This window comes from Geodermatophilus sp. SYSU D00766 (genome assembly GCF_054049915.1).
The window spans coordinates 225,466-283,136 of sequence record NZ_JBJGYI010000002.1; the positions used below are offsets into that span (position 1 = coordinate 225,466).

The window sequence follows — 57,671 nt, forward strand, 5'->3', positions numbered from 1 at the left end:
ACCAGCACCATCGCGCCGTAGGCGGCGGCGACGCTGAGCAGGTTGAGCACGATCGCGGTCACCGCCACGGTGACCGAGCGGAACGAGACCAGCAGCAGTCCGAAGGCGAGCACCAGCACGAAGCCGAACACCCACGGCGTGCGCTCGGCCACGAGTTCGTCGAAGGCCACCGAGGAGGCGGTGCTGCCCGAGACGACGGCGCGCACGCCGTCGAGCCCGCCCACCGTCGCGGGGACGACGTCGTCGGCGAGGGTCGCCAGCGCGTCGCGTGAGGCCTGCTCCTCGCCGTCGCCCACCAGCGGCACGGAGATGACGGCGACCGTGCCGGCCTCGTCGGTCTCCACCCCGATCGGCTCGTTGGCCTGCCCGGTGGCCAGTGCCCGCTCGCGCAGCTCGGCGATCGCGGCCTGCACCTCGGGGGCGGTGACGTCGGGCGCCTCGACCACCACCTGCGCGGGCGCCGGGCCGCCGGGGAAGGCCTCGGTGATGCGGTCGTACGTCGCGATGACGGCGAGGTCCTGGGGCAGGTCCTCGACGCCCTCGCTGCGCAGGTCCATCGCCAGCGCCGGGACGGCGAGGGCGACCAGCGCGGCGCCGGCGGTGAGCGCGGCGACCAGCGGGCGGCGCAGCACGGCGCCGAGGACGGCCGGCCAGAACCGGCCCGGGCCGGCGTCACGGCGGCGCAGGAACGGGATCCGCCCCCGCTCCACCCGGTCGCCGAGCCAGGCCATCGTCGCCGGCAGCACGGTCAGCGAGCCGAGCACCGAGACGGCGACGACGAGGATGGTGGCCGAGGCGACGCCGGTGAAGACGGAGAACCCGGTCAGGAACATGCCTGCCATCGCGACCACCACGGTGATGCCCGAGATCAGCACCGAGCGGCCCGAGGTGGCGGCGGCGACGTCGAGGGCGTCGACCGGGCCGGCGCCCCGCGCCCGCTCCTCGCGCTCGCGTTTGAGGTAGAAGAGCGAGTAGTCCACGCCGACGGCCAGCCCGATGAGCAGCATGACGATCTGCGCGGTCTGGTCGACGTGCCACACCTGGCTGGTCAGGCTCAGCAGGCCCAGCGCCGCCAGGAACGCGGTGAGCGCGAACACGAGCGGCACGAGCGCGGCGACCACGGCGCCGAAGGTCACCAGCAGCACCACGAGGGTGATCGGGATCGACAGCAGCTCGGCCCGCCGGAAGTCGGCGTCGAGGGTCTCGTCGAGCGCGAGGTCGGCGCTGGTGTCGCCGAACTGCTCGACGCGGACGCCGTCGTGCCGGTCGGCGACGGCGGCGAGGGCCGCGGCGATCGCCGGGATCCGCTCGCCGGCGTCCTCGCGGTCCCCGGTGACGTCGAAGGTGACCAGCGCCGAGCGCCCGTCGGCCGACCGCAGCGGCGCGCCGTCGAGCGGGCTGAGGACGTCGGTGGCCTCCGGGGTGCGCCGCAGCGTCTCGACGACGTCGGTGAGCGCGGCGGTGGCGGCGGCCTCGTCGACGCCGGGCTCCCGCTGCACGAGGACCATCTCCGCGGCCGGCTCCTCCCAGCCGGAGGCGTCGAGGATCTGCCGGGCCTCGGCGGGCGCCCCGACGCTCTGCTCGGCCGGGGTCAGCTCCCCCTGCGGCACCAGCTGGCCGACCAGCAGGGCCAGGGCCACGAAGGCCAGCCAGCCGAGCACCGCCGTCCTGCGGTGCCGGGCGCTCCACCGCCCCACCCTGCCCGCCAGGTTGCCGGACACGTCCACGTCGGTCTCCCGTCTGCTCGCTCGGACGGGGCCGACTCTGCTGGCCCGGGACCGGCCGGCCGATCCCGCCAGCCGGTCGGTCCGGTGTCGGGCTGGCCCGACACCGGACGGCGGCGGGCGGGCAGACGCACACCGGGTCCGCCCTCTCGCGGGAGAGGGCGGACCCGGTGTGCGGTGGAGCGGGCTCAGCCGGCGGCGGGGGCCTCCGGGCGGCCGGCGATGTAGCGGGCGATCGCCGCCACGGCGCGCCGGTTGTCGTACTCGGGCTTCCAGCCCAGCGCCAGCGAGGTGTCGATCGACAGCACGTGGGCCTGCCCCAGCATGAGCAGCTGCTCGGCCGCGATGACCCGGTACCGGGTGGCCACCGCGCCGGCCTTGATCAGCGGGTAGGGGACGTGCACCCGGCGCACCCGCGGCAGCTCGAGGGTCTCCTCGATGACGTCGACCCACTGGTCGATGGTCAGCGGGCCGGGGCTCGCGGCGTTGTACAGCCCGGTCGCCTGCTCCTTCACGATGAGCGCGAGCAGGCCGGCGGCGTCCTCGACGTGGACCATGTTGGTCGCGTGGCCGCCGGTGCCGGGGACGATCGCCAGGCGCCGCTGGGTCATCGACTGGACGAAGCCGCGGAACAGGCCCTCGCGGCCGACGCCGCCGATGATGCACGGCACCATCGTCGCGGTCGGGTTGTCCATGGCCTCGACCAGGCGGTACGCCTCCAGCTTGGACCGGCTGTAGACGCCCGTGCCCCGCATCGGCGAGGTGGTCTCGTACACGGGCAGCCCGGTCTGGTCGTACATCATGCTGGTGCCGACGTTGAGGAAGTGCCCGACCCGGCCGGAGTAGCGGCCGACGAGGTTCTCGGTGGCGACGACGTTGTTGCGGCGGAAGTACTCCCGCTGCGCGAAGCGGGGGAGGTCGGCCGACACGTACTGCACGGCGGCGGCGTGCACGACGGCGTCGACGTCGGGCAGCCCGGCGGTGAACGCGGGGTCGGCCAGGTCACCGACGTGGTCGACGGCGCCGACCCGGTCGGTGGTGACCACGGTGTGGCCGTCGTCGCGCAGCCGGCCGAGCAGCGGACGGGCGAGGAAGCCGGCGGCGCCGGTGACCAGGACCCTCACTGCACGACCGCGGCGCTGGTGGGACGGGCGACGAGGATGACGCCGAGGATGATGACGAGGATCCCCACGATCTTGAGCACGCCCAGTTCCTCCCGGAAGAGCAGGTAGCCGAGGACGGCGTTGACGACGTAGCCGATGGAGAGCATCGGGTAGGCGACGCTGACCGGCACGCGGGAGAGGACCACGATCCACACCGCGACGCTGACCACGTAGGAGAGCAGCCCGCCGAGGATGTAGGGCTGGAAGACGATCCGGAAGACCGTCTGCACCGGACCGTCGGGGGACACCAGGGTCCCCAGGGCGTTGGTGCCGGCCTTGATGAGGAGTTGCGCTCCCGCGTTGAGCAGGACGCCGATCAGCACGAGACCGAAGCTCGCTGGAGTCATGTCACACCTTCCGTTGAACGCGCCCACGATAGGCAGGTGGGACGGACGGGTCCGGACCCCCGCGTCGGCACGCCGGGCCGCGGTCCCCACCGGTCACACGTGGCCACACGCACCCCTCCGCCCCCGGGGGCGGGTGTGGCGGGGCGCTGCTCGCCCCGGGGCCTGCGGCGCACCCGGGTCCGGACACACCGCGGCCCCGCTCTCACGGGGAGAGCGGGGCCGCGGTGCTGTCTCAACCAGACGTGCACCCGAAGGGATTCGAACCCCTAACCTTCTGATCCGTAGTCAGATGCTCTATCCGTTGAGCTACGGGTGCTCCGCGCCGGGCGACCGGCGCCCCACCAGTGTAGCCGGTGACCTGGGGCCGCCGTCGGCGGCCTCTCCCTAGCGGTCGTGCCGTACGAAGCTGCACGGACGCAACCTGGACTGCCGGCTGCAGCGTCCCCGCGGCTCCGCCGGGAAGGTCCTCGGCCGCCGGTGAGCACCACCGCTCCACGCGTCTCAGGGGCGACATGTGGCTGACGTCCCCGCACGATCATGACCAGGCGCCGGCCTGTGGCCAGCACGCCGATCCCAGGGGAGATCCTGCTCCGACACGACCCCTCGGCCATCCCGTGTTCGTCGCAGTCGACGCCAGGTTCGCCGCGCCGTCGGGCAGCACGGGATCTCCGCACGTGCCAGTAGGCGCTCCACCTCGGTGGGAGCGGCCAGCAGAGTGAGCCGGTGTCTTGCAGGATGCGCCTCAGGCAACCCGGTCCTCCGCTGCTGCGGATGGACTGGACCGCGCCACGTCCGGAGGGCAACGGAGCGCCGCCTCGCGCTGCCATCATGTCCCGATGGCGGATCGAGCCGATCCGGTTGCGCACGCCAGCCCTGCACTCGTCCGGGAGGTGTGGCGCGGCTTCCCGCGGGTCACGCTGACCGGCCACACCGCCCCCGTCGGGCAGATCGCCTGGGGTCGAGTCAGGGGCCGGCCGGTACTGGCCTCCGCCAGCGCGGACTCGACGGTCCGGCTCTGGGATCCGGAGACCGGCCGCCTGCGGGCCACCCTTGCCGGTCACGAGCGCTACGTGAGCCACGTGGCGTGGGGCCGGGTCGGCGATCGGCCGCTACTCGCCTCCTGCGGCGGGGACCCGACCGTGCGGCTGTGGGATCCCGAGACGGGTCGCCTGCGGGCCGCCCTCGCCGACCATGACGGTCACGTGTGGCATGTGGTGTGGGGTCGAGTCGACAGTCGCCCCGTGTTGGCCTCCGCCAGCGCCGACGCGGTCGTGCGGCTGTGGGATCCCGAGACGGGCGAGTTGCTGGCCAGCCTGCTCGGCCACGAGGGACCCGTGGTCCACCTCGCATGGAGTCGGCGGGGCAGTCCTCCGGTGCTCGCCTCCGCCGGCGCGGACAGGACCGTGCGGCTGTGGAATCCCGAGACCGGTGACCTGCTGGTGACCCTGTCTGGCCACACCGCCGATGTGAGACACGTGACCTGGGGCTGGGACGGGGAGGACCTGGTGTTCGCCTCCGCCAGTGCGGACGGAACTGTGCGGCTGTGGAATCAGGACGGCGGTGCCCCGCTGGCCACCTTGACTGGCCACGCCGGCGCCGTACGTCGGGTCGCCTGGGGATCGGTCGGCAGCCAACCGGTGCTGGCCTCCGTCGGCGACGACTCGACCGTGCGTCTGTGGGCACCGTTCAGCGGCCGGCTCTTGACCACCCTCACGGACCCTGTCGGCATGCGGGATGCGGCGTGGGGCAGGGTCGGCGACCGGCCGATGATCGCCTCCGCCGGCATGGACGGGACTGTGCGGCTGTGGGATCCCGACGGGGGGCGCCCACTCGGCACCTTGACCGAGTCCAGCGGCACGGTGGCGTGCGTGGCCTGGGGCCGGATCGGCGACGTGCCGGTGCTCGCCTCTGCCGGCGAGGACCCCACCGTCCGGCTGTGGGAGATCGACGTCCACCGCTATACCGGCATCGTTCCTACTTATCGCTCCGACGATGCCCGCGACCGCGGCAAGGCCGGAGCGATGCAGGGCGCCGGACCGGATCCTCTCGACCGCGATCGGGAGGCGGCCGCGCTCGCGGAGCTGCTCTGCACCCGTTCGGCCCGGCCGCCGCTCGCCATCGGGCTGTTCGGCGACTGGGGTGAGGGCAAGTCCTTCTTCATGCACCGCGTCAACGCCCACGTCCGCCGGCTCAGCGGTCTCGCCACCGGGGACGAGACCGGAGATGGTCTGCTGCACGGGGCCGTTAGGCAGGTGCTGTTCAACGCCTGGCACTATGCCGAGACTGACCTGTGGGCCAGCCTGGTCACCGAGTTGTTCGAGCAGCTCAACCGCCAGGACACCGATCCGGGTGATGCACAGCGCCGCCAATCCCGACTGGCCAGTCAGCTCGTGGCGCGCCGCCAGATCCGTGAGCGGCTTGCCGCCGCTCGACAGCGGCGACAGGAGTTGGACGCGAAACTCGAGCAGGCGAGGAGCGGCAGTTCGACACCGCCGCAGGTGGCGGTGCTCGGCGCCGAGGCCGCGAAGGCGTACGAGGAGACAACAGCGACCGCTGGCGCCGCCGGCCGCGCACTGCGGACCGCCTGGTTCGCGGTGTGGGACGTCGGCAGGGCCGCGCGTCAGAGGTGGCAGCTGGTGTTGCTGGCGGCCGTGATCGTAGCCAGCATGGCCGCGCTGGCCGTGTATGGCTGGGTGCCGACCATCGTCGGCTGGCTTGCCGCCGCCGTCGGCGCTGTGACCGCTTTCATCGGCCCAGCTCGAGAGGCTTGGACGAACACCGCGCTCTTCCGCAGACGAGTCATGACGGCGGCGGCCCGGCTCCGGCAGTGGGACGAGCAGCGGCTCGCTCCACTACTGACTGCTCGTGATGTCGCCGCCGCGGAAGTTGCCACCCTCGAGGCAGAGTTGCGTGATCTCACCGCCGCCGGGCAACTGGCCGGGCTCGCCGCCCGCCGCGCCGGCGATGCCGACTACCGGGCGCAGCTGGGGCTCATGACGCGCATCCGGGAGGACTTCGAGGAGATGGCCCGGCTGCTACTGGCCGCGGAAACCGATCTAGTCCGGCAGACCGTCGGCTTCACGGATCCGGACCCGCTGCCGGAGATCGACCGCATCATCCTCTACATCGACGACTTGGATCGGTGCCCCCCAGAGCGGGTAGTCGCCGTCCTGGAGGCCGTGCAGCTACTGCTGGCCGTGGAACTGTTCGCCGTTGTGGTGGCAGTCGACCCGCGCTGGTTGCTGCGGTCGTTGACTGTTCACTACCGGGACCTGCTTGACCCGCTGCCTGGAGCCCCCGAGGCTCCGCCGGACGCAGCGCCGAGCATCAGCTCCGGACAGGCAATCGGTGCAGGTCACCTCGGCGACGACCAGGACGACATCTGGGAGTCAACCCCGACGCAGTACCTGGAGAAGATCTTCCAGGTACCGCTGACCTTGCCACCAGTCACCGCCGAGGGGTACCGGGCGATGGTCGCCAGTCTGACCGTCACCCCAGATGCACCTTCCCAGCAGTCGGGCTCGGGGTCCCCCGGCGGCGAGTCCTCGACGCCGACGCCCGAGGACAAGCGCGGCCAGCGGACCGGGCAGCTGATCCAACCGGTGACTCCCGGTGACGAGGACGACCCATCCCTCAGCATGCCCGAGCTACCGGCACCGCGAATCGTCGATCGGGCCGATCCGCTAGCACTGTCCGATGACGAACGCCGCCTCCTCGGGCTGCTCGGGCCGGGACTGGTCTCGACGCCGCGAGGCGTCAAGCGGCTGGTCAACAGTTACGGCTTGCTCAACGCCATCCGGCGTGAGCAACGGGAGCGCGACCTCGGCGTGTACACCGACATGGACTCCGGGGAGCAGTGGCATCCCTACCGCGCCGCGATGGTGTTGCTGGCCGCACTGATCGGCTTCCCCGGTGAGTCCCCCGCCCTGTTCGAGCACCTACACCACACCGCCGCCAGCAGCCCCCAGATGTCCTGGCACAGCTTCGTGCAGACACTGCGCCCGAACCGCAGTGCGCGGCCGGGGCGATGGCAGAACGGCTGCGCGGGGTGCCTGACCGGACCACAGGCACGCCGATGGGCGGCGTTGGCTGATGCCCTGGAGCACGTGACCGCTGGAGCCGCGGCCACCGACGAGACGACCGACCCTCTAGACCTTCCGGAACCGCTGAAGGCATGGGCGGAATGGGTTGTTCCGGTTGGTCGACTGTCCTTTCAGACCGGCCAGGTTGTCACGGAACTGCACAGACGACCCAAGCTGCCGTCTGCCGAGCCGCGGCCGAGTCCACAGGCACACCACCTCGACAGGAGCAGTCCAGGCACCCTCGCTTGAACCACAGGTGGAGGACGGACGGCCCCAACGGAGCGGGCGGCGGTGCGTCCTCAGCAGGATTGTCCCGCGGCACCGAACAGACCGACGGCCGCGGCGAGACCGGACAGGGAAGGTCACCAGGCCCGGACACGGAAGGTCACCAGGCCGCGGATGAGAGCGACCGTCGCGAGTGAGCTGCGGGAACGCCGCCGTGGCGCCACTTGGACGCAGAAACGCCCGGTCGGGGACCGGGCGCTGCGACGCACGTGATCCGTAGTCAGATGCTCTATCCGCTGAGCTACGGGTGCGGACTGTGCAGTTGTCGTGCGCGGAGGCTCCGGGATTTGAACCCGGGATGGGGGTGAACCCAAACCGCATTAGCAGTGCGGCGCCATAGACCGGACTAGGCGAAGCCTCCCGGGGTCCGAGTTCCCCCGGTACCACCGACGAAGAGACTACCAGCGGCCGCGGCGGGGCTCCCAGCCCGGGGGGTCCCCCGGGCCGGGAGCGCAGGTCAGACCGCCACCCGCCCGGCCAGGCGTACCGGCACGGGACGGCCGGGCACCAGGGTGACCAGCACGGCCGCGGCGGCGCCGGCCACGGCGAGCAGGAGGCTGCCGGTGACGCCGGAAGGGCCGTCGATGAGCGCGCCACCGAGGGCCGCACCCAGCGCCGAGGCGCCGGTGGCCATGGTCGACAGCCAGGTGAACGCCTCGGTGGTGGCCGAGGCCGGCGCCAGCGCGCCGACCAGCGAGCTCTGCACCGTCAGCGTCGGGGCGATCGCCGTCCCGCCGAGGAACAGCAGCGCCCCGAGCACCCACGGGCTCGACGCCGCGGCGAGCGGCGCCAGGCCGATGGTGACGCCGAGCAGCAGCCACCGGTACTGGCGCGGCAGCGAGGCGCTGACCACGCGGGCGCCGAACCACAGGCCGCCGGCCACCGAGCCGAGCGACCACAGCGCCAGCAGCAGGCCCGACATGCCCGGGGAGCCGGCCTCGTCGGCGAAGGCGGGGATGGCCACCTCCAGGGCGCCGAAGCCGAGCATCAGGGCCGAGCCGCTCACCAGGACCCGCGGCATCCCGGGCGTGAGCACGGTGGCGAATGCGCTGGTGCGCTCCGCCGCCGGGACCGGCACCCAGCCGCGCATCGCCGTCGACGTGGCGATGGCCAGCGCGCCGGTGGTCGCCAGCGTCCCGGCGACGGCCAGCGCCCACGCGGGGGCGGCCAGCACGGCCAGGGTGGCGACGACGGTCGGCCCGGCCACGAACACCAGCTCGGTGGCGGTGGCGTCGAGGGCGAACGCGGTGGTGCGCACCCGCGGGTCGACCCGCGACCACAGCGCGCGGACGGTGCCGGAGACCAGCGGCGTCCCCGCGCCGGCGGCCGCGGACGCGGCGAGGACGGCGGGCGTGGACGCGCCGCCGAGGACGGTGAGCACCAGCAGCGCCAGCAGCAGCGGGTAGGCCGCGGCCTGCGCCAGCAGGACCGGACGGGGGGTGCGGCGGTCGGCCAGCCGGCCGAGGACGGGGGCCATGGCGGCCATCGCCAGGCCGTAGGTGGCCGAGGCGAGACCGGCGACGGCGTAGGAACCCGTCTGCTGCTGCACCATGAGCAGCAGCGCCAGCGGGACCATCGCCGACGGCAGCCGGCCGGCGAAGCCGGCGAGCAGCAGGACGGGGGCGGAGGGCAGACGCCAGACGGACAGGTACGCACGCACGACAGAACTCGTTTCGACTTGCAGGCTGAGAGCGGAACAGTAGGGAGTCAAACGCCGTTGACCCCCTACGAAGTCCCGAGGTTAGCAACCGGTCACCGACCGGGCGGTAGGGAGTCATATGAACTACGACACCTACGGGTCGAACGCGGTGGAGCTGGCGATCGACCTCGCCAACACCGACCGCGACGGCGACCCGGACTGGGCCGGCGCCTTCCTGCGCGCCCACGGGGAGTGGTTCACGCCCGAGACCGGCCTGGACCTCTCCCCCGCGGAGTCCCGCCGGGCCGCGGCCACGGCCGACCTGGTCCGCGCCGTCGCCGTCGCCGAGTCGCAGGAGGCGGTCCTCGCCGGGCTCAACGAGCTCCTCGCGCTGGCCCGCCCGCGTCCCTACGCCACCGACCACGACGGCGAGCTGCACCTGCACTACGCCCGTCCCGACGCCCCGGCGCTCGAGCAGCTGACCACGACGGTGGCGATGGGCCTCTCGCAGGTCGTGGTGCAGCACGGCTGGCAGCGGCTGGGCGTGTGCTCGGCCGAGGGCTGCGACGACGTCTACGTCGACACCTCGCGCAACGCCAGCCGGCGGTACTGCTCCAACACCTGCGCCAGCCGGTCGTCGGTCGCGGCGTACCGGGCCCGCCGCAGGGCCTAGGCCCGCGCGCCGCGGCGGGACCGTAACGTCCGGCGGGTGACCCCGCTGCGGCTGCGGTACTGGGACGCCCGGCTCCACGCGGCGATCGGCGCGCTGCCGGAGTCCCCGGCCGACCGGTGGCTGCGGCGGCTGAGCACGGCCGCCGACCACGGGCGGCTGTGGTTCGTCCTGGCGCTGCTGCTCGGCATGCGGCGCGGGCCGCTGCGGCGCGGCGCCGTCCGCGGGGTCGGTTCGCTGTCGATCGCCAGCACCGTGGTCAACGCCGTCCTCAAGCGGCTGTTCGGGCGGGTGCGGCCCGATCTCGCCAACATGGCCAGCCACCGCCGGCTGCGGCGGGCGCCGCACACCTTCTCCTTCCCCAGCGGCCACTCCGCCTCCGCGGGCGCCTTCGCCACCGGCGTGGCCCTGGAGAGCCCGCTGGCTGGGGCGGCCCTCGGGCCCCTGGCCCTGGCGGTCGGCTACTCGCGGGTGCACGTGGGCGTGCACTACCCCGGCGACGTCGTCTCGGGGCTGGCCATCGGGGCCGGGGTGGCGCTGGCCGGGCGCCGGTGGTGGCCGGTGCGGCCGACCGAGCCGGCGCGGGTGCGGCCCGCGCGGTCGGCCCCCGCGCTCCCGGGCGGCGAGGGGCTGGTCGTGGTGGTCAACCCGCGGTCGGGACCCGAGGGCCACGACCCCGTGGCGGAGGTCCGCCGGCTGCTGCCGGCCGCCGAGGTGCACAGCGCGACACCGGGCGGCGACCTCGCCGCGGTGCTCCGGGAGGCGGCCCGCTCCGGGCGGGCGCGCGCCCTGGGCGTGGCCGGCGGCGACGGCAGCGTGGCGGCCGCCGCGGCGGTGGCGCTCGAGCACGGCCTGCCGCTGGCCGTCGTCCCGTCCGGGACGCTCAACCACTTCGCCCGCGACCTCGGCGTCGAGACGCCGCGCGAGGCGGCCCGGGCGGTGGAGGACGGGCGGGCGGTGTCCGTCGACGTCGCCGAGGTCAACGGCACCCCGTTCCTCAACACCGCGAGCATCGGCCTCTACCCCGACGTGGTGCGGCGGCGCGACGCGCTGTCCGGCCGGCTGGGCCGGTGGCTGGCCACGGCGGTCGCGGCCGCGCAGGTGCTGCGGGCCGGGACGCCGGTGTCGATGGTGCTCGCCGGCCGCCCGGTCGACGTCTGGATCCTCTTCGTCGGCAACTGCCGGTACACCCCGCGCGGACTGGCGCCGGCGTGGCGCCCGCGCCTGGAGGACGGCGTGCTCGACGTCCAGTACCTGCGCGCCGACGTCCCGTTCAGCCGCACCCGCGCGGTGCTCGGCGCGCTGCTGGGCGTCAGCGACCACAGCTCCGGCTACGCCTCCTCCGCCACCCGCGAGATCACCGTGCACCTGTGGTCGGGTGCGCAGCCGGTGGCCTACGACGGGGAGACCGGCGCGGCGTCGTCCACGTTCGTCTTCCGCAAGCGGGCGCCGCTGACGGTGTACTGCCACCGCACGTCCTGACCGGCGCCGACGGCGGGCGGCCACCGAGCGCGCGGTGGACGTGGTCACTAGGTTCCGGAGCAGGGTGTCCTCGCTCGCTGGCGGGCGGGGGGCACGCAGCCAGTCCCGTCGACGGAAGAGGTCCTCCATGTTGGTCCGCCGGATCGCCCGGCCCCTGCTCGCCGCGTCGTTCGTCTACGGCGGTATCGACACGCTGCGCAACCCGCAGACCCGCGTCCCGGGTGCGGCGCCGGTGGTCGAGACGATCACCAGGACCGCCGACGAGCAGCTGCCGGTGCAGGTGCCGCGCGACGTCGAGCAGTGGGTGCGGATCGACGCCGGCGTCAAGGTGGGCGCCGGCTCGCTGCTGGCCCTCGGCAAGCTCCCCCGGCTGAGCGCCCTCGCACTGGCCGGCAGCATCGTGCCGACGACGCTGGCCGGGCACCGCTTCTGGGAGCACGAGGACCCCGAGGAGCGCTTCGGCCAGATCTCCAACTTCCTCAAGAACCTCGGGCTGCTCGGCGGGCTGCTGATCGCCGCCGTCGACACCGAGGGCCGCCCGTCGGTGGGCTACCGCGCCCGCCGCGCGGCCAAGCGGGCCGCCGACAGCACCGAGCGCGGGTACGAGAAGGCCGCCCGGCGCGCCGCCAAGGCGCAGCGGAAGGCCGAGAAGAAGGCGAGGAAGGCGACCAGCTGAGCACTCCCCTCCCGCCCGCGGCCGCGCTCCGGAGGATCGCCTTCCTCCTGGAGCGCGCCCGCGAGCCCACGCACCGGGTCGCGGCGTTCCGCACCGCGGCCGCCGTCGTCGACGCGCTGCCCGAGGGCGAGCTCGACCGGCGGATCCGCACGCGGACGCTGACCGACCTGCGGGGCATCGGCCCGAAGACCGGCGCCGCGATCGTGCAGGCGCACGCCGGTGAGGTCCCCGAGTACCTGGCCCGGCTCGAGGAGGCCTCCGCCGAGCTGGTACCCCTGGCCGACGACGTCGCCGAGTTCTGCCGGGCGCTGCGCGGGGACCTGCACACCCACTCGGACTGGTCCGACGGCGGCAGCCCGATCCGCGAGATGGCCGAGGCCGCGATCGCGCTCGGCCACGAGTACGTGGCGCTGACCGACCACTCGCCCCGGCTGACCGTGGCCAACGGGCTGACCGCCGAGCGGCTCGAGCGCCAGCTCGACGTCGTCGCCGCGCTCAACGAGGAGCTCGCCCCGTTCCGGATCCTCACCGGCATCGAGTGCGACATCCACCTCGACGGCAGCCTCGACCAGACCGACGAGCTGCTCGGCCGCCTCGACGTCGTGGTCGCGAGCGTGCACTCCGACCTGCGCGCGGACTCCGCCGCGATGACCGAGCGGATGCTCGCCGCCGTCGCCAACCCGCACACCGACGTGCTCGGCCACTGCACCGGGCGGCTGCTCATCCCGCGCGAGCAGCGCGAGGGACGGCGGCAGCGGCCGCGGCCGGAGAGCGCCTTCGACGCCGAGGCCGTGTTCACCGCCTGCGTCGAGCACGGCACCGCCGTCGAGATCAACTCCCGGCCCGAGCGCCTGGACCCGCCGCTGCGGCTGCTCGCGCTCGCCGTCGAGCTGGGGTGTGAGTTCGCCATCGACACCGACGCGCACGCCCCCGGCCAGCTCGACTGGCAGGGCAACGGCTGCGAGCGCGCCGTCGAGACCGGCGTCGACGTCGACCGGGTGGTCAACACCTGGACCGCCGACGAGCTGCTCGAGTGGACGGGCTAGCGCGGGACCACCACGGCGGGGTCGAGGTCGGCCGGTGACGTCGCCCCGGCCAGCGCCAGCACGTGCCGCAGGTCGGCGGCCAGCTCCTCGAGCACCGCGGTGACGGCGGCGGCTCCCCCGGCGGCCAGCGCCCACAGCACCGGCCGGCCGACCAGCACCGCGGTCGCGCCCAACGCGAGGGCGACCAGCGCGTCGGTGCCGCTGCGGACACCGCCGTCGACCAGCACCGGCACCCGGCCCCCGACCGCGGCGACGACGTCGGCCAGGGCGTGCGCGCTGGGCAGCGCCCGGTCGAGCTGGCGCCCGCCGTGGGTGGAGACCACGACCCCCGCGGCGCCGGCCTCCACGCAGCGCAGCGCCTCGTCACCGCGGAGCACGCCCTTGACCACGACCGGCAGGCCGCCGACCTCGGCCAGCCGGCCGACGACGTCCGGCGTCAGGGAGGGGTCCTGCTCGGCCGCCTCGCGCCCGACCGTGCCGGGGACCAGGTGGCGGGCCAGGTTGACCAGGTACTCGTCGTCGGGGATGCCGATCCGCACGCCGCCGACGCGCTGCTTGCGGCCGACGTGCGGGGTGTCGACGGTGAGCACCACGGCGCCGGCGCCGGCCGCCGCGGCCCGCTGGACCAGCGCCTCGGTGAGGCCGCGGTCGCGCATGACGTAGGCCTGGAACCACCAGGGGCCGGGTGCCGCCGCGGCGACGTCCTCCAGCGGGCGGGAGGCGCGGGTGGAGACGACGGTCAGGCAGCCGGCGTCGCCGGCGCCCCGGACGGTGGCGCACTCGCCGTCGGGGTCGGCGAGGGCGTGGAACGCCATCGGCGCGACGGCGAACGGCGAGGCCAGGTCGGCGCCGAGGACGCGGGTCCGGAGGTCGACGCAGGAGACGTCGCGCAGCACGCGGGGGCGCAGCCGGAAGTCGCGCCAGGCGGCCTCGGCCTCCCCGACGGTGACCTCGTCGCCGGCGCCGGCCTCGTAGTACTCCCAGGCGTCGGGCCGCAGTGCGGTGCGCGCCCGCTCCCGGAGGTCGGCGAGCAGCGCGAGCACCGGGCGAGCCTAGGGCCGGCCCCGGTCCTGCGGGGCCGGCAGCCGCACGACCGGCGCCTCGAGCGACAGCTCGTCGTCCCGGCGGCGCAGCCACGCGGCGGGCAGCACCAGGCGCGGGGCGACACCGACGAGGACCGCGACGAGCACGGCGACGCCGGCCAGCGCCTCACCGCTCTCCTCCACGAACGTGGCCATCGCCGCCCACTGCTGGCCGACCAGCCCCGACACCGCCGACAGCCCGACCGCGGCGACCGCGTAGACGCCGAGGCCGGTCAGCACCCGGCGCCGGTCACGACGGTCGGCGCGGCTGAGCACGGCCAGCACGGCCAGCACGGCGACGGCGAGGAGCGCGCTGAGGGCGACCGCCCCCGCGGTCGACGTGCGCGCGGTCAGCTCCGCCATGACGGTCACGTGCACGGTGCTGCCGGCCTTGACCGCCGCGATGCCTGCGGTCACCACCCCGACGGCCAGCCACCAGGTGCGCCGACCGGGGTTGCGCGCCGCACCCGCGACGGCGGCCAGCGCCGCGGCGGCGAACAGCGCGGCGACGTAGACGCGCGGCAGCGACCACGGGGCGTCCATGGACAGCGCGTTCGCGAGCTCGCCGCCGGTGCGGCGCAGGCGCAGCACGTAGCCGACCGCCTCGAGGGCGACGGCGAGGAAGGCGAGCGCGATCCCGACCGGGGGCAGCGGCACCCGGCGGCGCCCCGCTCGGGCGGCCCCCGCGGTCAGCGGCCGCTCGACCCCGGTGCCCGGCGACCGCTCGTCGGCCAGCCGGATCCCCCGTCCCAGGACGACGCCGAAGACGACGGCGACGACCACCCACGCGGCGAACCCGCCGACGATCCACGTCCACACGCGGGCATCATCGGCACGGAGCGGCCCGGACGTGACCGTCCGGTCACACCACCGGGTCAGGTGGGACGGCTGTGCCGGCTGGTATCGGACGCCGGCCCGACGGCGGGCCCCGTCAGCAGCCGGTCACTCACCGTCACCAGACGTGACGTGCGTCGCCCGCGCTCGCGGACGGCCCAGGGCCGTCCGTCCCGTCGCGCCGTGTGAGCTTGACCACCAGGTCCGTCATGGGTGAGCGCGCCGGACACCCTCCGCAGGGAGGCGGTGGCGGAGCGTCTACAGGTCGTGTCGCGGTCACTCTCCGGCACCGACCGCCTTGGCAGACTCCCCTCCGCCGCCCCTCAGCGCCGAGAGGCGAGGACCGGCGACAGCTACACCCATGGGGGAACCACCGTGCTCGACACCACACCCGCGCGCCCGCACACCCGGCACGACCGACTCCCCGAGCGCCGGTGGATGACCCCGGCCGGCGGGGTCCTCGTCGTCGCGGCGCTGCTGGGCACCACCCTGCTGCTGCCCTCCCTGTCCGACCGCGGTGCCGTCGCGGGCATCTCCACCGTCGTCGCCGTCCTGCTGCTGGGAGCCGTGGCGCTCGTCTGGCCGAGCACCAGCCGCCGGGGACCGCTGTACACGGCCGGCCAGCTGGTCCTCCACCTGACGCCGGTGCTCCTGCTGACCACGGTCTTCCCGCTGGTCGACACCGAGATCAGCAGCGCCCGCATCGGCGGCGTCGGCCTGACCAGCGTGGTGCTGGCGTCGTCGATGACCGTGCCGTGGCTGAGCCAGTCGGTGTGCATGCCGCTCTACCGGGGCATCGGCGACACGCTGCACCGCGAGGACAGCGACGCCCTGCTGGCCAGCTTCTGCCGGGCGTGGCCGCTGATCGCGCTGCGCTCGCTGTCGGTGGTCGCGCTGTTCGCCGTCCCCGTGCAGCTGGTGCTGGACTGGCCGCTGCAGGTCCTCGGCGCCTACCTCGTGCTCACCGTCCTGCACCTGCTGTTCGTGCAGCTGCTGGTGATCACCAACCGGCCCGACCACCGGGGGCTGTGGGCCGCGGCCTGGGCCGCCTACGCCGTCGCCCTGTTCCTCGCGCCCACGGTCTGGGCACTGCCGCCCCTGGCCGGCATCCTCGTGCTGCTCGTCCCGCTGCGCCGCCACGTGCGGCAGCTGGCCGACCCGCTGGTCCTCGACCGCCGCGACGTCGCCGCCGACCTGGTGCGCGGCCTGCTGCTGGGTGCGGTCCTGTGGGCGGACAAGTTCGTCTTCCTGCTCGCCGCGGGCCGCGACTTCGCCGTCGACGTCGTCTTCCTCGCCCTGCTGCCGGCGATCCTGGCCTACAACGCCTACTTCGTCCTCTTCGCGCCGCGCTTCGACCGGGAGGTCGCCACCATGCGGTCGGCGATGGAGGACGAGCCGCTGGAGCGGCTGCACCGCCACTCGTCCCGGCTGACCCTCACGATCCTGTCCGGGGTGGTGAAGACCGGCGTCGTCGGCGCCGCGCTCGCCCTGGTGGTCACCGGCGGCGTCGTGCTGTGGGACCGCGGGTCGGCCCCGCTCGCGGCCGCGGTCGCCGTGGCCTCCTGGGCCTTCATGATGACGACGGTCGTCTCCTACAAGCTCGACTACGTCGGCCAGCAGCGGGTCGCCCAGGTCATCGGCGCCGCGCACCTGACCGCCGTCGTCGCGGCGTTCTCGCTGCTGCCGTCCGGCACGACGGTCTACCTGGCCCTGGCCGGCGTCGAGCTGCTGCTGCTGGCCCTCGCGGTGCGCGACTGCACCCGGCACTGGGGCCGGCCCGAGTACAGCCTCTTCTGGCGGCACGCCACCTCCTGGTGAGCCGGGGCGCCCCGCGCGCCCGCTCCCTCCCCCCGCCCCTCCGCGCACCGAGCCCGAGCACGAGGAGACCCGTCCGGATGGACACCCAGCAGGCCCACGAAGACGTCGACGTCGCGATCGTCATGGAGTCGACCTACCCGTACCTCAAGGGCGGGGTCTCCGCGGTCGTGCACGACATCGTGGTGGAGAACCCGGACCTGACCTTCGGGATCATCCACATCACCTGGGACTCCAGCAGCCCCACCGAGGACCTCTACGGCGTCCCGTCCAACGTGCGCTGGGTGCACCCGCTCCACCTGAGCATGGACGAGCACAAGGAGGACTTCCGCGACCTCAAGCCGGGCGACCTGCGGATGCGCAGCCGGGCCAGGACCGCGCTCGCCCACCGGGTGTTCGACGCGCTGGAGGGCATCGTCGCCGGTGAGACCGAGCCGGTGTGGTCGCTCTACGACGAGGGGATGAACCCCCGCACGCGGCGGTACCCGCTCTGGGCCCTGCTCGGCACCCAGGAGTTCATGCAGGTGCTCCAGCAGCGCTGCACCGGCCTGGGGCTGTCACTGGTGGACACCTTCTGGCTCCTGCGGGAGTTCTTCTCCCTCGCCTGCGCCGTGCTCGGCAACGACCTGCCGCGCGCCCGGGTCTACCACGCCCACACCACCGGGTACGCCTCGCTCATGGGCGCGGCGGCGGCCCGGCAGAACGGCGGCCGCTTCCTGCTGACCGAGCACAACCTCTACGTCCGCGACACGGTCAACCTGATGCTCGACCGGGACATGGCGCTGCCGGTCACCGCCACCGACTGGCGCACCTTCGACGTCCCGGCCCGGGAGCGGGCGTGGATGACGTGGTGGATCGAGATGGGGCGGTTCTGCTACCCCAGCGCGGAGGTCATCACCTACCTCTACCCCAAGGCGATCACCGAGGCCGCCGACCTCGGCGCGCCGGTGGAGAAGAGCGTGGTCATCCCCAACGGGATGGTGCCGGCGGCGGTCGAGCCGGCCTACCAGCAGCGGCTGCGGGCGCTCGAGGAGATCGTCACCGGCCCGGCCGAGCGCACCTGGCGGCTGGCCTACATCGCCCGCCTGGTCCCCATCAAGGGCATGCTCGACCTGCTCGACACCGTGCACATGCTGCTGCAGCGCGGGATCACGGACTTCCACCTCGACGCCCTCGGGCCCACCGACCACTTCCCGGAGTACTACGCCCAGTGCCTGGAGAAGGTGGAGCGGCTGGGCCTGTCGGAGCACGTGACCTTCCGAGGCGTGGTGAACGTGCGCGAGGAGATCGGCAGCTACGACCTGCTCGTCCTGCCCAGTTACAACGAGGGCCAGCCGATCGTGGTGCTCGAGGCGATGACCGCCGGCATCCCGACCGTCGGCACCGAGGTCGGTGGCATGGCCCAGCTCATCGACGACCCGCTCACCACGGAGGCCGGGCACACCTGGGGGCCGGCCGGCATCCTCGTCGACCCGCTGCACAAGTCGCCCAACATGGCCGAGCAGCTGGCCGAGGGCCTCACCCGGGTCATGCGGGACCCCGCCCTGTACGCGGAGTACGCCCGCAACGCCCGGGGCCGGGTCGAGGACTTCTTCCAGCTGAGCGACGCGATGCGGGCCTACAACGACCTCTACCGCGAGCTCGGCGGCCTCCCCGCGCGCGAGGACGCCGCGGTCCGCGGTCCCGGTGCCGGCGTCGCGCCGGTCCTCGAGGCGGTCCTCGAGCCCGCCGTGGCCGAGGCGCCGGTGCACGCCGACGTCGTCCCGCGCGCCCGCCGGCCGCGCACCGGGTTCCCCCGGCTGCGCCCGGCGACCTAGGATCCGCGCACCCGTCAGCGCCGACGGGTGCGTGGTCAAGGACCGCGCAGGACGTGCCGATGGAGTCGCCGTGGCCTCCCTGTCCCTGCTCGCCGCCCTGCTGGTCCTCCCCTGGCTGCTGACTGCCCGCCGCCGCCCCGCCGCGCCGCCCTCGAGCCGGGTGCCGGCCTGGACGCCGCCCGCCCCCCGGCAGCCGGAGCGGCCGTGGACCGACCCCGACGACTGGTGGCGCGAGGCCTCGGCGCTGCCCTCCCGCGCCCCGCGACCGGTGCCGCACCGGGCCGCCGCCCCGCTCGAGGTCTGAGGACCACGCCGCGGTCCCCGTCCCCGTGTGACGGGTGTGACAGCTGCGCCCGATCGATGGACGCAGCGCTTCGTGGTTGCTTGACTACTCCTCGCACACGGACGTGCCCGGACCCGTTCCGCTCCCCAGGGAGGGTGGCCGGTCGTCCCCTGGTGAGCCGCGGTCCCCGCGGCGGGAGAGGCCCAGCGTGGGCAGGCACACGTCCCCGGACTCCTCGGCACCGACCCGCACCGCGCGGCCCCCGCGGGAGCGCGGCCGGCACCTCCGCTGGCCCGCGCTGGTCCTCGGCGCCCTCCTCCTGGCCGGGCTGGTGACCGTGGTTCCCTCCGGCACCCCGGCCGACGGCGCGACGACACCGGCGGCCGCCCGCGCGGCCGCCGCCCGCTGCACCGACTGGTCGAGCTGCGCCCGCACCGCGGCCCGCACCGCCGGCGTCGTCCTCACCGCCGGGCGCGTCCGCCCCGCCGCCCCCACCAGCACCGCACCGACCAGCACCGCACCGACCACCAGCCTGCCGAGGACCACCGCGCCGGTGAGCAGCACGCCGACGACGGCACCGGCACCGTCCACGACGAGCAGCACGACCGCCGGAGGCACGACGACCGGCACCGCGACCGCGACCCCGTCGGTCCCGCTGACCGCCGTCTCGTACGCGGCCAGCGACGAGATCGTCGCCAACCCCGAGCGCGGCTTCACCCACTACACCGAGTCCCGCTGGTCCCCCGACGGCGGCGCGCACACCCCGCTGGACGTCACCACGCTGCGGACGTGGCGGACCGCCGAGGCCGTCACCGTCGTCTACCGCGTCTACTACCTGGGCGGGCTGGTCGACCGGGACGCGATCGACCAACGGTTCCTCGACCAGGTCGCCGCCGACCTCGCCACCGCCCGCGCGGCCGGCGTCAAGCTCGTCGTCCGGTTCGCCTACTCCCCCGACGACGGCCGCGACGCCCCGCCGGCCCGGGCGGTGGGCCACGTCCGCCAGCTGGCGCCGGTGCTCAACGCCGCCTCCGACGTCGTCCTGGTGCTGCAGGCCGGCTTCGTGGGCCGCTGGGGCGAGTGGTACTACTCCGACTCCTACGCCTCCGACCCCGCCCGGCCGTGGGCGCTCACCGACGCCGACTGGGCCCGCCGCGGGCAGGTCCTCGACGCGCTCCTCGACGCCACGTCGCCCGACATCTGGGTGCAGGTGCGCTACCCCTCGATCGTCGCGCGGCTGGTGGACGGCGCCGACGCCCGCCGGGTGGGCGTCCACAACGACTGCTTCCTCGCCAGCGACACCGACATGGGCACCTTCGCCACGGCGGAGGAGCGCACCTGGCTGGCCGCCGCGTCGGCCACGGTCCCCGTGGGCGGCGAGACCTGCGGCACCAACGGGACCCGGTCGCAGTGGAGCACCGCCGCGGCCGAGCTGGCCCGCTACCACTGGAGCTTCCTCAACGCCGACTTCCACCGCGCCGTCCTCGACTCGTGGGGCCAGGCCGGACTGGACACGGCCGCGCGGTCGCTGGGTTACCGGCTGCGGCTGGTGTCGGGCGCCTTCCCCGCCACGGCGCGCCCGGGCCAGACGGTGCGGGTCGAGCTCACGCTCACCAACGACGGCTACGCCGCCCCGCTGTCCGGCCGGCCGGTGCGCCTGGTGTTCGGCACGGGCCCGGCGGCGGTGGGCGTCCCCCTCGCCGTAGACGTCCGGTCGTTGGCGCCGGGGACGACGCGGACCTTCCGCGTCGACGTGCCCGTGCCCGCCGCGGCGGGCGCCTGGCCGCTCGCGCTGGTCCTGCCCGACGACGCGCCGTCGCTGGCCGGGGACCCGGCCTACGCCGTCCGGCTGGCCAACCAGGGGCTGTGGGACCCGGCCACCGGCCGCAACGACCTGCGGCACACCGTCACCGTCGGCTGACCCCGGCCGGGGCGTCGCGGGCCCGTGACAGGCTGGGGGCCATGGTCACCCGCCGTGGCGCCTGGATCCGCTACCAGGACCCCCTGTCGGACGAGCAGCTCGACTTCGCCGTCGCGCACTACCAGGCCGCGATTCTGCAGCCCTGGGAGGCCGAGGCCGCCGGCCGGCTCAAGGAGCAGCGACCGGACATGACGGTGCTGGCCTACAAGTGCCTGTCCTCGGTCCGCGACTTCGAGCAGGGACCGGTCTTCACCTCCGGGGTCAGCCTCGAGGAGGCCGAGGAGGCCGGCGAGGAGTGGTTCGCCCACCGCGAGGACGGCAGCCGCATCCAGTGGGCCACCTACCCGGGGCACTGGCAGATGGCGGTGTGGGAGCCGGACTACCGCGAGCGGTGGTGCGACAACGTCGCCGACTTCCTCGAGGACACCCCGTGGGACGGCGTCATGGCCGACAACGACGTCTTCGACGACTACTACGGGCTGCGGCCGCCGCTGGAGGGCGGCCGGACGATGGCCGACCTGCGCCGCACGATGGATCAGTTCGTGCCCGAGGCGGGCAAGCGCCTCAACGGGATGGGCAAGGTCCTGGTGCCCAACATCGCCGAGTCACGGCGCGACCCGGGCCGCTGGGCCCGGCACGCGGCCTACGGCGGCGGCTTCGAGGAGGTCTTCCTCGCCTGGGGACCCGACCGGTACCTCGACCCCGCCAGCGCGCTGGCCCAGATGGAGGAGCTCAGCGGCCCGGGGATCAGCATCGTGCGGACGGCGACCGACGGCCGCGACGACCACCCGAACTTCCTCTACGGGCTGGCCGCGGTGGTCGTCTTCGGCGCCGGCGAGCAGGTCTGCTTCTCGGCCACCGACCACGACGGGTACAGCGGGACGCCGTTCCGCCCGGAGCTGGAGTGGGACCTCGGCACCCCCGTCGAGGGCCCGCAGCAGAAGGGCAACGCCTGGTCACGGGAGTTCACCGACGGCTGGGCCGGTGTGAACCTCAACGAGAGCAAGCGGCGCAAGGTCACCCTGTCCGTGCCGCCGGGGCTGCGGGGCGCCGACGGGGAGCCCGCGCCGGCGAAGGTGACCCTGCAGCCGCACGAGGGCGTGGTCTACCGGCGCTGAGCGCGGCTCAGACCGCCGCGGCGCGGGTCGACGTCCAGCCGGCCCACGCCGAGGCGACCATGTCGTGCAGGTCGTGGCGGGCCTCCCACCCGAGGACGTCGCGGATGGTGTCGGCCGAGGCGACCACCCGCGCCGGGTCGCCGGCGCGCGGCGGGACGACGACGGGCTCGGCCCACGCCTCCTCCGCCGTCCCGGTGACCGCGCGGACGGTGTCGACCACCTGCCGCACCGAGACGCCCTCCCCGCGGCCGATGTTCGCCGTCAGCGCGCGCACACTCCCCCCGGCGAGCGCCCGGGCGGCGGCGACGTGCGCGGTGGCGATGTCGGCGACGTGCACGAAGTCGCGGATGCAGGTGCCGTCCGGCGTCGGGTAGGAGTCGCCGAACACGAGCGGGGCCTGCCGGCCGGCCAGCCGCTGGAAGACCATCGGCACCAGGTTGGACACGCCGCGGTCGGTGAGCGCGGGGTCGGCGGTGCCGGCGACGTTGAAGTAGCGCAGGTTGGCGTAGCGCAGACCGGTGGCCGCGGCGACCTCGGCGATCATCCGCTCGCCGACGAGCTTGGTGGTGCCGTAGGGGTTCAGCGGCCGGCACTCGGTGTCCTCGCCGAGCAGGTCCGCGTCGGGCATCCCGTAGACCGCCGCGCTCGAGGAGAACACGAGGTCGGCCACGCCGGCCGCCACGGCCTGCTCGAGGAGCACACGCAGGCCCTCGACGTTCTCCCGGTAGTACAGCAGCGGCAGGCGTACCGACTCCTCGACCTGCTTCTTGGCCGCGACGTGCACCACCCCGGTGACGCCGTGCTCGCGCAGGGTCCGCGCCACCAGGTCGCCGTCGAGCACGCTGCCGACGACGAGCGGGGTGCCGGGCACACGGGCGGCGTCGCCGGTGGAGAGGTCGTCGAGGACGACGACGGACTCCCCCGCCGTCCGCATGGCCGCGACGACGTGGGAACCGATGTAGCCGGCACCGCCGGTCACGAGCCAGGTCACCGACCGAGCCTAGGTGCCGTGACGCCCGCGTCCGGGGTCGATCCCGTCACACGCCGGCCGCGGTGGGTTGGTGAGGTGCCCGCCGTCACCGTCGGGCCGGGGGCGCGCACCGGCACTACGCGGGGACCACCGCGACCCTCGTCACGTCCGGCGTGGTCGGTGTGAGCTCGTCGTACGGACGCTCGGTCCCGACCCGGTCCGCGACACGGATGCTCCTGCCGAGCAGCACGCCGAAGGCGACGGCGACGACCACCCAGGTCAGGAGCCCGGCGACGATCCACAGCAACGCATCCACACCGGTAGTCCACCGCACGAACGGGACCAGACCGTCACAGCACGGGTGTGCCTGGGGCGCGCGGAGACGTCGGGTCGAACGGGGCGAGTGAGACGACCACGACCGTCCCGGGAGCCCCTCGGGCCGCGGCTCCACCACGCTGCGGCGGCCCGGCGGCCCTCAGCTCGCGCGGCGGCCCAGGGCGCGGTAGGTCCAGCCGGCGGCGGTCCAGGCCTCCCGGTCCAGGGCGTTGCGGCCGTCGAGCACCCGCTTCTGGCGCACCACCGCGCCGAAGGCGACGGGGTCGAGCTCGCGGTAGGCCCGCCACTCGGTGAGCACCAGCACGGCGTCGGCCCGCTCGGCGGCCTCCTCCGGCGTCGCGGCGAAGTCCAGGTGCGGCCACTCCCGGCGGCTGTTGTCGATCGCCGCGGGGTCGGTCACGCACACCACCGCGCCCTGCAGCTGCAGCTGGGCGGCGACGTTGAGCGCCGGGGAGTCGCGGATGTCGTCGGAGTCGGGCTTGAACGCCGCCCCCAGCACGGCCACCCGCTTGCCCAGCAGCGAGCCGTCGAGCACCTCGCGGGCCAGCTCGACCATGCGGATGCGGCGGCGCATGTTGATGTTGTCGACCTCGCGCAGGAACGTCAGCGCCTGGTCGGCGCCCAGCTCGCCGGCGCGGGCCATGAACGCGCGGATGTCCTTGGGCAGGCACCCGCCGCCGAAGCCCAGCCCGGCGTTGAGGAACCGCCGCCCGATCCGCTCGTCGTAGCCGATCGCGTCGGCCAGCTGCTTGACGTCGGCGCCGGTGGCCTCGCACAGCTCCGCCATCGCGTTGATGAAGGAGATCTTGGTGGCCAGGAAGGAGTTGGCGGCGGTCTTCACCATCTCGGCGGTGGCGTGGTCGGTGGTCACCTTCGGCGTCCCGCGGGCCACGATCGGCGCGTAGACCTCGTCGAGGAGGGCCTCGGCGGTGGCCGCGTCGGCGGGGTCGGCGGGCAGGCCGTAGACCAGCCGGTCGGGGTGCAGCGTGTCGCGGACGGCGAACCCCTCCCGGAGGAACTCCGGGTTCCAGGCCACCAGCGCGCCGGGGACCTTGCCGCCGACCACCTCGGCCAGCCGCGTCGCGGTCCCGACCGGCACCGTGGACTTCCCGACCACCAGCTCCCCGGGCTCCACGATCCCGAGCAGCGACTCGACGGCGGCCTCGACGTAGCGCATGTCGGCGGCGTACTCGCCGTGCTTCTGCGGGGTCCCGACGCACACGAAGTGCACCTGCGACCCCGCCGCGTCGGCGACGTCGGTCGAGAACCGGAGCCGTCCGGTGCCCAGCGTCCGCGCCAGCAGCTCCTCGAAGCCCGGCTCGTAGAACGGGGCCCGCGCGTCGCACAGCGCGGCGATCCTGCGCGCGTCGACGTCGACGCCGACCACCTCGTGCCCGAGCTCGACCATGGACGCCGCATGGACCGCGCCCAGGTAGCCGCAGCCGATGACCGAGATGCGCATCCCCGCTCCTCCCCGTCGGACACTTCGACACCGAAGTGCACCACCCCGGCGTGCTCCGCGCGCGCCGAGCTCCTGGTCAGGTGACCGCGGTCAGGGCGCGGGCCGCACCACACCGCACCGGCAGGCGTAGAGGCTGGCGCCGCTGAAGGCGTCCTCCCCGACCCAGCGGAACCGGTGCCGGTGCGAGCGCCGCCGCGCGCCCGGGCCCGGGGGCTCGGCCGGCGGGACCAGGGACACGCGGTGCATGGTGCCCGACCGGAGGGCCGGGCGGAACGCCTCTCAGCGGGGCAGCGAGGACAGGTGTGCGTCGAGGGCGGTCCGCCAGTCGCGGGGCCGGAAGCCGGTGGCCTCGAGCCGGGCGAGGTCGAGGACGCTGTTGCGGGGCCGCGGCGCGAGGCCGGCCTTGCCGGCGGTGTACTCGGCGGTGCTGACCCGGCGGATGTCGCGGGGGTCGCGCCCGCGGGCCGCGAAGACCACCTCGGCGACGTCGGCCCAGGACGCCGGCTCCCCGCCGCAGGTGCAGTTGTAGGTGCCCGTCTCCCCGCGCTCCAGGAGGTGCCCGACGGTGGCGGCGAGGTCCTCGGCGAAGGTGAGCCGGCCGACCTGGTCGTCGACGACGGCCGGGCTGACGCCGCGGTCGGCGAGGTCGGCCATCGTGCGCACGAAGTTGCGCCCCTCCCCCACGACCCACGTGGTGCGCAGCAGCAGGTGCCGGTCGAGCGCGGTGACGAACCGGTCGCCGTCGGCCTTGCTCTGCCCGTAGACGCTCAGCGGGCGGACCGGGGCGTCCTCGGGGATCGGGCCGCCGGCGCTCCCGTCGAAGACGTACTCGCTGGAGAAGTGCACGAGCGTGGCCCCGCGGTCGCGGGCGACGCCGGCGAGCGCGCCCACGGCGTCGACGTTCACCGCCTGCACCAGGTGCCGGTTGGCGGGGTCCTCCGCGGCGTCGACCTGCGTGTACGCCGCGGCGTTGAGCAGCAGGTCGACCCCGGTCCAGTCGTGGCCGGCGACCGCGGCCGGGTCGCTGAGGTCCAGCGCCGTCCGGTCGAGGGCGCGCGCGTCGGGGAAGCGGCGCGCCAGCGCCCGGCCGACCTGCCCCCGGGCACCGACGACGACGGCCGTCACTGGCCGCGCGCGGCGTAGGCCGCCTCGACCCGGTCCTTCAGCGGCCGCCACCAGTCCTCGTTGTCGCGGTACCAGGCGATGGTGGCGGCCAGCCCCTCGCGGAAGTCGGTGTAGCGGGGCCGCCAGCCCAGCTCCTCACGCAGCTTGGTCGCGTCGATGGCGTAGCGCAGGTCGTGCCCGGCGCGGTCGGTGACGGAGTCGAAGGCGTCGGCCGCTTGCCCCATGAGCTCGAGGATCGTGGCGAGCACCGTGCGGTTGTCCACCTCGCCGTCGGCACCGATGAGGTACGTGTGCCCGGTGCGGCCGCGGGCGAGGACGTCGTGCACCGCGGTGTTGTGGTCGTCGACGTGGATCCAGTCGCGCACGTTGTGACCGGCGCCGTAGAGCCGGGGCCGCCGGCCGTCGAGCACGTTGGTGACCTGCCGCGGGATGAACTTCTCCACGTGCTGGTAGGGCCCGTAGTTGTTCGAGCAGTTGGAGATGGTGGCCCGCACGCCGTAGGACCGCACCCACGCGCGCACCAGCAGGTCCGAGGCGGCCTTGGTCGAGGAGTAGGGGCTCGAGGGGTTGTACGGCGTCTCGGGGGTGAACCGGTGCGGGTCGTCGAGCTCGAGGTCGCCGTAGACCTCGTCGGTGGAGACGTGGTGGTAGCGGACGTCGTGCCGGCGCACCGCCTCCAGCAGCGTGTAGGTGCCGACGACGTTGGTCTGCAGGAACGGCGCGGGGTCGGCGAGGGAGTTGTCGTTGTGGCTCTCGGCGGCGAAGTGGACGACGGCGTCGCTGCCGCGGACCAGGTCGTCGACGAGCGCGGCGTCGGTGACCGAGCCGTGGACGAAGGTGATCGCCTCCCGGACGCCGGCCAGCGAGGCCTCGTTGCCCGCGTAGGTGAGCGCGTCGAGGACGGTCACCTCGTACTGCGGGAAGCGCTCGACGGTCTGGTGGACGAAGTTGGCACCGATGAAGCCGGCCCCACCGGTCACCAGCAGACGACGGCTCTCGCTCACGGACGCCAGGGTGCCAGAACCCCCGATCGATCCCGGTGTGCCGCTCACCCCCAGGGATGAGGCCGGTGGCGGCCGGGCGCCCCGCCCGGACACCCTGGGACGACGAGGCGGGTGGACGGGGGCGCCATGACCAGGCACGACGTCGGGCTCGAGGGCCCGCCGGCCGACGCGGACGCCGCGCCGGGTCCACCGGCCGGCCGGGACCACCCTCGCGCGGGCCGGCGTCGCGGCCTGCGCCGGTTCCTCACCGCGCTGGCCGTGCTGCTCGCCGTCGGGGTGGCGGTGGTCGGCGGGGGCCTGTGGTACCTCACCGACCGCTACGCCGGGAACATCGACCGCGTCACCGACGTGTTCGCCGACCTCGACGAGGAGGCCCGGCCCGCTCCGGCCACGCCCGCGCAGGCCGCCGGCGCGGCACCGGTCACCTTCCTGCTCGTGGGCACCGACAGCCGCGGTTCCGCGGACGAGGGCATCGCCCAGGGCGGCCGGTCGGACGCGATCATGCTCGCGCGGTTCTCCGGCGACCGGCGGCACGCGCAGCTGGTGTCCATCCCGCGCGACTCGTGGGTCGAGATCCCCGGCCACGGCATGGACAAGATCAACGCCGCCTACGCCTACGGCGGCCCGTCGCTGCTGATCGCGACCGTCGAGCAGGTGACCGGGGTCCGCATCGACCACTACGTCGCCATCGACTTCGAGGGCGTCGTCGAGGTCACCGACGCCCTCGGCGGGGTCGACGTCGTCGTCGCCGAGACCACCACGAGGGGTCCGTACACCTTCGAGGCCGGCGTCAACCACCTCGACGGCGACCAGGCGCGCTGGTACCTGGGGCAGCGCTACGGCCTGCAGGGCGGCGACTTCGACCGCGTCCGCCGCCAGCAGCAGTACCTCGAGGCGGTCTTCGGCCAGCTGTCCGCCTCCGGCGCGCTCAGCGACCCCGGCCGGCTCGACGCCGCGCTGCTCGCGGTCACCCGCGCCGTCGCCGTCGACGACACCCTCGGCAACGCCGACCTGCTGGGCCTGGCGTACTCCCTGCGCGACCTGCGGCCGGAGGACGTCGACTCCTTCACCGCGCCGGTGCTGGGCACCGGCACCGAGGGCTCGGCGAGCGTCGTCTACCTCGACGAGGTCACCGGCGAGCGGATGTGGTCCTACCTGCGCAACGACTCGCTGTCGCAGAACGCCGACGAGTTCGGCGGCCAGGCCCTCCCCGACGTGCCTCGCTGAGGCCCGTCCTGCCGGGACCGCTCCGCCGCGTCAGGACCGCGCCGAGGGGACTGCTGACGGGTCGGGCACGACCAGCCGGTCGAGCAGCGGCAGCAGCGCCTCGGCGACGAGCGCGCCCACCCGGTCGTGCACCTCGAGCGGCCGGCCGATGGGGTCCGGCACGTCGTCGCCCGGGTCGGCGGGCCGCCGCCCCCGGGCACCGGCCATGGCGCCGACGAGCCGGCGGGCCCTCGCGGCCGGGTCGCGCTCGTTGCCGGGGACGTCCGCGGGGAGGGTGGTCACGAGGTCTCCGGCCTCGCGGAGCAGGAACGTGCGGCGCAGGGCCGCCGGTGCCTGCGCCAGGACCGCCTCGCGGTGGCGCGCGGTCATGGCGAGCACGAGGTCTGCCTGCTGGACCAGGTCAGGCCGCAGCTGCCGCGCCCGGAAGCCGTCCGGGTCCCCGCCCAGGCCGCGGAGGACCAGCGCGCTGTCGGGGTGCATCGCCGATCCCACGACCGCGCGTGTGCCCGCGCTGGCCACGCGGATCGCGGGCGCGTCCGTCCCCACCACCTCGTCGAGGTAGGCCCGCGCCAGGCGCTCCGCGAGGGCCGAGCGGCAGATGTTGCCCGTGCAGACCACGAGCACGGTGAACGGCGGGCTCAGGGACGCGGGCACGTCCCCCAGTCTGCGCGGGCGGGCCCGGACGCACGTCCGGGGCCGCCCGGCTCAAGCCGGGGCGGCGGTCCGCCGATCAGGCAGCCATGGGGCTGCTGCTGGTGTGCACGGGCAACATCTGCCGGTCGGCGGCTGCCGAGCTGCTGGTCTCGTCCTGGGCGGCCGGTTCCCGCGGCGCCCCGCTGCGGGTCCGCAGCGCCGGCACCCGCGCGGTCGCCGGCCGGCCGGTGCACCCGTGGACGGCGGCCGCGCTCGAGCGGCGGGGCGTGCCGACCGCCGGCTTCTCGTCGTCCCGGCTGGCCGGGGACGACGTCGACGGCGCCGACCTCGTGCTGTCGATGGCGGCGCACCACCGCGACGAGCTGCTCGCCGTCCGCCCGGGGGCGCTGCGGCGCACCTTCACGCTCCGCGAGGCGTCGCGGCTGGCCGCGTCGTTGCCGCCCGGCGTCCTCGACGCCGCACCGCCGGCCGACCGGCTCGCCCGCCTGGCCGACGCGCTCGCCGAGGCGCGGGCGGTCCACCGGTCGGCCGGCCGGGACGCCGACGTCGCCGACCCGATCGACGGGCCGGCCCGTGCGCACGCCGTGGCGGTCGACGACCTCGCCGAGGCGCTGGCGCCCCTGCTCCGGCTCCTGGAGAGCCGGGCCACGGCCTACGACACGGTGCGCATCCACCGGCTGCCGCCCGTGCCCGCGCCCGCCTAGTTCGGCGCGGCCGGCAGGGTGTCGAGGCCGAACTCGTCGACGTGCGCGCCGAGGGAGTCGATGCGCAGGTACTCCCACAGCCGGTCGGCGCGGTTCCGGTCGAGGTAGACGACGCTCTGGCTGCCCTCGCGGCCGGTCCCGGCCACCGGGGCGGTCAGGAAGGTGAGCCCGTCGGGGCGCAGCGACCGCAGGTCGTACGCCATGCCCAGCAGCCCGGTGTTCGACAGCCCGTCGTCCACGGTCATGGCGCCGGTGAGCGCCACCAGGAACTCGTCGAGGGCGCCGGCGTCGGCGAGCACGTCCTGCTCGGAGAGCTGGGCGAAGACCGACCGCAGGTACTGCTGCTGGCGCTTGACCCGGTCGAAGTCGCCGCCGGGGAGGCCGTAGCGCTGGCGGACGTAGGCGAGCGCCGCCTCGCCGTCGAGGTGGTTGGTGCCGGCCGCGTAGGTGTAGGGACCGTTGGTCACGGCCTCGGCGACCTGGACGTCGACGCCGCCGAGCGCGTCGGTCATCTGCACGAAGCCCTGGAAGTCGATGGCCGAGTAGTGGTCGATGCGCACGCCCGTGAGCTGCTCGACCGTCTGCACCAGGAGGCTGGGTCCCCCGTAGGCGTAGGCGGCGTTGAGCTTGGCCGGCCCGTGACCGGGGATGTCGACCCACGTGTCCCGCGGCAGGGAGACCACCTGCGCGCGCTGCCGGTCGGCGGCGACCCGGACGAGCATCATCACGTCGGACCGGCCGTCGGGGTCCTCGCCCTCGGGGACGTCGGCACGGGTGTCGGACCCGACGACGAGGAACGTGAGCGGCGCACCCCCGGCGGCGCTGGTGGCCGGCGCCGGCCGCTGGGACTCGTCGAGCCCCTGGAACGCGTCGACCCGGTCGAGGTTCCCCGCGTAGCGGTTCGTCAGGTACCAGGCCCCACCGGCCACCGCCAGCAGGACGACGACCAGCGCGACGCCCAGGGCGAGAAGCGCCAGGCGCAACCGCCTCCTCCGTGGCCAACCGCGCACGTCACCATCTGGGGTGTCGCTCAGGACGTCGTCAGCATCGTCTTGACGCTCGACGTCCCGCCCGACTTCGTGCCTACTCAAGCGCCCCCCACTCAGCGACTTCGGACGTTACGGACGGTAGACCTCGCAGTGAGAAGCAACGGGATCTCCTGACCGACACCCTCGGCCGCAGCCTCACCCGCCACAGAGGCGAATCCCCTGCTCAGCCGGCGCGGCGGCCGAGGGCGCGGTAGGTCCAGCCGGCGGCGGTCCAGGCCTCGCGGTCGAGGGCGTCGCGACCGTCGAGCACCCGCTGCTGCGCGACACCTTCCCGAAACGAGACCGGGTCCACGTCCTAGCACTACTTCCACTTAGAAGACGTTGCGAAAGTAGGTCGTCGGGCTCTGTCGGGTCCTGATGGACCGGCCCAGGCTGCGGCGCATGTCGTCACCGGCATCGTCCCCGCCGCCGCGGCTGATCGGTGACGAGCTGTGGGCGCTGGCCGAGCCGCTGATCCCACCGCAGAAGCCGGCGGTGCACGGCCGCACCGGATGGCCCCGCACCTCGGATCGGGACGTTCTCGAGGGCATCGCCTTCGTGCTGTCCACCGGCATCGGCTGGGCCAAGCTCCCGGCCGAGCTCGGCTACGGCTCGGGCTGGACCTGCTGTCGCCGGATGCACGAATGGGCCGACGCCAGTGTCTTCGACCGGCTGCACCAGGCGGTGCTCGACCGACTCGGCCAGCACGGCCGGCTGGACTGGTCGCGGGCCAGCCTGGACTCGGTCAGCGTCCGCGCGAAAACGGGGGTGCGCTGACCGGCCCGAACCCCACCGACCGGGGTAAGGCCGGCAGCAAGTACCACCTGCTCGTCGACGCCGCCGGGCTGCCGCTGAACGTGCTGGTCTCGGCCGCGAACCGGCACGACAGCCTCTTCGTCGAACCGATCCTCGACTCGATGCCGGCGATCAAGCGCGGCGGCCGCGGCCACCCGCGCCGGCGGCCGGTCAAGCTGCACGGCGACAAGGGCTACGACAACCCGCGCGTGCGCCGCTACCTACGCCGCCGCGGGATCACCGCCCGCATCGCCCGCATCGGCCGGGACCCCAGCACCCGACTCGGCCGGCACCGCTGGGTCGTCGAACGCACCCTCGGCTGGCTGCTGGCCTACAAACGCCTGGGCCTGCGCTACGACCGCACCGCCACCACCATCACCGCGCTGGCCCGCCTGGCCGTCACGCTGATCTGCGCCCGCCGGCTACCAACCAACTAATGCAACGTCTTCTTAGAGAGCCCCAGCACGGCGTCGGCCCGCTCGGCCGCTTCCTCAGCGGTACCCGAGCAGTCGAGCTGCGGTTACAGCCGCCGGATGGTCTCCACCGGACTGATTAATGGGATCGAGCACCGCATCCTCGCGAGTCATCGGCCGACTGGACCGAGCATCGCCGTCGCCGCGACGAGGCTGCTTCCCGCCCTGCCCAGCATCCTTGCTGAAGCCAATCCGCCCATCAGTGAGCTTGTCTAGCCCTTTCGCGCAGGGTGGAGATTCAAGCAAGTCCTCGGGGCGCTGAGGCCAATACGTCACTGCGGCGGACCCACGTCATGGTCAGCACGAGGTCAGCGTTGGCGAGGAGATCAGATGTGGGCTGCGGGGTATGGAAGTCACGTGCTGCCGCCCCATAGCCCTGAGGGCGCCCGGAGTGTCCGCGTGCGGGCATACCGTGGCTCATGACGGCGCGAATGCCTGCATTCTCTCGGGCAGCCTTCGCGCTGTAGGCAACGGCGACGAACACTACGGCAAGCCTAGCCACGGCCCAACGCGGGGACGACCAAGCCCATCGCCGCGGCCTGCAGCAATCTCGTCACCCTGGCGGAGCTGGACGGGACCATTTCGCGTCTCAACTTGAGTGAGAACATAGACGACAAGCGCACCGAACAGCGCCTGGATCCACACATCAACGTTTGCGAACCGCAGGCTTAGCGGCGTGGCAAGAAGGACAGATGCAAGGACAGATACAACCCAGGCAGCGGGAAGGCTGCCACGCATCGCCCGCCGCCAAGCGTATGCGATCACCGCACCTACAACGAAGAAGATGACCACTACGCCGGGTAGGCCCGCATCGAAGTAGGCATCTCCAAAAGCCGAATATACATTGAACGGCGTCGGGATGCTGACATAGCTTGCGAACGGCGCCGGCGCGTCCGCCTTGACGCCGAAGAGAGACAACACCCGCATAACAACATAGACGGACCGACCCGGCGAACCATAAGGATTGCCAGCGACGGGCGCGTCGGCCAGCACTGAGAAGGCACTCAGGCCCCCCAGCTCGTAGAGCAGCGGAGGACCCATGCCGGGCGGCACCCACCCGCTCATCGCGAGCCCGGATGGCAGGTCCGACTTATCCAACTGGCTGCCAATGTATGAGAAGTAAGTAGCGCCGACTACAAGACAAGTCGCCGCAACAGCCCCCAAACGCCCAACCTTGATGACCGAACCTCTGATTAGATGCACTAGCACGCCGAAGGTGACGGTCGATACGAGCAAACTGAGAGTTGCGGTTCTTGAGGGTGACTGCGTCACCAACATGAGAGTTGGTACGAGCAATAGCAGCCAGACCCTCCGGTGAAAGACCGCGCCCAAGACAGCCACCGCCCCGAGAATAGGGGACATTGCCATAGCTAACCCCACGGCGCCCCCAAGATCGACGCCGCCATACAATTGCGCCCACCTCACCTGCTGCGCGGTCAAACTGTCGAACGACGCGCCAGCCGCGGATGCCACGGCCCCTCTGAAGCCAACTACCCCCCAGGCGACAACGCCCAGAAACACGACAGCAACGGCTATCGATGCGGGTACATGAACTGCATACTCAGCCTGCCCCTCTTCTTCAGGCTCCCCGCGAGCACGAACCCGAACAGACTGCCGGCCCGTCGCTACCGGCACCGCAGCCAGAGCGCAGAGACCGAGCAGTACCGCCGTCACGGCCGTTCCAGTGGGATCGAGCAGGTTCAGGGGTCGCACGCTAACCAAGATGGAGAGCGCCAGCCATAGGAGTACGGTCAAGGTCACGGGGTGATGCCTACCGGCACGCACCCAGCAAACGAGACCTAGCAGCGCACAGCCGACTACCAATGCCGCTACAGCCACCTCGGAATCCCCCCCGATTTGCGGTCAGGCGCAGTATCGCCCACATCGCTCGCTATCCGACTCACGGCGTCACGCCGACTGCGAGCTTCCACGCGTCCGCCCAAGAAGTATACGAGTAATAGCGCTGCACTCCCGCAATAGCCTCCCGACCAATGCGTTCCCGCTCTCTCACGGAAGCCTCGAGAGAGCTCGCGAGTGCAGCGACCCACTCCGCTTCCGTCTCAGCAGCATACCCTTGCAAACGCTCTAACGCCATCTGATTTGCACCAACGGGGCTCCCGACAATCGGAAGACCAGCGGCGCCGTACTGCAACAGCTTGTAGGCGCATTTTCCTCGCTCGAACGGATTATTGATCAAAGGCGCCACCCCCACGTCAGCGTTCGCTAGTTCAATCTTCGTGACTGCAGGCGACCAATCCACGCGGTCGACGACGGTGGACAATTCACCAAGGTCGCCAAACCCTGAGCTCACAACCCGAACCCGGGCTCCGAACGCCTCACAGGTCTCGAGCAAGGGCCTGCTGATGCTGCGAAGCTGGCGCTCAGTACTCGGTGAACCGACCCAAAGGATTCTCGGCGATTCAGACACCTCGTACGTGGACTTCTGTTTGTAGTCAAGGGGCTCCACGCAACTGGGAATAACCACTACATTGCGCGAATGCTCGGCCGCCCAGTTGCCGAGCACATCGCTGCCGGCCATCACCACATCAGCCGCACCGACAGCCATCCTGCATGTCCGCGCCTTGCTGAACAGTCGACTCCTAAGAACTCCCCCGGAGGTATCCCACTGCAGCGCATCGTCGAAGTCGTACGCCGCAAAAGGCGCGCGGCGCATCAATCGCTGCTCCAGGCCGCCACGACTGAACGGGGAGGCCTCACGGTGAAGTACTAGCGGTCCCGCACTGAGGTCCAGTTGTCGAAGCGCCACTTCAGCCGAGAGCACCCCGAGCGGATGCCTAAGCAAAGTCGCTGGCCGATTATCACGGGCGCCCGCATAGTCCACTACGATCGGACTCAGTCGCAGGTGCCGAACCCAACCCATCACCCGCACGTCAAAGCTTGCACCACCCCGGCCGTATGGTGACACGAAAGACAGCCGACTCGGCGACGTTGGGCCCCCACCGGATCCCGAACCGCTCACCGCAGCACCGTGACCGACTGGGGAATATTCAGCTCTCGTACCACTAGCCGGAACGCCGTTCGGCGAGTCTTACCGCCCTCGCCTTGCCGCGTGACCCCTCTCACGACACTCTCGATGATGGTGATCATGCAAACGATAAGCGCTCCCGTCAAGCCGAATCGCTTGCGCGCGTATCGTAGGCGTGAGACGCGAAACACACAGTACGCGACCTCTGATACTTGACTCGAGCTCCCACCTCCCTCGTGGACGCCGTACGCGCGCCGATCTAGCAGCACCCGCCCCGAGGCTCGAGCACGCTCACAAAAATCCACATCCTCGAAATACAGCTCAAATCGCTGATCGAAACCGCCCAAACGCTGATAGTGATTGCGCGCGACCATGAGGAACGCCCCGTCCACCTGGGCTACCTCATCAATCGAATCGGCAACTGCTAGACGGTTCAAGGAGACGCTTGAGCCCAATGTTGCACGTTTTGTCTCCAGCCACAGCGTGACCCGGTGGCGCGCATTCGATAGGTGCGACGCGTCTGGCGATCGGCGGAGTCCTCCACTGGCAACCACGCCGCCGTTGGCGCAGAGCGCAACGAGTGGCGCAATGCCCCGAGTTAGCACCACGTCAGCGTTCAAGAAGGTCACCACGGGATCCGACGTGGACTGGAGACCGAACTCGCACGCCCCTGCAAATCCCAGGTTTCGCGGGGGCGCAACGTAAGCGACCCGTCCTGCAGTCCCGTGCACTATCCGCTCCGCCTCTCGTTCGGCAGAATTGTCTACGACAATTATCTCGCCCACCGCATTGTCGTGCAGCAGGGGCTCTAGAGCAGCGGACAAAGACCCAGCGCTTCTGTACGCGACGATGACTACCGAAGTCTTTTCCGCCACATGCGTCACTTGAGTTGTCCGATCTGTCGCGACAGGTAGGCGCCCGTAAGCAGGCATGCAAATGTGGACATGCAGGCGATCCCTACGGCCCCACCAGCGGCGCCAGCGGCAAAGTACCCGAGAGATAGGGCGGCAGCTAGCATGCCGTATCGATACACGCGTCTATTTTCGTTGCGGGATTGCAGGGCTGCGACGGCCACTCGAGCGTATCCGGCTCCGAGCCCCCCTGGAAGCAGGACGCAAACGAGGAAGGTCAGGTCGCCATACGCCGCTAAGATAGACCGCTCGAGCAGCAGGCTCGAAAGGAGGATGAGAGCTGCCACGGCAAGGCCAATCAGCGCGTTGATGCGAAGCGTCTTGATCAAGTCTGCCCACCAAGACCACTCGAGGCTCGCGTTACGCCGTGCGAACACCGAAAGCGCTAGGATCTCGGGAATTACCAGCATGGTTTCCACGAGCGTGAGCGCAATGCCGTAGACGCCAGCGGTTCCCGCTCCCAACATGATTCCAACGATCAAGACATCCGCCCGCAACATCAGCATTTGCCCGACACTGCCAGCATGATTCGCCAAAGCTGCCTTATAGAAGGCCAGAGGCTTAGACGAGCGCCTGTGCGGCGCAAACTGCTTCACTCGACGTCGCATCAAGACTAAGGCGATTACGAGACTCGAGGCAATGGAGGCTAGCCAAGCCGCGAAGTAGGCCACAGGATGCCGCGCAACTAGCAGAAGGCCGGCAACGGCGCAGGCGTAAACCGAGACTTGCAAGACGAGCGTCCGACGATAGCCCTGATCGTCGTTGAGACCCTGTAGCACGCGAACGACAAATAGCTGCATCACCAATAGCCCGCCGCCGATACATGCCCAACCAGCTTGCCCGACGCTTGACCCTGCGGCCACGGAGTTGGCGCCCGCGCGCGCGATGAGGATCCCGATGCCGCAGGCGAGCAGGATCCCACCAAGCGCCGAAGCCGTCGCACCCCCGTGGCGGAGTGCACTTCCGTCACCCGCAGCAAGCCCGTTCACGACCGGGACATGCAGGCTGCCAAAGGCGACGGCCCCTAGCAGGAGCGCCCCAGTCGTCATCAAAGTTAACGCGCCACGCCCTTCGGGGGCCAAGACAGCGGCCGTAGCAAGTGAGAGCACGAAGGTTGCACCGCGCGGCGCAGCTTGAGCGACAATCAAATCACCGAAACTTGCCCTCAGGGAACTCAGCCGGTGATCAAGCACCCTCATACAGCGGCGCCCAGTGTTGCATCCTGGACAAGCGACTTCACTGCGACACCAGGGCCTTGGCGACCGCGCCGGCGACTAGATCGCCCGCGAGCTGAGCGCTCAGTTCACGGCGCACGTCGGGAACTTCGCGAATCTGTCCAACGGCGTAATCTCCCGCGATCAGTCGAGCCAGTGCACGGACATCAGGATCTCTTGCAGTGCGGACAAGCGGAGCGTCCCTGACCCCCTTGACGTCGAACCCGTAAGTCCAACGCCCAACTGCGGCCGCTTCCAAAGCGACACGCGGCAGCCCCTCCCAGGCCGCCGTATGCAGTAGCGCGGTTGCTTTTGATATCGCCGGGTACATTGGCCCCCGTCCGTCCGCGGAAGTGGTTCCGAGCGGCTTCAGTGTCTGGATACGGTCCTGGATGGAAGCGCGCAGCCCTCCGTCGCCCAGCATCTGCAGGTTGACGGGCCTCTTGATCAGGTCACGGACCTCTGCGACAACGTCGAGTGCAAGGTCTGGACGTTTCCGCGGAGAAAACTCTCCTACCCAAAGCAGGTTCAAGGGTTCAACCGGGACGGGCGAGGGCGGATAGTCCGTCAGGGGAAGCCCGACACCGTAGGGCAGCCGCGTCACCGGAACGTCCGTGTGCGCTCGAAACCATTGTTCATCCGCATGATTGAGGCATACGACGCTGATCGTACGACGCAGCAACCGCCCCTCCAGCAAGCGCCAGACCGCGGCATCCCTACCCGCGGCCTCACGCCAGTGCAGTCCATGACAGAAGTACACGATCGGCTTGCCAAGGCCAGCAAGTCGGACGATCGCCGATGCGGTGGCCGTGCTGGTCATGACGATATCGAGGTTTGTGCGCGACGCCCACCGACGAACCTCCCGCACCGCCAGCGGAGTTGCGACCTGTGGCCGTTGGCTGAAACTCGGCAGATGCGTCCAGTTGTCACCTCGGGACCATTCGCCGCTTGCCGTCGCCACCGAAAACCCGATGCTAGAAAGGGACTCGATTATCGGAGGAAAGAACGCGTCCAGGGTGCGCCCCACGCTCGTCACGATACCTACCGTCGCGCCGCGCGGTTGATGCAGCAGAGGGGTCACGAAGACTCCCCACTCGACCCTGAACCAAGGCATACGATGCTCGGATGCTTCGCGCCATAGACGCCGGGAGCAGGTCGGAGCCATTCCTCCGAAATCGGTAGGCCAGCCGCCCACGCAACCAAGCACGCTGGAGCGTCCGCTCCGGCCAGATGAGAGAAGGGATAGCCTCCTCCAAATCGCGGGTTGAGATCAATAGGACGCGGCACGCCACTCTCATCGAGGATTACATCCATGTCCATCAAGCCCCTCGCGCGAACGACGCTGTGCACGGCGACAGCCAACGGCAAAAAGGGGCTATTGTCGACTGTGACCGCCTGGTCGGTCTCTCCCGCTCGCATGCGGAGCTTCCGACGCGCGAAGCAAGTCTTGAACTGTCCGGTTAGGTCAGACAGGATGTCGATGCCGAACTCCGCTCCGCTCAGCCGTTCTTGAACTATGACAAGCTCCGGACGGGGAGTTGCAGTCAACACCTCGCCGAACTCGTTAGGCGCCGTCTTAGCGGACGCCAGAACCAACTCGCGAAGGTCTGCTGCGTCGCCAAACAGCAAACCAGAGGATGAGCTGCCGAAGCGATGCTTCACCACAATCTCGCGGCAACGGATGAGATCAGCGCCGGAAGGGGTCAGGGCGCTCGTCCCCAGTGCACTTCGGGGCACGGCAATGTCACTTGCCGCGAACGCGCCGACCGCAGCCCACTTGTCCGCAGCCAGCCGAGCCGTCTCCGCGTCGAGTATGGGAACCTGAGTGCCTCGAGCCAGAAGCGTCGACATTACTGTTTGCGCGATTAGTAAGGCTTCGTAATCATTGAGCGAGATGAGGAGGCCTACATTCCTGTCCTGACACAGGTCAAGCAAGCTCTGCGCGTAGGCCGGATCAGAGTAGACGGGCAACCTCACCGCGGCGTCCCCGGCTGCCAGGGCAGCCGCAAGCGGGTCTTGGTCGGCGACGATGACATCGCCTGCTACTCCGAGCTGGTCCATCGCGGACCTGAACCATTCAACAAGGTACAGCCGGCGGCCGGCAGACGAGATGACGATGTTCAACGCTATCGCAGCCTTTCTCTCGCATCGTCCGTGCGCTTCGGCGCATGTGGCGCGCGGCTTCCGCGGGCTCGGCCCGTCGCAGGCAATGAGACTGTCCCTGCAAAGGTGTCGCGGGTAAGCCTGAGTAGTAACCTCTCGGGTGTCGACTCATTCTCGATCAACCGGAAACCGAGGGATTCGTAGATCTTCATAGCGGGGCGGTTTGCAACGGCGACGCTCAGAGTTATAGACCGAAGACCCAGCTGATAAAATGCATACTCGCAGGCAAGCCTGGTCGCAGTTTTGCCGTGCCCGCTCCCCTGCTTGTCGGGGTCGACGAACAAGTAGAATGTCGCGTCCCACTCTGGGTCCGAGATGTGCGTCAAGCCGACCATCGCAAGCGCCTGACCCTGAGGGGGGGCGTACACGAGGTCGTGTCGGGCAGGGTTCCGGGAAATCGACTCGAACCAAGCCTCTGTACTCTCTTTTGTTATCTGCCCCAGTATTTGCATGTGACGGGCCACGCTGGGGTTTGTCATCCAAGCAACTCGTGTCGCTAGATCCGCTTTTAGGAGCGGCCTAAGGCGCGGAGTCTCTGATCTAGCGACATCCAGCGGCGTACCCGTGGGCACCACTTGGAGGTCAGCGCTCGTCAGCACCTTTTGAGCCGTACGGCGAAGAATGCCAGCGTCCGCTCGGACACTATGGTTGAGGACGTATTCTACGTCGTGCGCAAGTCGCTCCTCCCACTGCAAGCGGTTTCGCCCCCTCACCTGAGCCGAGCCGGTGAGGCCGGGGCGCACCCAGTGCCTCGACGCTTCACGAGGCGTGTAGAACTCAATATAACGAACAAATAGGGGGCGGGGTCCCACGAAGGACATATGCCCGAACGCTATGTTCAGAAGTTGAGGCAATTCGTCCAAGCTCGTTGCTCGCAGTATGCGCCCGACGGGCGTGACCCTCTCAGCTTGGGAGCGCATCTCGTCACGAGGATCAGCCGACACAGTCATGGTCCGAAATTTGAGTACATGGAACTTGCGTCCACCCAGTCCGATGCGCTCCTGCCTAAAAATTACTGGGGCACCCATGCTTAGGCGGACCGCTGCAGCAACTATCAGAGCGGCCGCGCCTGCTAGTGGGGAAATCAGCGTGAGCAGGATCAGGTCAGCAATACGCTTCGTTTGATTAAAGCGGCGAAGCGCCCGCGCCTGCTCCCTTCCAGTACTTAAGAGATGCGGAACGTGTTGTGCGGTCACCTTGAAGAACCTCGGGTTGGTTCAGCTAGAGGGCGGTGCAACGGCTCAACGCTGCCCATGCAGGAACGCCCGAATCGTCGCCAACACGACGCGGTGGTCCTGCGCCGTGATGGCTGAACCACTAGGCAAGGTGAGGCCTTCAGCGAAGAGTCCATCCGCGGCCCCACTAAGTAGCGACCTTGTCCCCTTGAACACTGGCTGGCGATGCATCGGCTTCCACAGCGGGCGCGACTCGATGTTCGACGCGTCTAAAGCACGACGCAGGTCGTCGGTCGACCAACCGGCCCGTGCCGGGTCGACGACGACCGCGGTGAGCCAGCAGTTGTCCGCCTCGTCCCCCGTTCGCTGGAAGACCCGCACCCCTGGACGGCCGGCGAAGAGGAGCGCGTACAGCTCCCGGAGCCGGCGGCGCCGCGCGATCATCTCGTCCAGCCGCTCGAGCTGGGCGAGCCCCAGCGCGGCGAGGACGTTGCTGAGTCGGTAGTTGTAGCCGACCTCCGTGTGCTCGTAGTGCACGGCCGGCTGGCGGGCCTGGGTGCTCAGGTAGCGGACGCGGGCAGCGAGGTCGGCGTCGTCGGTCAGGAGCATGCCACCACCACTGGTGGTCATGATCTTGTTGCCGTTGAAGGACACGGCGGCCACGTGGCCGAAGGAGCCGGCCGGCCGGCCGTCGTGGGAGGCGCCGAGTGACTCCGCGGCATCCGAGAGCACCGGGACGCCGAAGCGCTCGCAGACCGGCACGATGGCGGCGTAGTCGGCGCACCTCCCCAGCAGGTCCACCGCGATCACGGCGGCCACCGTCTCACCCTGCTCGGCCAGTTCCTCGAGCGCCGTCTCGAGCAGGCCGGGGTGCAGGTTGCCGTTCTCGTCGCAGTCGACGAAGACGGGCGTGGCCCCGGTGTAGACGACGGCGTTCGCCGTGGCCGCGAACGTCATCGTCGGGACGACGACCACGGTGCCGGGCCGGGCGCCGAGCTCGAGCAGCCCCAGGTGGAGTGCGGCGGTACCGGAGGAGAGCGCAACGGCGTGCGCACGGCCGCAGCGCTCGGCGATCCGCTCCTCGAAGGCGTCCACCATGGGTCCGAGGGGCGCGATCCAGCCCGACCGCACGGCCTCGAGCACCAGCTCCTCCTCCCGCGGTCCCACGTCCGGTGAGGACAGGAGGATCCGTGAGGGAGCACGGGTCGGCGTGATGGTCACCGGGTCACCTCCTCGTCGGCCCACAGGACCGCGGCCGACGCGTCCGTCGTGGCCCAGACGTCGGACGCACGGCGGCCCATGCGGCTGAGCTGCCAGTCCTCGAGCGGCGGGACCGGCACGTGGCTGATCAGCGGGTGCGCGTCCCTGGACGCGGCCTCGGCAGCACCGAAGAGCTCCTCGTGGAGCTTCTCCCCCGGACGCAGCCCCGTGTAGACGATCTCCAGGTCGCGCCCCGACATCTCGACGAGCTGGCGGGCGACGTCCGCGATCCGCACGGGCTCGCCCATGTCCAGCACGAGCGCCTCGCCGCCGCGACCGATGACGCCGGCCTGGATGACCAGCTGGACGGCCTCGGGGATGGTCATGAAGTAGCGCGTGGCCTCGGGGTCGGTCACGGTGATGGGACCACCCCGGGCGATCTGCGCGGCGAACGTGGTGAGCACCGAGCCGCGGCTGCCCAGCACGTTGCCGAAGCGCACCGAGAGGTACCTGCCCTCGTTGAGGGCCGCGTAGGCCGCGGTGAGCTGCTCGGCCAGCCGCTTGGTGCGGCCCAGCACGTTGACCGGGTCCGCGGCCTTGTCCGTGGAGACGTTGATGAAGTGGCCGACCCCGATGGCCGTGGCCGCCGCCAGCACGTTGCGCGTCCCGAGGACGTTCGTCTTCCATGCCTCGTCGGGGTACTGCTCGAGCATGTTCACGTGCTTGAGCGCCGCCGCGTGGAAGACCACGTGCGGCCGCCGCGCGAGGAACAGGTCGTAGACCGTCTCCGAGTCGCGGATGTCGGCCAGCACGACCTCGGGCAGGTCCAGGCGCGCCTCGCCGTGGATGCTGAGCTGCACGGCGTGCAGCGCCGACTCGTCGCGGTCCAGCATGATCAGCTCCGCGGGAGCGAAGCGGGAGATCTGTCGGCACAGCTCCGCCCCGATGGAGCCGCCGGCGCCGGTGACGAGCACGCGCCTGCCCCGGAGGTAGTCGGCGATCTCCTCGACGTCGGTGTCGATCTGCCGCCGGCCGAGCAGGTCGGCGATGTCGATGTCCCGCACGTCGCGGATGCCGACGTCGCCCCGGTCCAGCAGCTGGGCGAGGGGCGGGACGACCTTGACCGTCAGGCCGGCGGCCACCGCGCGGCCGGAGAGGTCGCGGATCGTCGAGCTGTCGGCCAGCGGCAGCGCGATCACCAGCGTCGTCGCGGCCGTGGCGACGGCTGCTTCGGCGACGTCGTCCCGCCCGCCCAGCAGCTCGACGTCGCGGATGCGGGTGTGCCGCTTGCGGGGGTCGTCATCGAGCAGCCCGACGGGGAGGTAGGTGCTCGCCGGGTTGGTCAGCATTGAGCGCACGAGCTGGTGGCCGGCGTCGCCGGCGCCGAAGACGAGGGTGCGCTCCCCGGCCGTCGGGCGGGCGGCGCCCTCGCGCTGGCGGCGCACGGCCAGGCGCACCGCCGCCGTGCAGACCAGGGCGACGGCGGCGGCCACCGGAACGGCCGAGAGGGGGACCAGCCGCGGCGCCCCACCGGCGACGTCCACGCCCATCTCCACCGTGGTCACGAAGGCCACGGCGACCGCGATGGCGGAGAGCTCGTCCGCGCTCCCCACCGGGTACCGGCCGTGGTGCAGCCGGAGCAGCGACGACAGCAGCACGTAGGTGACCGCGCCGGTGGCGCCGACGAGGAGGAGTCCACGGCCGTCGATGTGCTCGACGGCGCCCTCGTAGCGGGCCGCGCAGGCGAGCCACAGCGCGCCGACGAGCAGCGCCGTGTCCATGCCCAGCAGACCCCAGCGCCGCATGCGCCAGCGCCAGGCCGCGCGCCTGTCCGTCATCCCGACCCCCGTCCCGTGAGCGCGCCAGAGCAACGCAATTCGTGAAGTACCGTTCCGTATCAGTTCGGGGGCAGTCCTCCCCCCGGGTGCGACCACGGGCCGCTCGTGTGCCTGGTCAGCGCCTGGTCGGCACCGGGGGGAGCGGGCCGGTCACCTCGAACCGCCGGCGTGAGCGCCCGCGCAGCGGCCGGGGGATGGCCATGTTGCCGGTGTCGGCGGTCAGCTCCCGGCCGGGGTCGGCCTCGTAGCTGTAGCCGTAGCCGTAGCCGCGCGCCGTGCCGGTCGACTGCGGCACCCGGTTGAGCACCACGCCGAGGAGCTTGGCGTCGATGCGCTGCAGGACGGCGGCGGACTCGGCGAGCTCCTCGCGCCGGGTCACCCCGTGGCGGGTCGAGATGACGCAGCCGTCGGAGAGCACCGACAGCACGGCGGCGTCGGTGACCGGGAGGAGCGGCGGGGCGTCGATGACGACGAAGTCGTGGGTGTCCCGCAGCTCGTCGAGGAGCACGCGCATCTGCGCCGATCCGAGCATCTCGCTCGGGTTCGGCGGCATCGGCCCGGCGCCGAGCACGGTGAGCTTGCCGTCGCCCCAGGGCTGCGCCACCTCGTGCAGAGCCGCGGTGCCGGCCAGCACGTTGGTCAGTCCTGCCCCGCTGATGAGACCCATGTACCGGGTGACCCGGGGACGGCGGAGGTCGGCCTCGATGAGCATGACCCGGCTGCCCTGCTGGGCGAGCACCGTGGACAGGTTCACCGCGAGCGTCGACTTGCCCTCACCGGGGATGGAGCTGGAGATGACGATGACGCGCGGCGGGTGATCGACGTTGAGGAACTGCAGGTTGGTGCGGACCGCCCGGTAGGCCTCGGCGCTGACCGAGTGCTCGTCGAGGTCGGCGACCAGGTGCTCCTCGGCGAGGCGCGGGTCCTCCAGCACCGTGCCGATGACGCCGACACCGGCCAGCTCCCGGACCTCCTCCGCCGACTTGACCGTGTTGTCCAGGCGCGACCGGAGGAGCGCGAGACCCAGCCCGAGCAGGAGGCCGAGGACCCCTCCCAGCGCCAGGTTGCGGACGGCGTCGGGGCTGACGGGCGCCTCGTTCAGGTCGGCGGCCTCGACGATCGTCACCTTGACGGTGGAAGCCGTCCCGCCCTCCGGCGTCTCGAGCTCGAGCACCTGCTGGGTGAACTGGCGGCCCAGCGACGTGGCGATGTCCTGCGCCCGCTGCGGGGAGACGTCCGTGACCGTGACGTCCAGGATAACCGTCTCCGGGACGGCGGTGGCGGTCACCTTGGCCGCCACCTCGGCCGGGGTGAGGTCCAGGCCCAGCTCCTCGACGACCCGGGCGGCGAGCTGCTCGCCGGTCAGGAGCTGGGCGTACGAGGTGACCCGCTGCTGGGAGAAGAGGTTGCCCTGGTAGGCGGTGGAGGTGTCGGTGGACGACGACGTCGACACGAACAGCTGGGTGGACGAGGCGTACAGCGGCGTGGCCATCCAGGTGAGGGCACCGGCCGCGGCCACGGCGAGGAGCACGGCCGCGACCAGCAGCCACCACCCCGACCGGACCGCCTGCAGCACGTCCTTCAGGTCCACGCGTCTCCCCGCTCGTGAGCCGGACACCGACCGGCGGGTCCGCGTCCCGTCCCCCAGACGAGTGAGGGAGCGGTTCGGACGATACCGGTCAGTCCGGTTTCGTGTAACCCCTCTGTGCTCGTGCTCGCACACACTGTTACGGGCGGGGCGGGAGGTTCAGCCGACCGGTCGTGCGAGCGACGCCCCCTGTGGCCTCCCGCACGTGCGGTCGTGTCGGCTGTTCACTGCCTCCGTGCGGATCCTCTTCGTGTGCACGGGCAACATCTGCCGCTCCCCCATGGGGGAGCGGCTGACACGGGCGTTCCTCGACGACGCGCTGGGGGCGTCCGCGGCGGCCGTGGGCACGAGCAGCGCCGGGACGCACGCCGTCGTCGGCAAGGGCATGGAGCCGTCCTCCGCCCTGGTGCTGGCCGGACTCGGCGGGGATCCGTCGGGTTTCTCCGCCCAGCAGCTCACCGGCGAGATGATCGAGTCGGCCGACCTGGTCCTGACCATGACCCGGCGCCACCGCCGCGAGGTCCTCAAGCTGGCGCCGCGCGTGATGTTCCGCGCCTACACGCTGCGGGAGGCCGGCGACCTGCTCCAGCGCGTCGACGTCTCGGCCCTGCCGCCGGTGTCCCGCCTCGACGAGCGGGCACGGGCGCTGGTGGCCGCCCTCGGTGCGCAGCGAGCCACCCGCCGTCGCGCGGACCGCGACGCCGACGACGTCCGCGACCCGATCGGCCAGCGGCCGTCGGTCCACCAGGAGGTCGGCGAGCAGGTCTTCGCCTCGCTGATCCCGCTGCTGCAGGCCCTGTGCGACACGCGCGCCGGCGTCCGGGCGGGCACCCCGGCGCCCGTGCCCGCGCCCCGGGCCGACGCCCCGCTGCCGACCGCCGGCCCGGCCACGGCGAGGATCGACCTCGCCGTCGGCGCCCCGCCCGCGGCCCGTCGCCGCCCGCCGCTGAGCCGCCGGCGCTGATGCCGCTAGCCGGCCGCCGGCGTCAGGCGGTCGGGCCGGAGGTCCCGGCGAGTGCCGCCTCCACCGCGGGAGCGATCCGCTCCGCGAGGTAGGCGTGCCCCTGGTCGGTGGGCGAGACGCCGTCCGTCGCGATCAGCCCGGTGACGTCGGCGAACCATCCCTCGGCGACGGGGTCGACGAACTCCGCGCCGGCGGCCTCGGCGGCGGACCGGACGGCGTCGCGCGCGGCCACCACCCCGGCCGGGACGTCCCCGTCGCTCCAGACCGGCCCGACGACGAGCAGCACCGTGTCGGGTGCCTGCTGGCGCACCGCCGCGATGGCCGCCGAGGCGTTGGCCTCCACCGCGGGGGTGGACTCGTCGCCGTCGTTGCGGCTGCCGAAGAGGACGGTCACCGCCGCGTCCGGGACCGGGTTCGCGCGCACCACCGCCGGCAGGTCCTCTCCGGTCACCCCCAGTGCGGCGTAACCGGCCCGCGCGACTGCGTGCAGCGACAGTTCGGCCCCGACCGACGCGGCGACCTGGGCCGGCCAGCCCGCCGGCCCGAGGCCGCCCGACGGGTTGCCGGCGGCGTACCCGTCGCCGTAGACGGCGAGGACGGGCGTCGACGCGGGCTCCGGCGAGGTCGCCGCATCCACCGGAGCAGGGGTACCCGCCGCCGGAGCCGGGGTCGGGGCGGATGCGGCGGCCAGACGCGTGGGCCCGTAGGGGTCCTCGGCCGCGGGGCGCAGCGCCATCCCGGCGAAGACGGCCGCGTTGACCAGCACGAGTGCGAGGAGAGCGACGATCCCCCACCGCGGTGGGCGTTCCAGGTCCAGTCCCCGCATGCGCACGAGGGTAGACAACCCGTGTGCGTTGCGTGATGACGCCGGGACGTATCGCTACTGTTTCGTTGTCGCCTGGCGCCGCGCTCGGCGCCGCGACACGACCACGACCCCGAGGACGGCCACCACGACCACCGACGCGGCTGCGACCTCGGGCGACCCGGCCCGCGCGGCCCACTGCGTCAGTTGGGGCACCGAAGCCCCCACCCCCACCTGCAGCACCGTGCTCGGCAGCAGGCCCAGCGCCGTTGCGGCGACGTAGGGCGCGAGCGGCACCGCGCTCAACCCCGCCGCGTGACTCAGCACGCTGAACGGCACCACCGGCAGCAGCCGGCCGGCCAGGACCGCCGCGAACCCCCGGTCGGCCAGCACCCGATCGACGGTGGCCAGCCGAGGGCCGACCAGTCGGGTCACGGCCTGGCGACCGAGCGCCCGGGACAGCGCGAAGGCGGCCAGCGCACCGACCATCCCCCCGGCCAGGGCGACCGTGAGGCCGCCCCAGAACCCCAGGACGACGCCGAGCAGCACCGACAGCGCCGTCCGCGGCACCGGCCCGACCAGCGCCAGGCCCACCCCCACCGCGAGCAGGACCAGCCCGAGCACGCCGGCGCGGTCGACCCACCCGCGCACCGTGGTCACTTCCGGCAGGTCTACGGTCACCGCCACGACCGTGACGATGCCGAGGACGACGGCCAGCGCGCCGGCCCGCACCCACGTCCCCCGCACCCGACCATGGTCGCCCACCGTCACCGCGAGGCCGCAGGGCACACCGCCGAGACCCCCCGGGCTGTGGACGACGGACTCAGCAGGCCCCACCGCGCTGCAGGCTCCCGTCGCGCTCCGGTCGCCGGTGCGTCCGCGTCAGGACGAGCAGCAACGCCAGGGCCACCGCCCACCCGGCGAGGATGAACACGTCCCCCACGTGCAGCCCGTGATCCGGCACGACCGGCACCAGGACGGGGCCCTCGTTCACGTACTCGCCGGTCAGGAGCAGGAAGGCGAAGCCGGACAGCACCGAGCTCACGACCAGGGCACAGGTCCAGCGGATCACCCGCAGGACGGTAGCCGCGTCATCGCCGGACGCCCCACACGACCACCCCCACCAGGTGACCCGCATCGGTGCCGACCTCTTCACGAGGCCTGGCGGTCGTGGGGTGAGTCCTGCTGGCGCCACCGGTCGCGAGACTCCATGCGCTCCGCTGTCCGGATCATCCGGCCGAGGACCACGCCGAGCACCAGCGCGAGGGAGACCCACGCCAGGAGCGCCCATCCCCACCACGGCACGTCTCCCCCAGCCGCCGGCCCGGCCCCCGTGGTGATCGACCGGTACCCAGGACGCGGGTTCTAGTCACGCACCGTCCCCGGACGAGGACGTCCGACTTAGAGTCGAGCCGGTGATCGTCGTGACCGCTGCAGGTGGCCCCACCGGCACCGCGGTCGTGGGCGCGCTGCGGGCGCGTGGCGAGCGGGTGCGCGCCGTCGTCGCCACCGCGCGTCCCCGCCCGGAGCTCGACGCGCTGGGCGCGGAGGTCGTCGTCGCCGACCTCACCGGCGACCTCTCCCCCGCGCTGGCCGGTGCCGATGCGCTGTACCTCGTCTGGCCGAACTTCGACCCGCGGGAGGCGACCGGCGCGCCGGCCGTGCTGCGCGCCGCGGCCCGCGCCGGGGTCGGCCGGCTGGTCTACCACTCCGTGCTGCGCCCGCAGGCGCGCTCGATGCCGCACCACGCCGCCAAGGACCGCGTCGAGGAGGCGCTCGACGCCGTCGTTGCCGGCACCGGTGCCCGCTGGCGGGTGCTGCAGCCGTGCGCCTACGCCGACAACCTCGACGCCGCCGTCCCCGCCGCCGCGGACACCGGACAGCTGCCCAGCCCGTGGGGCCTGCAGGCGGCGCAGTCCTTCGTCGACCTGCGCGACGTCGCCGAGGCCGCCGCCGTGCTGCTCACCGAGGACGGCCTCGACAGCGGCACGTTCGAGGCGGCCGGCCCGCGGGAACTCACCGCCCCCGACGTCGCCGCGCTGCTCACCACCCACCTCGGGCGCGACGTGACCGCCGTCGACGCCGGCCTCCCGGACGACGACGGCAGCTACGCCCGGCGCTGCCTGCGGGCGATGTTCGCCGAGTACCGCGCCCACGGGTTCACCGGCAGCCCGCGAGTGCTCACCGCACTGCTCGGCCGCCCGCTGCGCACCGTCGCCGAGCACCTCGCGGCAGGCTGACCCCACGCCGCTCAGGCGGCGCCCTCCTCCTCCGTGTCGTCCCGCTGGGGCGGCGCCTGGCCGACCGGGACCTCGGTCGTGTGGGCGTCCTCGACGGCACTCGGCCGCCACCGGTCCGTCGGCTCGCCGGGAGCGTCGGCGGGGCTGGCCGCGAAGGGCGGCCGGTGGCGCAGCTCCGTCAGGATCACGCGGAGGATGCGCAGCCCGTCCCGGACGGCGTTGAGCTTGCTCTCGCCGTGCATGCGGGGCTGCTCCACGCTGGGGACCTCGACGATCCGCAGCCCCGCCTTGGCGGCGCGCACGTTGAGAATCGTCTCGATCTCGAAGCCGTCACCCCACCGCATGTCCAGCGCCTCCTCACCACAGTCGAGGCCCAGCACCGGCAGCACGTCGCGCCAGAAGGCGTTGTAGCCGTAGCAGAGGTCGCTGTAGCGGGTGCGGTAGAGGACGTTGACGACCGTGTTGAGGAAGACGTTGCCGAGTTTGCGGACCGGCGTGATGTCGTGGCTGGTCCCACCTCGGGCGAAGCGGCTCCCCTTGGCGTAGTCCGCTCCGTCGAGCAGGACCTGCACGTAGGAGGGGATCTCCCGCGGGTCGGTGGAGCCGTCGGCGTCGATCATGACGACGACGTCGCCGCGCGCGTTGTTGAAGCCGCACGCCAGCGCGTTGCCCTTGCCCTTGCGCGTCTGAGTGATGACGCGCGCATCGGGGCGCAGTTCACGCGCCGTCTCGACCGTCCCGTCCGTGGACCACCCGTCGACGATCATCAGCTCCCAGATGTCGTCGGGAAGAGCGGCGAACACCTCCGGGAGGTTCGCCGCTTCGTTGTACGTCGGTACCACCACCGTTACTCTCGGTGACTGAGGTCGCGACCCCCGCGGTGGGGTCCCATACCGCACACGTCGACTGAACACAGAGCACCGCCCCCGTCCGGCTGATCAACTGCGTGGTCGGCCCGTACCCACTGTCGGGTGGTGAAACGCACGAACCCGGTGCGTGCCCCGTCTAGGCGACTACACAGCGTCACTGTTTCTCGCGTGAGGTAAGCCACTCTTCAAGGCTCAATATGTTGCGCTCAACCTATGGACACGGACGAGTCCGTCCCCCATCCTGATGACCACACCGCGGGACGACGACGCGCGGTGACGGGGGGCCGGTGACACAGGCCCGAACAAGCCCCGGACGGCAAGGGAGCCGTCGCGTGGCGGCCTCGTCGATCACCGTCAATCTCGGGAGTGTTGACCCACCGGGCGCACTGGTCGCCTGAAGCCCGGTGGCGAGCAGTGGCGAAACCGACCCGGCACACCGCAGAGGACTGCCCCATGTCGCGTGCACACAGCAAGGCCCTGCTCCGCAGCGCTGCTCCCCGCGTGAGCGTCGTCATCCCCACCTACAACGAGGCGAAGAACCTCCCGCACGTCTTCGGTCTGCTGCCCGAGGACCTGCACGAGGTCATCGTGGTCGACGGCCGCAGCTCCGACGGCACCATTGAGGTCGCCCGGTCGCTGCGTCCCGACGTCCGCATCGTGCGGCAGAACCGTAAGGGCAAGGGCAACGCCATGGCCTGCGGTTTCGCCGCCGTGACCGGTGACGTCGTCGTCATGCTGGACGCCGACGGCTCCGCGGACCCGGGGGAGATCCCGGCCTACGTCGCCGCGCTGGTCGACGGCGCCGACTTCGCCAAGGGCACCCGGTTCGCCGCCGGTGGTGGCAGCAGCGACATCACCCGCACGCGGGCCTGGGGCAACGGCTGGCTCAACCGGATCGCCAACACGCTCTTCGGCACGCGCTACAGCGACCTCTGCTACGGCTACAACGCCTTCTGGGCGCACTGCCTGCCGGCACTCGAACTCGACGCCAGCGGCCCCGGCGCGGACACCAAGCTGTGGGGCGACGGCTTCGAGATCGAGACCCTGATCAACACGCGGATCGCCAAGGCCGGGCTGCGCATCACCGAGGTGCCGAGCTTCGAGCACGAGCGCATCCACGGCGAGAGCAACCTCAACACCTGGCGTGACGGGCTCCGCGTGCTGCGGGCGCTCGCGGTCGAGCGGGTCAACGGCAAGGGCCGTCGGGTGGCCGTGCCCCGCGTCGCGCCGGCCGCGGCTCCGATCGACGTCGTCACGATCGTCCCGGCGCCCCGGGCGTCGCAGGAGCCGGTCCTCGCCCGCACCGCCTGACCCCAGGCGGCCTACGGTCGAAGGGTGGGCGGCGCGCAGCGGGACCGGTGGTCCCGATGGGCGCCGGCCACCCTCCTGCTCGGGGTGCTGCTCCTCGACGCGGTGCAGTTCGCCCGGCCGTGGCCGGTCCCCGTGGTCGGGCTGCTCGACGAGCCCGCGCACCTCGCCACCGCCTGGCTCGGACTGGCCGCACTCGCCCCCCGGCACACGCCGCGCGCCGCGTGGTGGGCGGCGCTGGTCGCGGCGGTGGCCATCGACCTCGACCACGTCCCGCTCTACCTGACCGACGGCGCCTTCGCGGTGGACGGGGGTCGGCCGCCGACGCACTCCCTGCTCGTCGTGGCCGTCAGCACCGTCCTCGCCGGGGCGCTGCGAGCGTGGTGGCTGCTCGGCGTGGCGGCCGGCCTGGTGCTGCACCTGCTGCGCGACGTGGCCACCGGTCCTGGTGCAGCGCTGCTGTGGCCGGCGAGCGAGGCGGCGGTGCGGCTCCCCTACCCGGCCTACGCCACCGCCCTCCTCGGGCTGGGCCTGCTCGCGACTGCGCGCAGGCGCCCAGCACCGATCCCCGCGGTGCCCCCGGCCTGAGCCCGGACCTGCGGCATCGCCCGGCGTGGGCCACGCTGGACCGGCTCGAGCCCCTCCCGTCCGCGCGTACACCTCCGGAGACCCGTGCGATGAGTCCAGCCACCCCCGACGTGGACCAGGCAAGCCTGCCGGCGCGCACCTTCACCGCGCTCGTGTGCGCCTACACGCTCGACCGGTGGGCCGAGATCGATGCCGCGGTGGCGAGCCTGCGCGACCAGACCCGGCCGCCGGACGAGATCGTGCTGGTCGTCGACCACAACCCCGAGCTGCTCGAGAAGGCGACGGCCGCCTTCCTCGACGTGCGGGTGGTCCCCAACGAGGGCAGGCAGGGCCTGTCGGACGCCCGGAACACCGGCGTGCGCGTGGCGACCGGTGACATCGTCGGTTTCCTGGACGACGACGCCGCCGCCGACCCACGGTGGGTGGAGGCCATGCTGCGCGCCTACGAGGCGGGGAACGTGCTCGGCGTCGGGGGCTGGGTCCGTCCGGCCTGGCGTGCCCCGCGGCCGAACTGGTTCCCGGAGGAGTTCCTCTGGGTGGTCGGGTGCAGCTACCGGGGCCTTCCCCGGACCACGGCGCCCGTGCGCAACCCCATCGGGGCGAACATGAGCTTCCGGCGCGAGGTGCTGGCCGGGATCGGCGGGTTCGAGACCGACATCGGCCGGCTGGGCGCCGACGCCGCGGGCTGCGAGGAGACCGAGCTCTCCATCCGGGCCACGGAGCGTCACCCGGGTGGGCAGATCCTGCTCGAGCCCGGGGCCGTGGTCGACCACGTCGTCACGCCGGACCGGGTGACCCGGCGCTACTTCCGCCGCCGCTGCGCCGCCGAGGGGCGGTCGAAGGCGCTGGTGAGCACGCTGGCCGGCGCCGACGCCGCTCTCGCCAGCGAGCGCACCTACGTGCGACGCACGCTGCCCGCCGGGGTCGGCCGTGGTCTGCGGGACGCAGTGACCGGGGACCCGTCCGGCCTCGCTCGCGCGTGGTCGATCGTCGAGGGGACCGCACTGACGGCGGTGAGCTACCTGCTCGCCCGCCGGCGGCTGTCCCGGCGCGGCCCGGTCACCTGAGCTCGTCGCCGGACGGCCGGGGGTGCGGGACCTGCCTGTGCAGGACCGCCCGCCGGTAGCGCCGGCAGGCGCAGGCGGGCGCTGCACAGTCGGTACCGCGGCGGTAGTGCTGGTGCAGCTCCCTCCGGTGTCCGCAGGTGCAGACGTCGAGCAGCCTGCGCACCACCCCGAGGTCCATGGCCGTCCCCACCGCTCGCTGCCTGCCGGACGTCGCCGGCGCCTCCACGTCACCCCGTGTGATCAAAGGTAGCCGAGAAGTTAGGGCGCCGACGAGTCACGCGCGGTGACGGCCGCCGCGACGACGCCCGTGACGGCCTCTGCGGGCCGGCTCCGATGCCGCGGTCCCGGAGCGGGCGCGCCGCAGCGTGGCAACCAGCCAAGGAAGACAGGCGGCCGCGAGCAGGGTGCGGGCCGTGATCCAGACGACGTCCTGAGGGACCAAGGTGGACAGCCAGGCCACCGTGACGACGACGAGTAGCAGGCGGACCCGGCGGGATTCAGGGCGGGGCCAGGTGAGTCCACTCGGCAGCATGAACCACTGGACGAGCGCCTGCAGGGAGAAGGCGATCAGTGTCGCCACCGCTGCCCCGGTCAGTCCCAGAGGCGGGACGAGAACGAGGTTCAGGACGACGTTGACCACTGCGGCGACACCGGCGGCGAGGGCGACGGGTCGTGTGCGGCGGGCAGTGATGAGAGCCCGGCTGCTCGCCATGGCAGCGATGACGGGGATCCCCGACAGCAGCACCAGCAGCACCACACCGAGGAGCGAGGCTGGTTGGAAGCTGGGAGGGGCCAGGAGCCGGAGCAGGAGGGGCGCGGCCAGCATGACGCCCAGGACCATCGGCGCGAAGGCCCCGTACAGCTCGTCACGGGACCGGCCGATGACGGCCCAGCGCTCGCGGTCGTCCCTGATCGACGCGATCTGCGCAGCCCACGCCTGCCCGGTGATCAGCAGGACCGTCACGGCGATGAACCCCACGGTGTAGGCGATCTGGTACCGGCCGGCTTCCGCGGGCCCGAGCACGCGTTGCACCACCAGGCGGTCACCTGCGTTAAGGACGAACGAGGAGATCCCGCTCAGCATCAGCGGGAACCCCAGCGCCAGGGCACGGCGGAAGACCTGGAGGTCGAACAGTCCCCGCCAGCTCGGCCAGACCAGGACGAGGCCGACGACCATGGCAGCCGCCTGCCCCAGGACGCCGCCCCAGGCGTAGGTCTGGACGTCGTTGCTCAACGTGAAGAGCAGGAGGAGCCCGACGAGCTGACTCCCCACGGTCGACAACGAGGAGACGACAGCAAACGCCCTGAGGCGGTCTCCCCCCATGAGGAGCGCGACCACCAGCTGGACGGTCACGGCCGGCGCCGTCCACAGGACCGTGGCGGCGACGAGCCCGTCGGCGCCCTGGAAGCCCAGAGCGCTGCTCCAGAACGGGCTGGTGACGCCCACGAGCGCCGTCACGAGGACCGCGAGCACGATGCCGCACGCCAGCAGCCCACGCGCAGCCCTGTCGTTCTCGTCCTCTGCCCGTTGCAGGACCACGGCCTGGTCGAGCCCGACCATCGCGAGGACCGTCAGCAGCTGGTGCAGAGCGATCGCCGAGGCCATGAGCCCGAAGCTCGCGGGGCCGAGCTGGTAGGCCAGGATCGGCGAGACGACCGTGGCGCTGACGAAGGGCAGCGCCGCGATGACGACGTACAGGAGGCCACGACCGAACAGGCCGGCCATGGGATCGTCCGCGTCATCCCCTGCGCCCACGGCCGGCACCTCGCCGGTGGGCACCGGCGCGCCGGCCGCGGTCACCCGCTCGAGACCGAGTGCCTCCTCGGCGAGCGGAGACACGGGAACCCTCGGGTGGTGACCGTTGGAACGGGAGGTGCTCCCGGGAGGAGCCTCACCCACCTCCCCCATCGGGACCTCGTACATGGAGCCCCCGCCCGTCACTGGGGGGACGAGGTCATCGGCCATCCCGCCGGGACCAACCCGGAGGAGCGGAACTCCCTGTCGATTACCTCCAGGACCGGAGTGCTGCGGTCCGTCGAGAACTTGCGGGCGAAGAGCTTGACGACGCCGTCGGACGGACGGCTGAGCTCCTGGCGGAGTTCGTCGAGGTCGTCCATGGTCAGCCATGGCGGGCTCTGCGGTCGTCTACCGACCCAGCGAATGACCCAGGCACTGCCTCGCACGCGCTCCTCGGTCCAGCGCGGGACGAAGGCCGGCGTGTGCAGGAGAGAGGGGATGAACGTCTCGTCGGGCGTCCACGTGTGACGCCACCGTCGCACGAGGTCGGGACGCTCCTCGACGGCTCGCAGCAGCGCTGCCACGTGTGACCGGGCCAGCAGCTTGAGCGAGGATCCGCCTGCCGGCACGACCCCCTGCGGCATGCGGCGCGGCACGGGGACCCACACCATGTGCCGATTCCAGGCAGTGAACCGGAACCGCAGCCTCCAACGGCCGCCGTCACGTCCCCACTCGGGTACGGGCATCGGCCGCGCGTACGTCAGTGAGCGCCCCTCCATGGACCTAAGGACGTCGGCGATGACCCCGCTGGACACCAGGGGGTAGTCCGCCCCCGAGAGCAGCGCCACGTGGCCTGCGTCCGTGGCGTGCAGGGCGAGCCGGTAACCCTCGAGTTCGGCCTCCACCGCCCCCCAGAGCCCCCAGGGTGTCTCGTGGCGCGGCATGACCGTGACCCGGCCTGGCAGATCGGCGGTCATCTCCCGGAAGACCGTCGAGGGTGTGCGGGCATCACAGTGGAGCAGGACGGGGAACGGGTCGAGCGCGGCCACGAGTCGCTGGACGTGAGCGGGGTCGCGGTACGCCAGGACGACACAGGTCAACGCATCTCTGTCCATGCCGCTCGGAGCGACCAGGGAGCCGTGCCCCGTCCTCCGGTGCCCTCCTCTCGAGCGAGTCGTCTCCGTGAGCTCCGAGACCCGTCCTCCACCGACCGCAGTCCCCGCAATCCCCGCAGTCTGCTGTGTCGTCACGACCACCTCAAACGGGAGGTCACCCGTAGGCGTCGGGCGAGCGTTCGGTCGGACCCTCGCCCGGGTGAGGTCCGGCCGAACGCGAGCCGATCGCCTGACGCCGTGGTGGAATGCCTGGTCATGCGGTTGTCCTCCCAGTGGCGTCCCCGCAGGACCGGTACGTCCCGCCACGGACGAGTCGACGGAACCGCGACCGGGCTCGACGTGGCGCTGCTTGTCGACACCCCCCGCAACCGTGTCGGGACGGCCGGACGCCACCATCCTCCGGTCCCTCAGCAGGAGCGCGTCATCGACCGGCGTCTGGCCGGTTGGGCCGCGGCGACCTCACTGGCGGCCCTCGTCGTCCTGATCGGCCTGCCTCCGCTCGGCAGCAACACGGCCGCAGCCGTCAGGGCAACGGTCCTGACGGCCTTCTGGCTGATGGCGCCGGGAGCGGTTGTCCTCCGACGGGTCCGCGCCGTGCCACTCACCAAGGTCGCCTTGGTCCCCGTCCTCGGGCTCTGCGCCCTCATCGCCGTGGGCTCGCTCGGGGCCTGGACCGGCCTCTGGTTCCCCCGGACCGCCACCGCCGTCGTCGCTGTCGTCACCGGCCTGGCCGGCTTCCTCGCCCTACGGTCCGACAGCCCCACCCGCTCGTCGGCACGCAGGCCACGACCACGCAGCGACCGGGGCGCCGTGGTGGTCGTCCTGGCGCTCTGCGGATCCCTAGGTGCCTGGATCATCGCCCTCGTCCGCGTCGACGACGCCGAGCCGTCCGTGCTCGGCCTCCTCGTCGCGGGACCCCGAACTCTGGCCGTGGCCCTCGTGCTGGCAGGGGTGGCCCTCGTCCTCGCCCTGCGCCTACGTCGCTCCGGCCTGGTCGTGGCGACGGTCGGGGTCCTGATTCTGGTCTTCCGGTCGACAGCATCCGTCGTGAACACCGTGCCGATCGCCGCCTGGAGCTACAAGCACATCGGCGTGGTCAGCGCGCTGCAGGAGTACCAGCAGGTCCTGGAAGGCAGCGACATCTACATGAACTGGCCTGGCATGTTCGCCGCCACGGCCTACCTGGGCGAGGCCAGCGGGGTCTCCACCATCGCGATCGCGCGCTGGACCACACCACTCGTCCACGTTCTCCTGGCACTCTCCACCGCCGCGCTCGCCCGCGCCTTTGGCGCGCGGACGGTCGGCTGCGCAGCGGCAGGGGCCCTGGTGGTCGTCTTCAACTGGGTCGGTCAGGACTACTTCTCACCGCAGGCCGTCGCGATCGTCCTCTCCGGTGGCCTGCTCGTCGCCCTGGCACAGGCCCGACGCGACCGCACGATGAGTGTGATGGCCCTGGTGATCTACGCCGGCGTCGTGGTGACGCACCAACTCACCCCGGTCTGGTTGCTCGCTCTCGCCATCGCCCTGGCGGTCTTCCGCCGCATCCCGTGGTGGGTGCCGGCGGGCATGGCGGCACTGGTGCTGACGTACGTCCTCTCGCACTACGCCGCCATCGCACAGTACGGGCTCTTCAGCGGGTTCGACCCGGTCGGGAACGCCAGCATCAACGTCGCTCCCGTCGAGGCCCTCGGACGAGACGTCGGTGGCCTGTTCTCGAAGGTCAGCGCCGTGCTCCTGTGGTCATCGACGTTCGTCGTCCTCCTGGCGAGAGCCCGGCGACTCGGGTGGCGGAGGACCCTGCGGACGCGAACCGTCGCCGTGCCCGCGATCATGGCGTTCTCACCCTTCCTGTTGCTCGGAGGTCAGAGCTACGGTGGCGAGGCCATTCTCCGGGTGACGCTCTACTCCACCCTCGCGAGTGCGGCGGTCCTGGGTCCGTCCCTGGCCCGCGCGGTGACGACACGGGCCGGTGGACTGGTGGGCGGCACGCTGTGGCTCGCCGTCACCGTGGCCGTCACGGGCCAGTCCACCTACGGGCAGTGGTGGGTCAATCTCATCAAGCCCGAGGACGTCGCCACCTCACGATGGTTGGCGGAGGAGCAGCCGGACTCCGTGGTCATCCCGGTCAACCTCGACTGGCCAG

50 protein-coding genes and 2 tRNA genes (2 of these 52 only partly in view) are annotated in these 57,671 nt (G+C 72.1%); 19 read left to right on the forward strand and 33 right to left on the reverse strand.

Annotated features, from left to right (window positions below):
- The 4 genes from ACI8AD_RS03040 to ACI8AD_RS03055 form a co-directional block, all read right to left on the reverse strand.
- On the reverse strand, window positions 1-1,727 hold the 5' portion of the coding sequence (locus ACI8AD_RS03040) for an MMPL family transporter (RefSeq protein ID WP_456869079.1). 505 nt of this gene lie to the left of the window's left edge; only the first 1,727 of its 2,232 coding nucleotides appear in the window; the start codon lies at window positions 1,725-1,727; the stop codon falls past the left edge of the window.
- A gap of 185 nt (window positions 1,728-1,912) precedes the next feature.
- Entirely contained in the window at window positions 1,913-2,848 is a 936-nt protein-coding gene (locus ACI8AD_RS03045; protein WP_456869080.1) for an NAD-dependent epimerase/dehydratase family protein, read from the reverse strand.
- Window positions 2,845-3,234, reverse strand: a complete 390-nt coding sequence (locus tag ACI8AD_RS03050) for an SMR family transporter (protein ID WP_089405908.1) — start codon at window positions 3,232-3,234, stop codon at window positions 2,845-2,847. The genes ACI8AD_RS03045 and ACI8AD_RS03050 overlap by 4 nt, the downstream gene beginning before the upstream one ends.
- 243 nt (window positions 3,235-3,477) lie before the next feature.
- A tRNA-Arg gene (locus tag ACI8AD_RS03055) sits at window positions 3,478-3,550 on the reverse strand.
- 520 nt (window positions 3,551-4,070) lie between these two features.
- Between ACI8AD_RS03055 and ACI8AD_RS03060 the strand changes: the two genes are divergently transcribed.
- A complete protein-coding gene (locus ACI8AD_RS03060; protein WP_456869081.1) occupies window positions 4,071-7,565 on the forward strand; it encodes a P-loop NTPase fold protein in 3,495 nt (1,164 codons plus the stop codon).
- A gap of 308 nt (window positions 7,566-7,873) precedes the next feature.
- Here ACI8AD_RS03060 and ACI8AD_RS03065 read toward each other — a convergent pair.
- A tRNA-Ser gene (locus ACI8AD_RS03065) sits at window positions 7,874-7,962 on the reverse strand.
- A 96-nt stretch (window positions 7,963-8,058) separates the two neighbouring features.
- Complete coding sequence (locus ACI8AD_RS03070; protein ID WP_456869082.1) at window positions 8,059-9,261, reverse strand: MFS transporter; 1,203 nt, start codon at window positions 9,259-9,261, stop codon at window positions 8,059-8,061.
- A 118-nt stretch (window positions 9,262-9,379) separates the two neighbouring features.
- On the opposite strand from ACI8AD_RS03070, the gene ACI8AD_RS03075 reads away from it, so the two are divergent.
- The 4 genes from ACI8AD_RS03075 (at window position 9,380) to ACI8AD_RS03090 (ending at window position 13,114) form a co-directional block, all read left to right on the forward strand.
- Entirely contained in the window at window positions 9,380-9,913 is a 534-nt protein-coding gene (locus ACI8AD_RS03075) for a CGNR zinc finger domain-containing protein (RefSeq protein WP_089405906.1), read from the forward strand.
- 36 nt (window positions 9,914-9,949) lie between these two features.
- Window positions 9,950-11,392, forward strand: a complete 1,443-nt coding sequence (locus ACI8AD_RS03080; protein WP_456869083.1) for a phosphatase PAP2 family protein — start codon at window positions 9,950-9,952, stop codon at window positions 11,390-11,392.
- A 127-nt stretch (window positions 11,393-11,519) separates the two neighbouring features.
- Window positions 11,520-12,068 carry a DoxX family protein gene (locus ACI8AD_RS03085; RefSeq protein ID WP_089405904.1) on the forward strand — a complete coding sequence of 183 codons (549 nt, stop codon included), beginning with the start codon at window positions 11,520-11,522 and terminating at the stop codon, window positions 12,066-12,068.
- On the forward strand, window positions 12,065-13,114 hold the full coding sequence (locus tag ACI8AD_RS03090) for a PHP domain-containing protein (protein WP_456869162.1): 1,050 nt from the start codon (window positions 12,065-12,067) through the stop codon (window positions 13,112-13,114). Before ACI8AD_RS03085 ends, ACI8AD_RS03090 begins: the two co-directional genes overlap by 4 nt.
- On the opposite strand, the gene ACI8AD_RS03095 is transcribed toward ACI8AD_RS03090, so the two are convergent.
- Window positions 13,111-14,157, reverse strand: coding sequence for an alpha-hydroxy acid oxidase (locus ACI8AD_RS03095; protein ID WP_456869084.1), 1,047 nt, complete (start codon window positions 14,155-14,157; stop codon window positions 13,111-13,113). The two genes, ACI8AD_RS03090 and ACI8AD_RS03095, sit on opposite strands and share 4 nt — an antisense overlap.
- A gap of 9 nt (window positions 14,158-14,166) precedes the next feature.
- Window positions 14,167-15,015: a hypothetical protein gene (locus ACI8AD_RS03100; RefSeq protein ID WP_456869085.1), complete on the reverse strand. Its 849-nt coding sequence runs from the start codon at window positions 15,013-15,015 to the stop codon at window positions 14,167-14,169.
- A gap of 390 nt (window positions 15,016-15,405) precedes the next feature.
- Here ACI8AD_RS03100 and ACI8AD_RS03105 point away from each other — a divergent pair, with 390 nt between their 5' ends.
- From ACI8AD_RS03105 to ACI8AD_RS03125, 5 genes are all read left to right on the forward strand, one after another.
- Entirely contained in the window at window positions 15,406-16,848 is a 1,443-nt protein-coding gene (locus ACI8AD_RS03105) for a hypothetical protein (RefSeq protein WP_456869086.1), read from the forward strand.
- Between the two features lie 77 nt (window positions 16,849-16,925).
- Window positions 16,926-18,662 (forward strand): GT4 family glycosyltransferase PelF, encoded by a 1,737-nt coding sequence (gene pelF / locus ACI8AD_RS03110; RefSeq protein ID WP_456869087.1) that lies wholly within the window; start codon window positions 16,926-16,928, stop codon window positions 18,660-18,662.
- Window positions 18,663-18,732: 70 nt separating this feature from the next.
- Complete coding sequence (locus tag ACI8AD_RS03115) at window positions 18,733-18,966, forward strand: hypothetical protein (RefSeq protein ID WP_456869088.1); 234 nt, start codon at window positions 18,733-18,735, stop codon at window positions 18,964-18,966.
- Between the two features lie 187 nt (window positions 18,967-19,153).
- Window positions 19,154-20,866, forward strand: coding sequence for a DUF4832 domain-containing protein (locus ACI8AD_RS03120; protein WP_456869089.1), 1,713 nt, complete (start codon window positions 19,154-19,156; stop codon window positions 20,864-20,866).
- 41 nt (window positions 20,867-20,907) lie between these two features.
- On the forward strand, window positions 20,908-21,984 hold the full coding sequence (locus tag ACI8AD_RS03125) for a putative glycoside hydrolase (RefSeq protein ID WP_456869090.1): 1,077 nt from the start codon (window positions 20,908-20,910) through the stop codon (window positions 21,982-21,984).
- A 7-nt stretch (window positions 21,985-21,991) separates the two neighbouring features.
- Here the strand turns inward: ACI8AD_RS03125 and galE are convergent, their stop codons facing one another.
- The 6 genes from galE to rfbB all read right to left on the reverse strand — a co-directional run bounded on the left by galE (window position 21,992) and on the right by rfbB (window position 26,881).
- Window positions 21,992-22,975, reverse strand: a complete 984-nt coding sequence (galE, locus tag ACI8AD_RS03130; protein WP_456869091.1) for a UDP-glucose 4-epimerase GalE — start codon at window positions 22,973-22,975, stop codon at window positions 21,992-21,994.
- A 115-nt stretch (window positions 22,976-23,090) separates the two neighbouring features.
- Window positions 23,091-23,270 carry a hypothetical protein gene (locus ACI8AD_RS03135; RefSeq protein ID WP_456869092.1) on the reverse strand — a complete coding sequence of 60 codons (180 nt, stop codon included), beginning with the start codon at window positions 23,268-23,270 and terminating at the stop codon, window positions 23,091-23,093.
- A gap of 159 nt (window positions 23,271-23,429) precedes the next feature.
- A complete protein-coding gene (locus tag ACI8AD_RS03140) occupies window positions 23,430-24,752 on the reverse strand; it encodes a UDP-glucose dehydrogenase family protein (protein ID WP_456869093.1) in 1,323 nt (440 codons plus the stop codon).
- Window positions 24,753-24,842: 90 nt separating this feature from the next.
- Window positions 24,843-24,989, reverse strand: coding sequence for a hypothetical protein (locus ACI8AD_RS03145; RefSeq protein ID WP_456869094.1), 147 nt, complete (start codon window positions 24,987-24,989; stop codon window positions 24,843-24,845).
- Between the two features lie 42 nt (window positions 24,990-25,031).
- Complete coding sequence (locus ACI8AD_RS03150; protein WP_456869095.1) at window positions 25,032-25,877, reverse strand: SDR family oxidoreductase; 846 nt, start codon at window positions 25,875-25,877, stop codon at window positions 25,032-25,034.
- Window positions 25,874-26,881, reverse strand: coding sequence for a dTDP-glucose 4,6-dehydratase (rfbB, locus tag ACI8AD_RS03155; protein ID WP_456869096.1), 1,008 nt, complete (start codon window positions 26,879-26,881; stop codon window positions 25,874-25,876). Before rfbB ends, ACI8AD_RS03150 begins: the two co-directional genes overlap by 4 nt.
- Before the next feature lie 126 nt (window positions 26,882-27,007).
- Between rfbB and ACI8AD_RS03160 the strand changes: the two genes are divergently transcribed.
- Window positions 27,008-28,108: an LCP family protein gene (locus tag ACI8AD_RS03160; protein ID WP_456869097.1), complete on the forward strand. Its 1,101-nt coding sequence runs from the start codon at window positions 27,008-27,010 to the stop codon at window positions 28,106-28,108.
- 30 nt (window positions 28,109-28,138) lie between these two features.
- Here ACI8AD_RS03160 and ACI8AD_RS03165 read toward each other — a convergent pair whose 3' ends face one another.
- Entirely contained in the window at window positions 28,139-28,762 is a 624-nt protein-coding gene (locus ACI8AD_RS03165) for an arsenate reductase/protein-tyrosine-phosphatase family protein (protein ID WP_456869098.1), read from the reverse strand.
- A gap of 86 nt (window positions 28,763-28,848) precedes the next feature.
- Here ACI8AD_RS03165 and ACI8AD_RS03170 point away from each other — a divergent pair, with 86 nt between their 5' ends.
- Window positions 28,849-29,466 carry an arsenate reductase/protein-tyrosine-phosphatase family protein gene (locus tag ACI8AD_RS03170; protein ID WP_456869099.1) on the forward strand — a complete coding sequence of 206 codons (618 nt, stop codon included), beginning with the start codon at window positions 28,849-28,851 and terminating at the stop codon, window positions 29,464-29,466.
- On the opposite strand, the gene ACI8AD_RS03175 is transcribed toward ACI8AD_RS03170, so the two are convergent.
- Together ACI8AD_RS03175 and ACI8AD_RS03180 are read right to left on the reverse strand one after the other, a co-directional pair.
- Window positions 29,463-30,449: an LCP family protein gene (locus ACI8AD_RS03175; RefSeq protein ID WP_456869100.1), complete on the reverse strand. Its 987-nt coding sequence runs from the start codon at window positions 30,447-30,449 to the stop codon at window positions 29,463-29,465. The two genes, ACI8AD_RS03170 and ACI8AD_RS03175, sit on opposite strands and share 4 nt — an antisense overlap.
- A gap of 229 nt (window positions 30,450-30,678) precedes the next feature.
- Window positions 30,679-30,807 carry a hypothetical protein gene (locus ACI8AD_RS03180; protein WP_456869101.1) on the reverse strand — a complete coding sequence of 43 codons (129 nt, stop codon included), beginning with the start codon at window positions 30,805-30,807 and terminating at the stop codon, window positions 30,679-30,681.
- An 89-nt stretch (window positions 30,808-30,896) separates the two neighbouring features.
- Here ACI8AD_RS03180 and ACI8AD_RS03185 point away from each other — a divergent pair.
- Window positions 30,897-31,726, forward strand: a protein-coding gene (locus ACI8AD_RS03185; protein WP_456869102.1) for an IS5 family transposase whose coding sequence is annotated in 2 segments (ribosomal slippage) — window positions 30,897-31,256 and window positions 31,259-31,726 — 828 coding nt in all. Because the reading frame shifts where the segments join, the coding sequence is not laid out codon by codon here.
- A 519-nt stretch (window positions 31,727-32,245) separates the two neighbouring features.
- On the opposite strand, the gene ACI8AD_RS03190 is transcribed toward ACI8AD_RS03185, so the two are convergent.
- The 10 genes from ACI8AD_RS03190 to ACI8AD_RS03235 form a co-directional block, all read right to left on the reverse strand.
- Window positions 32,246-33,103, reverse strand: coding sequence for a hypothetical protein (locus tag ACI8AD_RS03190; RefSeq protein WP_456869103.1), 858 nt, complete (start codon window positions 33,101-33,103; stop codon window positions 32,246-32,248).
- A 559-nt stretch (window positions 33,104-33,662) separates the two neighbouring features.
- A complete protein-coding gene (locus ACI8AD_RS03195; RefSeq protein ID WP_456869104.1) occupies window positions 33,663-34,436 on the reverse strand; it encodes a glycosyltransferase in 774 nt (257 codons plus the stop codon).
- Between the two features lie 302 nt (window positions 34,437-34,738).
- Window positions 34,739-35,680, reverse strand: a complete 942-nt coding sequence (locus ACI8AD_RS03200; RefSeq protein ID WP_456869105.1) for a glycosyltransferase family 2 protein — start codon at window positions 35,678-35,680, stop codon at window positions 34,739-34,741.
- Entirely contained in the window at window positions 35,629-36,852 is a 1,224-nt protein-coding gene (locus ACI8AD_RS03205; RefSeq protein ID WP_456869106.1) for a lipopolysaccharide biosynthesis protein, read from the reverse strand. The genes ACI8AD_RS03200 and ACI8AD_RS03205 overlap by 52 nt, the downstream gene beginning before the upstream one ends.
- Before the next feature lie 43 nt (window positions 36,853-36,895).
- Window positions 36,896-37,954: a glycosyltransferase gene (locus ACI8AD_RS03210; protein ID WP_456869107.1), complete on the reverse strand. Its 1,059-nt coding sequence runs from the start codon at window positions 37,952-37,954 to the stop codon at window positions 36,896-36,898.
- The gene (locus ACI8AD_RS03215) at window positions 37,951-38,997 is read right to left on the reverse strand and encodes an ATP-grasp domain-containing protein (protein ID WP_456869108.1); all 1,047 of its coding nucleotides are present in this window, start codon (window positions 38,995-38,997) and stop codon (window positions 37,951-37,953) included. Before ACI8AD_RS03215 ends, ACI8AD_RS03210 begins: the two co-directional genes overlap by 4 nt.
- Window positions 38,998-38,999: 2 nt before the next feature.
- Window positions 39,000-40,232 carry a GNAT family N-acetyltransferase gene (locus ACI8AD_RS03220; RefSeq protein WP_456869109.1) on the reverse strand — a complete coding sequence of 411 codons (1,233 nt, stop codon included), beginning with the start codon at window positions 40,230-40,232 and terminating at the stop codon, window positions 39,000-39,002.
- Window positions 40,233-40,277: 45 nt separating this feature from the next.
- A complete protein-coding gene (locus tag ACI8AD_RS03225; protein WP_456869110.1) occupies window positions 40,278-41,456 on the reverse strand; it encodes a DegT/DnrJ/EryC1/StrS family aminotransferase in 1,179 nt (392 codons plus the stop codon).
- Window positions 41,429-43,249, reverse strand: a complete 1,821-nt coding sequence (locus tag ACI8AD_RS03230; protein WP_456869111.1) for a polysaccharide biosynthesis protein — start codon at window positions 43,247-43,249, stop codon at window positions 41,429-41,431. The genes ACI8AD_RS03225 and ACI8AD_RS03230 overlap by 28 nt, the downstream gene beginning before the upstream one ends.
- Window positions 43,250-43,364: 115 nt before the next feature.
- Window positions 43,365-44,840 carry a polysaccharide biosynthesis tyrosine autokinase gene (locus ACI8AD_RS03235; RefSeq protein WP_456869112.1) on the reverse strand — a complete coding sequence of 492 codons (1,476 nt, stop codon included), beginning with the start codon at window positions 44,838-44,840 and terminating at the stop codon, window positions 43,365-43,367.
- A gap of 232 nt (window positions 44,841-45,072) precedes the next feature.
- Here ACI8AD_RS03235 and ACI8AD_RS03240 point away from each other — a divergent pair, with 232 nt between their 5' ends.
- Complete coding sequence (locus ACI8AD_RS03240; RefSeq protein ID WP_456869113.1) at window positions 45,073-45,801, forward strand: arsenate reductase/protein-tyrosine-phosphatase family protein; 729 nt, start codon at window positions 45,073-45,075, stop codon at window positions 45,799-45,801.
- Between the two features lie 22 nt (window positions 45,802-45,823).
- Here ACI8AD_RS03240 and ACI8AD_RS03245 read toward each other — a convergent pair whose 3' ends face one another.
- The 3 genes from ACI8AD_RS03245 to ACI8AD_RS03255 all read right to left on the reverse strand — a co-directional run bounded on the left by ACI8AD_RS03245 (window position 45,824) and on the right by ACI8AD_RS03255 (window position 47,675).
- Window positions 45,824-46,627: an SGNH/GDSL hydrolase family protein gene (locus ACI8AD_RS03245; RefSeq protein WP_456869114.1), complete on the reverse strand. Its 804-nt coding sequence runs from the start codon at window positions 46,625-46,627 to the stop codon at window positions 45,824-45,826.
- Window positions 46,628-46,681: 54 nt separating this feature from the next.
- Window positions 46,682-47,350, reverse strand: a complete 669-nt coding sequence (locus tag ACI8AD_RS03250; RefSeq protein WP_456869115.1) for a TVP38/TMEM64 family protein — start codon at window positions 47,348-47,350, stop codon at window positions 46,682-46,684.
- Between the two features lie 76 nt (window positions 47,351-47,426).
- Entirely contained in the window at window positions 47,427-47,675 is a 249-nt protein-coding gene (locus tag ACI8AD_RS03255; RefSeq protein ID WP_456869116.1) for a hypothetical protein, read from the reverse strand.
- A 343-nt stretch (window positions 47,676-48,018) separates the two neighbouring features.
- On the opposite strand from ACI8AD_RS03255, the gene ACI8AD_RS03260 reads away from it, so the two are divergent.
- On the forward strand, window positions 48,019-48,843 hold the full coding sequence (locus ACI8AD_RS03260) for an SDR family oxidoreductase (RefSeq protein WP_456869117.1): 825 nt from the start codon (window positions 48,019-48,021) through the stop codon (window positions 48,841-48,843).
- Between the two features lie 11 nt (window positions 48,844-48,854).
- On the opposite strand, the gene ACI8AD_RS03265 is transcribed toward ACI8AD_RS03260, so the two are convergent.
- The gene (locus tag ACI8AD_RS03265) at window positions 48,855-49,688 is read right to left on the reverse strand and encodes a glycosyltransferase family 2 protein (RefSeq protein WP_456869118.1); all 834 of its coding nucleotides are present in this window, start codon (window positions 49,686-49,688) and stop codon (window positions 48,855-48,857) included.
- A 477-nt stretch (window positions 49,689-50,165) separates the two neighbouring features.
- On the opposite strand from ACI8AD_RS03265, the gene ACI8AD_RS03270 reads away from it, so the two are divergent.
- The 3 genes from ACI8AD_RS03270 to ACI8AD_RS03280 all read left to right on the forward strand — a co-directional run bounded on the left by ACI8AD_RS03270 (window position 50,166) and on the right by ACI8AD_RS03280 (window position 52,675).
- The gene (locus tag ACI8AD_RS03270) at window positions 50,166-51,023 is read left to right on the forward strand and encodes a glycosyltransferase family 2 protein (protein ID WP_456869119.1); all 858 of its coding nucleotides are present in this window, start codon (window positions 50,166-50,168) and stop codon (window positions 51,021-51,023) included.
- A 24-nt stretch (window positions 51,024-51,047) separates the two neighbouring features.
- Complete coding sequence (locus ACI8AD_RS03275; RefSeq protein ID WP_456869120.1) at window positions 51,048-51,608, forward strand: metal-dependent hydrolase; 561 nt, start codon at window positions 51,048-51,050, stop codon at window positions 51,606-51,608.
- A gap of 110 nt (window positions 51,609-51,718) precedes the next feature.
- The gene (locus ACI8AD_RS03280) at window positions 51,719-52,675 is read left to right on the forward strand and encodes a glycosyltransferase family 2 protein (protein ID WP_456869121.1); all 957 of its coding nucleotides are present in this window, start codon (window positions 51,719-51,721) and stop codon (window positions 52,673-52,675) included.
- Between the two features lie 274 nt (window positions 52,676-52,949).
- Here the strand turns inward: ACI8AD_RS03280 and ACI8AD_RS03285 are convergent, their stop codons facing one another.
- Complete coding sequence (locus tag ACI8AD_RS03285; RefSeq protein WP_456869122.1) at window positions 52,950-54,515, reverse strand: lipopolysaccharide biosynthesis protein; 1,566 nt, start codon at window positions 54,513-54,515, stop codon at window positions 52,950-52,952.
- Window positions 54,516-54,613: 98 nt separating this feature from the next.
- A complete protein-coding gene (locus ACI8AD_RS03290) occupies window positions 54,614-55,462 on the reverse strand; it encodes a beta-1,6-N-acetylglucosaminyltransferase (RefSeq protein WP_456869123.1) in 849 nt (282 codons plus the stop codon).
- 405 nt (window positions 55,463-55,867) lie between these two features.
- On the opposite strand from ACI8AD_RS03290, the gene ACI8AD_RS03295 reads away from it, so the two are divergent.
- Window positions 55,868-57,671, forward strand: the 5' portion of a protein-coding gene (locus tag ACI8AD_RS03295; protein WP_456869124.1) for a hypothetical protein. The gene runs 350 nt beyond the window's last position; only the first 1,804 of its 2,154 coding nucleotides appear in the window; the start codon lies at window positions 55,868-55,870; its stop codon lies off the right edge, out of view.

Bases quoted from the DNA above. Each gene is read 5' to 3' on its own strand.
- ACI8AD_RS03050 (WP_089405908.1), bottom strand. From the start codon at position 3,234: ATGACTCCAGCGAGCTTCGGTCTCGTGCTGATCGGCGTCCTGCTCAAC.
- ACI8AD_RS03060 (WP_456869081.1), top strand. From the start codon at position 4,071: ATGGCGGATCGAGCCGATCCGGTTGCGCACGCCAGCCCTGCACTCGTC.
- ACI8AD_RS03075 (WP_089405906.1), top strand. From the start codon at position 9,380: ATGAACTACGACACCTACGGGTCGAACGCGGTGGAGCTGGCGATCGAC.
- ACI8AD_RS03085 (WP_089405904.1), top strand. From the start codon at position 11,520: ATGTTGGTCCGCCGGATCGCCCGGCCCCTGCTCGCCGCGTCGTTCGTC.
- pelF (WP_456869087.1), top strand. From the start codon at position 16,926: ATGGACACCCAGCAGGCCCACGAAGACGTCGACGTCGCGATCGTCATG.
- ACI8AD_RS03125 (WP_456869090.1), top strand. From the start codon at position 20,908: ATGGTCACCCGCCGTGGCGCCTGGATCCGCTACCAGGACCCCCTGTCG.
- ACI8AD_RS03140 (WP_456869093.1), bottom strand. From the start codon at position 24,752: ATGCGCATCTCGGTCATCGGCTGCGGCTACCTGGGCGCGGTCCATGCG.
- ACI8AD_RS03160 (WP_456869097.1), top strand. From the start codon at position 27,008: ATGACCAGGCACGACGTCGGGCTCGAGGGCCCGCCGGCCGACGCGGAC.
- ACI8AD_RS03170 (WP_456869099.1), top strand. From the start codon at position 28,849: ATGGGGCTGCTGCTGGTGTGCACGGGCAACATCTGCCGGTCGGCGGCT.
- ACI8AD_RS03195 (WP_456869104.1), bottom strand. From the start codon at position 34,436: ATGCGCCGCGCGCCTTTTGCGGCGTACGACTTCGACGATGCGCTGCAG.
- ACI8AD_RS03200 (WP_456869105.1), bottom strand. From the start codon at position 35,680: ATGCCTGCTTACGGGCGCCTACCTGTCGCGACAGATCGGACAACTCAA.
- ACI8AD_RS03230 (WP_456869111.1), bottom strand. From the start codon at position 43,249: ATGACGGACAGGCGCGCGGCCTGGCGCTGGCGCATGCGGCGCTGGGGT.
- ACI8AD_RS03245 (WP_456869114.1), bottom strand. From the start codon at position 46,627: ATGCGGGGACTGGACCTGGAACGCCCACCGCGGTGGGGGATCGTCGCT.
- ACI8AD_RS03270 (WP_456869119.1), top strand. From the start codon at position 50,166: ATGTCGCGTGCACACAGCAAGGCCCTGCTCCGCAGCGCTGCTCCCCGC.